General features: G+C 40.5%; 53 protein-coding genes and 1 tRNA gene (1 of these 54 running past the window's edge). 21 read left to right on the forward strand and 33 right to left on the reverse strand.

Annotated features, from left to right (window positions below; genetic code table 11):
* The 3 genes from rpsD to rplQ all read left to right on the forward strand — a co-directional run.
* A partial coding sequence (gene rpsD, locus ACJAZP_RS06650) for a 30S ribosomal protein S4 (protein ID WP_415229958.1) occupies positions 1-384 on the forward strand: 384 nt, incomplete at its 5' end.
* Between the two features lie 25 nt (positions 385-409).
* Positions 410-1,396 (forward strand): DNA-directed RNA polymerase subunit alpha, encoded by a 987-nt coding sequence (locus ACJAZP_RS06655; RefSeq protein WP_415229959.1) that lies wholly within the window; start codon positions 410-412, stop codon positions 1,394-1,396.
* Positions 1,397-1,433: 37 nt separating this feature from the next.
* Complete coding sequence (rplQ, locus tag ACJAZP_RS06660; RefSeq protein ID WP_415229960.1) at positions 1,434-1,814, forward strand: 50S ribosomal protein L17; 381 nt, start codon at positions 1,434-1,436, stop codon at positions 1,812-1,814.
* Between the two features lie 86 nt (positions 1,815-1,900).
* Here the strand turns inward: rplQ and ACJAZP_RS06665 are convergent, their stop codons facing one another.
* The 6 genes from ACJAZP_RS06665 to ACJAZP_RS06690 all read right to left on the reverse strand — a co-directional run bounded on the left by ACJAZP_RS06665 (position 1,901) and on the right by ACJAZP_RS06690 (position 9,533).
* On the reverse strand, positions 1,901-3,676 hold the full coding sequence (locus ACJAZP_RS06665) for an ABCB family ABC transporter ATP-binding protein/permease (protein ID WP_415229961.1): 1,776 nt from the start codon (positions 3,674-3,676) through the stop codon (positions 1,901-1,903).
* 150 nt (positions 3,677-3,826) lie between these two features.
* Entirely contained in the window at positions 3,827-5,137 is a 1,311-nt protein-coding gene (locus tag ACJAZP_RS06670) for a citrate synthase (protein WP_415229962.1), read from the reverse strand.
* Between the two features lie 436 nt (positions 5,138-5,573).
* Positions 5,574-7,028, reverse strand: coding sequence for an MDR family MFS transporter (locus ACJAZP_RS06675; RefSeq protein ID WP_415229963.1), 1,455 nt, complete (start codon positions 7,026-7,028; stop codon positions 5,574-5,576).
* Between the two features lie 95 nt (positions 7,029-7,123).
* Positions 7,124-7,717: an AmmeMemoRadiSam system protein A gene (gene amrA, locus ACJAZP_RS06680; protein ID WP_415229964.1), complete on the reverse strand. Its 594-nt coding sequence runs from the start codon at positions 7,715-7,717 to the stop codon at positions 7,124-7,126.
* Positions 7,695-8,477, reverse strand: coding sequence for an AmmeMemoRadiSam system protein B (amrB, locus tag ACJAZP_RS06685; RefSeq protein WP_415229965.1), 783 nt, complete (start codon positions 8,475-8,477; stop codon positions 7,695-7,697). Before amrB ends, amrA begins: the two co-directional genes overlap by 23 nt.
* Positions 8,478-8,681: 204 nt before the next feature.
* Positions 8,682-9,533, reverse strand: a complete 852-nt coding sequence (locus tag ACJAZP_RS06690) for a DnaJ C-terminal domain-containing protein (RefSeq protein WP_415229966.1) — start codon at positions 9,531-9,533, stop codon at positions 8,682-8,684.
* A gap of 317 nt (positions 9,534-9,850) precedes the next feature.
* On the opposite strand from ACJAZP_RS06690, the gene ACJAZP_RS06695 reads away from it, so the two are divergent.
* A complete protein-coding gene (locus tag ACJAZP_RS06695; protein ID WP_415229967.1) occupies positions 9,851-10,819 on the forward strand; it encodes a L,D-transpeptidase family protein in 969 nt (322 codons plus the stop codon).
* 43 nt (positions 10,820-10,862) lie between these two features.
* Here the strand turns inward: ACJAZP_RS06695 and ACJAZP_RS06700 are convergent, their stop codons facing one another.
* Positions 10,863-11,108 (reverse strand): Lpp/OprI family alanine-zipper lipoprotein, encoded by a 246-nt coding sequence (locus tag ACJAZP_RS06700; protein ID WP_415229968.1) that lies wholly within the window; start codon positions 11,106-11,108, stop codon positions 10,863-10,865.
* Between the two features lie 771 nt (positions 11,109-11,879).
* Here ACJAZP_RS06700 and ACJAZP_RS06705 point away from each other — a divergent pair.
* Positions 11,880-12,578, forward strand: coding sequence for a metal-dependent hydrolase (locus ACJAZP_RS06705; protein ID WP_415229969.1), 699 nt, complete (start codon positions 11,880-11,882; stop codon positions 12,576-12,578).
* 87 nt (positions 12,579-12,665) lie between these two features.
* Here ACJAZP_RS06705 and ACJAZP_RS06710 read toward each other — a convergent pair whose 3' ends face one another.
* A complete protein-coding gene (locus ACJAZP_RS06710; protein ID WP_415229970.1) occupies positions 12,666-13,475 on the reverse strand; it encodes an MYG1 family protein in 810 nt (269 codons plus the stop codon).
* 296 nt (positions 13,476-13,771) lie between these two features.
* Between ACJAZP_RS06710 and ACJAZP_RS06715 the strand changes: the two genes are divergently transcribed.
* Entirely contained in the window at positions 13,772-15,370 is a 1,599-nt protein-coding gene (locus ACJAZP_RS06715) for a cation:proton antiporter (protein ID WP_415229971.1), read from the forward strand.
* Between the two features lie 166 nt (positions 15,371-15,536).
* Here the strand turns inward: ACJAZP_RS06715 and ACJAZP_RS06720 are convergent, their stop codons facing one another.
* Positions 15,537-16,196, reverse strand: a complete 660-nt coding sequence (locus tag ACJAZP_RS06720; protein ID WP_415229972.1) for a 7-cyano-7-deazaguanine/7-aminomethyl-7-deazaguanine transporter — start codon at positions 16,194-16,196, stop codon at positions 15,537-15,539.
* Between the two features lie 793 nt (positions 16,197-16,989).
* Here ACJAZP_RS06720 and ACJAZP_RS06725 point away from each other — a divergent pair.
* The 3 genes from ACJAZP_RS06725 (at position 16,990) to ACJAZP_RS06735 (ending at position 19,466) form a co-directional block, all read left to right on the forward strand.
* Positions 16,990-17,652: a regulatory protein RecX gene (locus ACJAZP_RS06725; RefSeq protein WP_415229973.1), complete on the forward strand. Its 663-nt coding sequence runs from the start codon at positions 16,990-16,992 to the stop codon at positions 17,650-17,652.
* A gap of 121 nt (positions 17,653-17,773) precedes the next feature.
* On the forward strand, positions 17,774-19,186 hold the full coding sequence (gene radA / locus ACJAZP_RS06730) for a DNA repair protein RadA (RefSeq protein ID WP_415229974.1): 1,413 nt from the start codon (positions 17,774-17,776) through the stop codon (positions 19,184-19,186).
* A gap of 193 nt (positions 19,187-19,379) precedes the next feature.
* Positions 19,380-19,466, forward strand: a tRNA-Leu gene (locus ACJAZP_RS06735).
* A gap of 88 nt (positions 19,467-19,554) precedes the next feature.
* On the opposite strand, the gene ACJAZP_RS06740 is transcribed toward ACJAZP_RS06735, so the two are convergent.
* The 7 genes from ACJAZP_RS06740 to ACJAZP_RS06770 form a co-directional block, all read right to left on the reverse strand.
* Complete coding sequence (locus ACJAZP_RS06740) at positions 19,555-19,830, reverse strand: DUF4389 domain-containing protein (RefSeq protein ID WP_415229975.1); 276 nt, start codon at positions 19,828-19,830, stop codon at positions 19,555-19,557.
* A 45-nt stretch (positions 19,831-19,875) separates the two neighbouring features.
* The gene (locus ACJAZP_RS06745) at positions 19,876-20,637 is read right to left on the reverse strand and encodes a hypothetical protein (RefSeq protein WP_415229976.1); all 762 of its coding nucleotides are present in this window, start codon (positions 20,635-20,637) and stop codon (positions 19,876-19,878) included.
* A 281-nt stretch (positions 20,638-20,918) separates the two neighbouring features.
* Positions 20,919-21,353 carry a thioredoxin TrxC gene (gene trxC / locus ACJAZP_RS06750; protein WP_415229977.1) on the reverse strand — a complete coding sequence of 145 codons (435 nt, stop codon included), beginning with the start codon at positions 21,351-21,353 and terminating at the stop codon, positions 20,919-20,921.
* Positions 21,354-21,471: 118 nt separating this feature from the next.
* Complete coding sequence (locus ACJAZP_RS06755; RefSeq protein ID WP_415229978.1) at positions 21,472-21,663, reverse strand: hypothetical protein; 192 nt, start codon at positions 21,661-21,663, stop codon at positions 21,472-21,474.
* 265 nt (positions 21,664-21,928) lie between these two features.
* Complete coding sequence (locus ACJAZP_RS06760; RefSeq protein WP_415229979.1) at positions 21,929-23,239, reverse strand: hypothetical protein; 1,311 nt, start codon at positions 23,237-23,239, stop codon at positions 21,929-21,931.
* 616 nt (positions 23,240-23,855) lie between these two features.
* Complete coding sequence (gene proB, locus ACJAZP_RS06765; protein WP_415229980.1) at positions 23,856-24,677, reverse strand: glutamate 5-kinase; 822 nt, start codon at positions 24,675-24,677, stop codon at positions 23,856-23,858.
* 276 nt (positions 24,678-24,953) lie between these two features.
* Positions 24,954-25,127, reverse strand: coding sequence for a hypothetical protein (locus ACJAZP_RS06770; RefSeq protein WP_415229981.1), 174 nt, complete (start codon positions 25,125-25,127; stop codon positions 24,954-24,956).
* A gap of 418 nt (positions 25,128-25,545) precedes the next feature.
* Here ACJAZP_RS06770 and ACJAZP_RS06775 point away from each other — a divergent pair, with 418 nt between their 5' ends.
* The gene (locus ACJAZP_RS06775) at positions 25,546-26,844 is read left to right on the forward strand and encodes a dicarboxylate/amino acid:cation symporter (RefSeq protein ID WP_415229982.1); all 1,299 of its coding nucleotides are present in this window, start codon (positions 25,546-25,548) and stop codon (positions 26,842-26,844) included.
* A 258-nt stretch (positions 26,845-27,102) separates the two neighbouring features.
* The gene (locus tag ACJAZP_RS06780) at positions 27,103-27,855 is read left to right on the forward strand and encodes a class I SAM-dependent DNA methyltransferase (RefSeq protein ID WP_415229983.1); all 753 of its coding nucleotides are present in this window, start codon (positions 27,103-27,105) and stop codon (positions 27,853-27,855) included.
* A 148-nt stretch (positions 27,856-28,003) separates the two neighbouring features.
* Here the strand turns inward: ACJAZP_RS06780 and ACJAZP_RS06785 are convergent, their stop codons facing one another.
* On the reverse strand, positions 28,004-29,785 hold the full coding sequence (locus tag ACJAZP_RS06785) for a choice-of-anchor I family protein (RefSeq protein WP_415229984.1): 1,782 nt from the start codon (positions 29,783-29,785) through the stop codon (positions 28,004-28,006).
* Between the two features lie 221 nt (positions 29,786-30,006).
* Here ACJAZP_RS06785 and ACJAZP_RS06790 point away from each other — a divergent pair, with 221 nt between their 5' ends.
* Positions 30,007-31,716 carry a lysophospholipid acyltransferase family protein gene (locus tag ACJAZP_RS06790; RefSeq protein WP_415229985.1) on the forward strand — a complete coding sequence of 570 codons (1,710 nt, stop codon included), beginning with the start codon at positions 30,007-30,009 and terminating at the stop codon, positions 31,714-31,716.
* 137 nt (positions 31,717-31,853) lie between these two features.
* On the opposite strand, the gene ACJAZP_RS06795 is transcribed toward ACJAZP_RS06790, so the two are convergent.
* From ACJAZP_RS06795 to ACJAZP_RS06805, 3 genes are all read right to left on the reverse strand, one after another.
* Positions 31,854-33,185: an NCS2 family permease gene (locus tag ACJAZP_RS06795; protein WP_415229986.1), complete on the reverse strand. Its 1,332-nt coding sequence runs from the start codon at positions 33,183-33,185 to the stop codon at positions 31,854-31,856.
* A 30-nt stretch (positions 33,186-33,215) separates the two neighbouring features.
* Positions 33,216-34,316 carry an adenosine deaminase family protein gene (locus ACJAZP_RS06800; RefSeq protein WP_415229987.1) on the reverse strand — a complete coding sequence of 367 codons (1,101 nt, stop codon included), beginning with the start codon at positions 34,314-34,316 and terminating at the stop codon, positions 33,216-33,218.
* A 139-nt stretch (positions 34,317-34,455) separates the two neighbouring features.
* Complete coding sequence (locus ACJAZP_RS06805) at positions 34,456-35,379, reverse strand: LysR family transcriptional regulator (protein ID WP_415229988.1); 924 nt, start codon at positions 35,377-35,379, stop codon at positions 34,456-34,458.
* A 450-nt stretch (positions 35,380-35,829) separates the two neighbouring features.
* On the opposite strand from ACJAZP_RS06805, the gene codB reads away from it, so the two are divergent.
* From codB to ACJAZP_RS06825, 4 genes are all read left to right on the forward strand, one after another.
* Positions 35,830-37,086 carry a cytosine permease gene (codB, locus tag ACJAZP_RS06810; RefSeq protein WP_415229989.1) on the forward strand — a complete coding sequence of 419 codons (1,257 nt, stop codon included), beginning with the start codon at positions 35,830-35,832 and terminating at the stop codon, positions 37,084-37,086.
* A gap of 1 nt (position 37,087) precedes the next feature.
* Positions 37,088-38,275 (forward strand): PucR family transcriptional regulator, encoded by a 1,188-nt coding sequence (locus ACJAZP_RS06815; RefSeq protein WP_415229990.1) that lies wholly within the window; start codon positions 37,088-37,090, stop codon positions 38,273-38,275.
* 37 nt (positions 38,276-38,312) lie between these two features.
* Complete coding sequence (gene codA, locus ACJAZP_RS06820; protein WP_415229991.1) at positions 38,313-39,584, forward strand: cytosine deaminase; 1,272 nt, start codon at positions 38,313-38,315, stop codon at positions 39,582-39,584.
* A gap of 144 nt (positions 39,585-39,728) precedes the next feature.
* Positions 39,729-40,181: a GNAT family N-acetyltransferase gene (locus ACJAZP_RS06825; RefSeq protein WP_415229992.1), complete on the forward strand. Its 453-nt coding sequence runs from the start codon at positions 39,729-39,731 to the stop codon at positions 40,179-40,181.
* 42 nt (positions 40,182-40,223) lie between these two features.
* Here ACJAZP_RS06825 and ACJAZP_RS06830 read toward each other — a convergent pair whose 3' ends face one another.
* From ACJAZP_RS06830 to ACJAZP_RS06860, 7 genes are all read right to left on the reverse strand, one after another.
* Complete coding sequence (locus ACJAZP_RS06830) at positions 40,224-40,814, reverse strand: AAA family ATPase (protein WP_415229993.1); 591 nt, start codon at positions 40,812-40,814, stop codon at positions 40,224-40,226.
* Between the two features lie 495 nt (positions 40,815-41,309).
* Positions 41,310-42,083, reverse strand: coding sequence for a histidine ABC transporter ATP-binding protein HisP (gene hisP / locus ACJAZP_RS06835; RefSeq protein ID WP_415229994.1), 774 nt, complete (start codon positions 42,081-42,083; stop codon positions 41,310-41,312).
* 28 nt (positions 42,084-42,111) lie between these two features.
* Positions 42,112-42,810 (reverse strand): ABC transporter permease, encoded by a 699-nt coding sequence (locus ACJAZP_RS06840; RefSeq protein WP_415229995.1) that lies wholly within the window; start codon positions 42,808-42,810, stop codon positions 42,112-42,114.
* Positions 42,810-43,493, reverse strand: a complete 684-nt coding sequence (locus tag ACJAZP_RS06845) for an ABC transporter permease (protein ID WP_415229996.1) — start codon at positions 43,491-43,493, stop codon at positions 42,810-42,812. The genes ACJAZP_RS06840 and ACJAZP_RS06845 overlap by 1 nt, the downstream gene beginning before the upstream one ends.
* A 75-nt stretch (positions 43,494-43,568) precedes the next feature.
* Positions 43,569-43,808: a hypothetical protein gene (locus ACJAZP_RS06850; RefSeq protein ID WP_415229997.1), complete on the reverse strand. Its 240-nt coding sequence runs from the start codon at positions 43,806-43,808 to the stop codon at positions 43,569-43,571.
* A gap of 169 nt (positions 43,809-43,977) precedes the next feature.
* On the reverse strand, positions 43,978-44,751 hold the full coding sequence (locus ACJAZP_RS06855) for an ABC transporter substrate-binding protein (protein ID WP_415229998.1): 774 nt from the start codon (positions 44,749-44,751) through the stop codon (positions 43,978-43,980).
* A gap of 382 nt (positions 44,752-45,133) precedes the next feature.
* Positions 45,134-46,006 carry a LysR substrate-binding domain-containing protein gene (locus ACJAZP_RS06860; RefSeq protein WP_415229999.1) on the reverse strand — a complete coding sequence of 291 codons (873 nt, stop codon included), beginning with the start codon at positions 46,004-46,006 and terminating at the stop codon, positions 45,134-45,136.
* Positions 46,007-46,213: 207 nt separating this feature from the next.
* On the opposite strand from ACJAZP_RS06860, the gene hisC reads away from it, so the two are divergent.
* The 3 genes from hisC to ACJAZP_RS06875 all read left to right on the forward strand — a co-directional run bounded on the left by hisC (position 46,214) and on the right by ACJAZP_RS06875 (position 49,191).
* Positions 46,214-47,302: a histidinol-phosphate transaminase gene (hisC, locus tag ACJAZP_RS06865; protein WP_415230000.1), complete on the forward strand. Its 1,089-nt coding sequence runs from the start codon at positions 46,214-46,216 to the stop codon at positions 47,300-47,302.
* Between the two features lie 19 nt (positions 47,303-47,321).
* Entirely contained in the window at positions 47,322-48,098 is a 777-nt protein-coding gene (locus ACJAZP_RS06870; RefSeq protein WP_415230001.1) for an ABC transporter substrate-binding protein, read from the forward strand.
* 730 nt (positions 48,099-48,828) lie between these two features.
* Complete coding sequence (locus ACJAZP_RS06875) at positions 48,829-49,191, forward strand: PTS transporter subunit EIIB (RefSeq protein ID WP_415230002.1); 363 nt, start codon at positions 48,829-48,831, stop codon at positions 49,189-49,191.
* A gap of 144 nt (positions 49,192-49,335) precedes the next feature.
* On the opposite strand, the gene ACJAZP_RS06880 is transcribed toward ACJAZP_RS06875, so the two are convergent.
* Both ACJAZP_RS06880 and ACJAZP_RS06885 read right to left on the reverse strand, forming a co-directional pair.
* A complete protein-coding gene (locus tag ACJAZP_RS06880; RefSeq protein ID WP_415230003.1) occupies positions 49,336-49,515 on the reverse strand; it encodes a hypothetical protein in 180 nt (59 codons plus the stop codon).
* 299 nt (positions 49,516-49,814) lie between these two features.
* Positions 49,815-51,233, reverse strand: coding sequence for a PLP-dependent aminotransferase family protein (locus ACJAZP_RS06885; protein WP_415230004.1), 1,419 nt, complete (start codon positions 51,231-51,233; stop codon positions 49,815-49,817).
* 101 nt (positions 51,234-51,334) lie between these two features.
* On the opposite strand from ACJAZP_RS06885, the gene ACJAZP_RS06890 reads away from it, so the two are divergent.
* Positions 51,335-52,231 (forward strand): EamA family transporter, encoded by an 897-nt coding sequence (locus ACJAZP_RS06890; protein ID WP_415230005.1) that lies wholly within the window; start codon positions 51,335-51,337, stop codon positions 52,229-52,231.
* A gap of 61 nt (positions 52,232-52,292) precedes the next feature.
* Here ACJAZP_RS06890 and ACJAZP_RS06895 read toward each other — a convergent pair whose 3' ends face one another.
* Together ACJAZP_RS06895 and ACJAZP_RS06900 are read right to left on the reverse strand one after the other, a co-directional pair.
* Positions 52,293-52,775, reverse strand: coding sequence for a transcription elongation factor (locus ACJAZP_RS06895; RefSeq protein WP_415230006.1), 483 nt, complete (start codon positions 52,773-52,775; stop codon positions 52,293-52,295).
* Positions 52,776-52,962: 187 nt separating this feature from the next.
* Positions 52,963-54,270 (reverse strand): sulfurtransferase, encoded by a 1,308-nt coding sequence (locus ACJAZP_RS06900; protein WP_415230007.1) that lies wholly within the window; start codon positions 54,268-54,270, stop codon positions 52,963-52,965.
* Between the two features lie 484 nt (positions 54,271-54,754).
* Between ACJAZP_RS06900 and ACJAZP_RS06905 the strand changes: the two genes are divergently transcribed.
* Entirely contained in the window at positions 54,755-56,548 is a 1,794-nt protein-coding gene (locus ACJAZP_RS06905) for a GGDEF domain-containing protein (RefSeq protein WP_415230008.1), read from the forward strand.
* 72 nt (positions 56,549-56,620) lie between these two features.
* Here the strand turns inward: ACJAZP_RS06905 and ACJAZP_RS06910 are convergent, their stop codons facing one another.
* Together ACJAZP_RS06910 and ACJAZP_RS06915 are read right to left on the reverse strand one after the other, a co-directional pair.
* Complete coding sequence (locus ACJAZP_RS06910; RefSeq protein WP_415230009.1) at positions 56,621-56,986, reverse strand: hypothetical protein; 366 nt, start codon at positions 56,984-56,986, stop codon at positions 56,621-56,623.
* A gap of 286 nt (positions 56,987-57,272) precedes the next feature.
* Positions 57,273-57,671: the 3' portion of a Gfo/Idh/MocA family protein gene (locus ACJAZP_RS06915; RefSeq protein ID WP_415230010.1), read on the reverse strand. It continues 585 nt past the right edge of the window; the window shows 399 of its 984 coding nt (coding positions 586-984); its start codon lies beyond the right edge, outside the window; its stop codon occupies positions 57,273-57,275.

A 57,671-nucleotide genomic window follows, 5' to 3' on the forward strand; every position in this document is an offset into this window, starting at 1 on the left:
GCACGTTTACAAGGCAACACAGGTGAAAACCTGCTTCAATTACTTGAAGGTCGCTTAGACAATGTTGTTTACCGTATGGGTTTTGGTGCAACACGCGCCGAGTCTCGTCAACTGGTTAGCCATAAAGCTATTCTGGTAAACGGTAAAGTTGTAAATATTCCTTCTTTTAACGTTAAAACAAGTGATGTTATCGCAATTCGTGAAAAAGCTAAAAAGCAGTCACGTATTGGTGCAGCACTGGAAATAGCCGGTCAGCGTGAAGTCCCAACTTGGGTAAATGTTGATGCAACGAAGATGGAAGGCGTATTTACTCGTCAACCTGAACGTTCAGATTTATCTGCTGAGATTAATGAACAGTTAATCATCGAGCTTTACTCTAAGTAAAGTTAATTACTATGAGAGGACAAAAATGCAGGGTTTTGTAAAAGATTTTCTAAAACCGAATTTAGTTGGTATCGAACAAGTAAATGCAACTAGAGCAAAAGTGACTTTAGAGCCGTTAGAACGCGGTTTTGGTCATACTTTAGGTAATGCGCTTCGTCGTATCTTGTTATCATCTATGCCGGGTGCGGCAGTAACAGAAGTCGAAATTGATGGTGTACAAAATGAGTACAGCATCAAAGAAGGCGTGCAGGAAGAGATCCTTGAGATTCTTCTTAACCTTAAAGGTCTAGCGGTTAAGCTTGAAGGTAAAAACGAAGTTTTAGTTACTTTAACTAAATCTGGGGCTGGTCCTGTTATTGCTGCTGATATCACTCATGATAGTGATCTTGAGATAGTCAATCCAGAACACGTGATCTGTCATTTAACGGGCAATACTGAAATCAGTATGCGCATTAAAATTGAACTAGGTCGCGGTTATGTCCCAGCTTCATCTCGTATTCATAGTGAAGAAGATAAGTCTGCCAATGGCCGTCTGTTCGTCGATGCCACTTTCAGCCCTGTTGAGCGTATTGCTTACAGTGTTGAATCGGCTCGTGTTGAACAGCGTACCAATTTAGACAAACTTGTTATCGATATGGAAACGGATGGTACACTTGAGCCGGAAGAAGCAATTCGTCAGGCCGCTATGATTTTAGCTGGCCAATTAGACGCATTTGTTGATGAGCGTGTTATAAGTGCACCTGTTGAAGTAGAAGAAAAACCTGAGTTTGATCCTATTCTCTTACGCCCGGTAAATGATTTAGAGTTAACTGTTCGTTCTGCTAACTGTTTGAAAGCAGAATCAATTTACTATATTGGTGACTTGGTACAACGCACAGAAGTTGAACTCCTTAAAATGCCTAATTTAGGCCGTAAGTCATTAACTGAAATCAAAGATGACCTTGTCTCACGTGGACTTTATCTGGGTATGCGCCTGGAAAACTGGCCACCAGCAAGTCTTATTGAAGATTAATCCAATCACACTAATAACGAATTATAAGGATTAGGTTATGCGCCATCGTCAAAGTGGACGTCAACTTAACCGAAACAGCAGCCACCGTCAGGCTATGTTTCGTAATATGGCAATCTCTATTGCTATGCACGAAGTTATCAAAACTACCGTGCCTAAAGCAAAAGAGTTGCGCCGTGTAATTGAACCATTAATTACACTTGCTAAAACCGATAGCGTTGCTAATCGTCGTTTAGCATTTGCACGTCTTCGTGATAATGCAACTGTTGCAAAATTATTTAATGAATTGGGTCCGCGTTACGCGACACGCCCAGGCGGTTACACTAGCATCATTAAATGTGGTTTCCGTACTGGTGACAAAGCTCCTATGGCTTACATCACCTTGGTAGACCGCCCAGTAGTTGCTGAAGACGAAGAGTAAATCCTAGTTTAAAGCGACATTAAAAAAGCCGAACAATTGTTCGGCTTTTTTGTCTGTAAAATTTAGCTGTTAGCCATTAGCTGTTATTAACTTTTCTTTTGCTGCAACTGCCATAAGGCGACATACTCCCCCTGCTGCTCTATCAACTGCCGATGATTTCCCTGCTCTACTATTTGCCCCTCTTTGATCACTATAATATTATCTGCATCGACAATAGTTGATAACCGATGAGCAATCACTAAACTGGTATTATCTTTAGATACCTCGTTAATTGCGGTCATAATTTGTTGTTCACTGTAACTGTCAAGCGATGAGGTTGCTTCATCAAAGACCAGAATAGCCGGCTTTTTTAAAATAGTGCGCGCAATAGCAACGCGTTGTTTTTCTCCTCCGGATAATTTTAAACCGCGTTCACCAACCATCGTTTTCCCGGCATCGGGCAGGCTGTTAATAAAACCGCGCAGGTGTGCCAAGTCGATAGCATGTTCTATTTCAGCGGCACTTGCATCGGGTCGTCCGTAGCGGATATTTTCATGAATAGTATCATTAAATAAAACCGTATCCTGTGGCACTATGCCGATAGCGCTACGCAGGGATTGTTGAGTAACCTCCCGAATATCTTGATCATCAATTAAAATTCGTCCCGCAGTGACATCATAAAAACGAAAAAGCAATTTAACTAAAGTAGACTTTCCGCCACCGCTGCCCCCTACAACGGCCACTTTTTGACCCGGCTTGACCTTAAAGGATATCTTCTTAAGAATGTCACGCTGCGGCTGATAAAAAAAACCGACTTCCTCAAAACTGATTTCACCCTTGGTTATTATCAGCTGCCGAGCACCGGGCAAATCTTCGACCTGAGGTCTTTTTCTTAATAAGGCAAACATTTGTTCGATATTAGCCAGTGAACCGCGGATCTCCCGATACACAAAACCAAGAAAATTAAGGGGCATAAAAATTTGCATGGTAAAGGCATTAATTAATACAAAATCCCCCAGGGTCATTCGGCCATCGCTAACCTGTAGCGCGGCAAGTATCATCATTGCGGTCATTGCCACGGCAATGATGAAAGCCTGCCCGGCATTTAAAGTGAATAACGACAGGCGATTTTTACGCTTTGCCTGCTCCCATTTACCGAGCTCTGCATCATAACGGTTAGCTTCGTAGGCTTCATTGCCAAAATACTTAACGGTTTCATAATTGAGCAGACTATCAATCGCTCGACTGTTACTTGCCGAATCGGCAAGATTTGCCTCGCGAATAAATTCGGTCCGCCATTGTGTTGCTTTTATCGAATAAGCCACATAACTAATGACCGCGAGCAAAATAACCAGCGCAAAACTAAACCCGTAATTAACCAGCAGAATAACCACAACAAAAGAAAATTCTAATAAAGTCGGAATAATATTAAAAATCATAAAGCGCATCACAAAACTAATACCGGAAATGCCGCGCTCCATGTCCCGTGACAAACCGCCCGTTTGCCGGTTTAAATGAAAGTCTAAATCTAAATGATGTAAATGTTTAAAAACTGTTAATCCCACCCGCCTCATGGTGCGTTCGGTGACTCGGCCAAATAAGGTATCACGCAACTCACCAAATAAGACTAATGCCAGTCTTAATAGACCGTAGGCAAAAACTAACATAAGCGGTGCCGCGATCACCTGTAACTCGTTACCATCAAGGTCGTCAACAATGTACTTTAAAATAAAAGGTAAACCGATGGTGGCCACTTTGGCAAAGATTAAACACAATAAGGCTAAAAAAACCCGTACTCGGTATTCACCAAGATAAGGGATAAGTGTTTTGAAAACTGACCAGTTTATCGAATCTGGTGAATCAGTATATTGTTCGTGACGCATTGCAGATCATCCCTTAAAAATTAATTTCCCAACCATAGGAGCTAGCGCCTTGATTGTCAGTAAAATAATGACAAATTAGCGTCTCCGGCTCGTTTAACCTTTCATTAAACGAGCAAGAGCTGCGTGTAAGAGATTTTCTTCGATAGGCTGCTAACGATTATCGACTGCAATATAATCCCGCGCTTGATCGCCACAGTAAATTTGTCTGGGGCGGGCTATCTTTTGATCAGGATCGAGCAGAAATTCTTTCCACTGTGCCAACCAGCCGGCATTGCGCGCAATGGCAAACAAAACCGGGAACATGCCAACGGGGAAGCCCATTGCCTGATAAATCAAACCGGAATAAAAATCCACATTAGGGTAGAGATTGCGGGAAATAAAATAGTCATCCTGCAGTGCAACTCTCTCCAGTTCCAGGGCGACAGCCAGAAGCGGATTAACACCCGTTACTGAAAAAACATCGTTGGCCAATTTTTTACAGATAGTCGCGCGAGGATCATAGTGTTTATAGACACGATGACCAAATCCCATCAAACGGCTCACCTCTCCAGATTTTACCGTTTTAATAAACTCAGGCACGCGATCAACAGAGCCAATCTCCGCTAACATATGCAATACCGCCTCGTTCGCGCCGCCATGCAAAGGCCCATACAATGCAGCGATTGCCGAGGAAGTCGCTGAGAAAGGATCGCTGTAGGAGCTGGCCACCGCACGCATCACGCTGGTACTGCAGTTCTGTTCATGATCCGCATGCAGAATAAAAAGCACATCCAGGGCTTTTTCTAAAATCGGATTTGGCTGGTATTGAAGTTCACTTTTTTTCCACAGCATATTCATGAAATTGCCAACGTAGGAGAGACTTTGATCCGGATAAACATAAGGCAGTCCGAGACTATGGCGATAGGCAAATGCAGCAAGGGTTGGCATTTTCGCCATTAAGCGCCAAATTTGCCTGTCCCGGCAATCTGTTTCATGAATGTTTTTAGCATCAGGGTAAAATGTTGATAATGCCCCCACTGTGCCGACTAAGGTGCCCATAGGGTGTGCCTTATGATGAAAACCGTCGATCAACTTTTTGATATTTTCATGGACAAAAGTATGCTCAAGCACATCTTCATGCCACCCCGCTAACTGAGTTTGGTTGGGCAGTTCACCATTTAAGAGCAGATACGCAGTTTCCAAATAAGTACTGTTTTCTGCTAATTGCTCAATGGAATACCCTCGATAACGAAGTATGCCTTTTTCGCCATCGAGAAATGTCACACTACTTTTGCAGGAAGCGGTATTTGTATAACCCGGATCATAGGTTAACAGGCCAAAGTCTTGTGCAGATACTTTTATTTTCCTTAGGTCAAGCGCACTAATGGATGCCCCGTAATCGGGATAGGTGCCGTATTGAATAGGAATTTCGTAGCTTTTACCCGTGCGGTTATCGGTAATGGTTAGACTCTGTGTCTTCATAATATCGCCCCCTAATTCAATCACAAGTGATTCGAGTTTAAAATAACCAAAGCTATTCAGAATACACTGTGAGTCGTTAGCCAAGATATCAGCATTATTGCAACGCAGTGCTGACTTTCGGGCGAAGTCCCCTAAGGTTAAGTCGATAATCTTAGTTTTCAGAGAGTTGTATTTAAAAACTGACGGATCAACCTTCTGTCTAGGATTCCATTTCTCAACTTACTCATTTATGCATTTTGAGAAGATTTGGCTATAGATGGCTTAAAGTTTAGCTTCTTCTAATTACTTTTCCAGCGAAGGCAGATAACTAAAAAAATAACAAATCAGGATCTACTGACCTGTTTTATGCATTTTGTCCGAGGATATTATGCTGTAATACAACTTGCCATAGCGCAGCGCGATGTTGATAGCGGCCATATGATTTCAAATTCGAAGGTTACCACTTATCTTCTAAGTCATATAAAGAGATTCTGGGTGCCAGAGCGGCATTAATGGCACAGCAAAAAGCAATTATCGCAGCAACCAGAAATCCTATTTGAAAAGCATTAATAATATGTTCCCGTGGGCTGTTTAACAAAAACTCGATGCTCGAATTATCACTGAAATTTGGAATTAACGCATAAATCAAAGCACCGAATAGCGCCGTTCCCATTGATGCACCCAGCGAACGTGACAGTGATGCCATGGAAGTGATTCGTCCTAAATTTGCCTTACCGGCAAGAGATTGAATTAATAGCTGCGTAGAAGGCATTACCGTTCCCAGCCCTATTCCGCAGAAAAACCCTAATCCCGCGATCAACGCGGGCACCGGTGGCAGTAAGCCTAATAACAGAAAGGCGACCGTGGTAATGCTCATGCCAATCACAGGGATCCACTTCGGCACCCCCGTTTTGTGAATTATTTTACCTGTAGTATAAGCGCCGGTAATAGAGCCTATGGTTAGAGGTAATAATAATAAACCTGAAGTTGATGCGTTTGCGCCAAAGCCAATTTGCAGATAAATGGGTAAAAAGAAAATTAATGCAAATAAACAGGCTGCAAATAAAAAAGTAGAAGTTAATGGAATATAGATTTCTTTTTTATATAACAATGTTAGCGGCAAAAAAGAGTGCCGCACTTTTTTTTGTTGGATTAAAAAAACCATGGTCAACAGCACAAAAGTGCCAATAATAATGGCACTTTGTAAAGACAGCCATGCAAACCCATGTCCCCCCGCTGTTAACCAATAAATAAGGGTGGTCATCATGATTGGAAATAAGATAAGCCCGGTCCAATCAATATCCACTTTATTGTGTGTTGATTTTTCCGTGGGTAAAGACCTTAAACGAGAAATAGCAAAGATAACAATCGGAATGTTTACCCAAAATAACCACTGCCACGAAAGATAAGTAACAACGAAACCGCCGATCACCGGACCGCCAATACTGGCAACAGCAAATAATGAAGCAAAATATCCCTGGAATCTGGCGCGTTGACGAGGAGGAACAAATTCACCAATTAATGCCTGAGATAAACTCATCAATCCTCCGCCACCCAGACCTTGTATTATCCGCCCCAGGACCAATACAGACATTGATTGCGCCAATGCAGAAATAATTGAGCCAAGTGAGAAAACAATTAAGGCAACAATCAGCATATTACGACGACTGAAACGATCGCCTAGCCAACCATATATTGGCACCGAGGCCGCTGTTGCCAATAAATAACCAATAATGATCCAAGAGGATAAATGCATGCCGCCTAATTCATTGACAATAGAGGGGGTGGCCGTGGCCAATAACGTTTGATCAACCGCAGCCAACAGCATAGGTAAAAAGACAATTGAAAAAATATGCAGAAAATACTTTTTTGAAACTAATTGTGATGCAGTGCCTGATTGAGAATTAAGCATAGAAGAGTGGACTACCAAGTTAACAACAAAATGACTTTAAGTTTAAATGAATGCTTAATAAAGAGATACTAAACTGTTTATATTACCTAAACTGGCTATGTTAAGTTATTCGGTGCACCTTCAATCACAAAAGCCTCAAAGCGAAATATTTGAATATCCCCACGCCAATAATCCCGAGGCCAGCCCCCTTTTTGTTTCAGTGCGTTCACAAACTCCGCAGCAGTTTTTAAAGAATCCCATACCGAAGGTAAAAATATCGCGCGGTGGTTTGAATCTTTTAATAATAAGCCATCAATACCAACCCGCAATTGATCAACTAATACCCGTTCACCATTATTTGCTAAAGGCTGTAATTCTGACAGAACGGATATCTCAAAACTTAGATTAGACAGCTCCCATTTCTGCAAAGGTTCAAAGCGGCGGTCTTCACAAGCACTGTCATAACTGTAATCACAGACATTTTGCCACAGTGATTTTTCTGCCGTATAAGTACCAATACAGCCACGCAACTTTTTATCTGTGTATAAAGTAACAAAACAGGCTCTGGGGACTAACAATGCTTGTGATTTTGGCGCTGCAGCTTGTAATAAACTTCGGTTCTCAACAGCTTTACCAAGCACTTGCCAAACCAATTGCTTAAGCTCAACCTGCGCTGCACTGTTTAAATTAATATAAGATGAAACTGGCATAACCAACCACCTCCTTTTTACTGCCAAAAGTATCCCCTGAGTTGGCCTTTTTAAGCAGCTTAATAGGCCAGTGCTGTTTTTTAGCATAACTTAGCAGACCATTAACGGCATAACAACCGCAGGCATCTTCGCCTTCTAAATGATGATCATAATTTAGAATATGCTGAATGGTCCTGTTGTCCAAAATTTGAGCTTGTTGATAAGAATGATAATGGCTAAGGTCTGAACTTACGACCACCAGTGTACCCGGTTCATTAACCTCTAATGTTTCTAAAATTTTACAAACTTGTTGTGTTGAACACTGCCCTACCAATATTGGAACAAGCACAAAGTTTTGTAAAGATCCTTGTAAAAATGGCAGTTGCACTTCTAATGAGTGCTCTAACAGATGGGCCTGATCGGAAATGCTCACCAGATTTTTATTCAGTAACTGAACATAAGCGTCTTTGTCTATTGGTATTAATCCAAGTGGCGTAGCAAAACAATCACAGCTGGAAATAGCACAACCCTGCAGGGCAACCCGGTGACTGGGCCCGAGTAAAATAACGCGGTGAATATTATGGGCAATACTTTTAAGATAAGAATAAGCGTAACCGGCAACCGCTCCGGAATAACAATAACCCGCGTGCGGTACAATTAATGCCTTTGCCTGAATTTCAGACGCGAGCGGAGTATTTAAAAAAAGACTAAGCTCTTGATTAATCTGCTCGGCAGTCGCAGGATAAAAACTACCCGCAACTGCCGCGGTTCTGTATTTCATAAACACCTCCGAAAACAGCCCTGTCACAGATAACTGCAAAGCTGATTGAGACTGTTCGATAAGTATAGTCAAACATGAAGTGAATCAATAAGAATTAGAATAGACTGATTTTCTTAAAGGCAGGTTGTTATAGGGTCGCAGGTTATAGAGTCGCAGATGGGAGACTAATACGCCACTCAATGAGTGGCGTTGGTATAAATTAATTTACAAGGTTTGAGCTAATTCAGTCAGTAACTTTTCCTGTTCTTCCGTCAGAGTGGTTGGCGTATTAATGACAACTTTATAAATCAAGTCACCTTTATCAGCATTCTTCATGGATTTAATACCCTTGCCTTTAATGCGAAACTTGCGTCCCGCTTGTGTACCCTTGGGTATTTTAAAGCTGATATGTCCATCAAAGGTCGGAGCTTCTATCGTTCCTCCTAATGCAGCCGTTGGAAAGGAAACGGGTATTAAACAATGCAAGTCATATCCTTGACGCTCAAAAAGCTCATGCTCGATAAGGTTAATTTCGACCAGTAAGTCCCCATTTTCAGCGCCTAAGGTCCCCGGATTACCTTTATTTGCAATGCGAACACTTTGTCCCTCATCAATACCGGCGGGCAGACTTACCTTTAGAGATTGTTCTGTATTCGGGAGTTTAACCTCTTTCTGACAACCATTAATGGCTTCTTCCAGAGTGAGTTTTATGCGATAGCGTAAATCAGATCCCTTTTCAGGTCTTGGTTGATGGCGCTGTCTGAAAATATCACCAAAAATATCATTATAATCACCGGAAGATTGCCCGAATCCACCCTGGCTGTTAAAACCAGAATTTGGACGACGACTGGGATCAAAGGCCTGATGACCAAAATCATCAAATTCCTGTCTTTTTTCCGGATCAGAAAGAATTTCATAGGAAGATTTTACTTCTCTAAAGCTATCCTGTGCGGCAGGATTACCAGGATTACGATCCGGGTGGAATTTCATTGCTAATTTTTTATACGCTTTTTTTATTTCTACATCTGTTGCGCTTTTATCAACACCAAGCACTTCATAACAATCACGTTTTAACATGTTTAATTCTCAAAATTATTATTCTACCTGCTAGAAAACGCAATTATAACTTAGTTGCAGTAAATCTGGTGCAGTGTTTTTCATTGCTACAATAAAAAGGTTAGTAGACCCTAGTCTAAGCATAATTTAAAATGCATCTTCTGATCATATCGGTCATAATTAATAATATATTGTATAGTGGATTGAAGATGCACAATAAACGGCTGGTTTTTGGCCTATTAATCAGTTCATATGGTTAAGGTATAAAATGCAAGCCGTTTTCAGTTTTTGTATTTCAATTTATTTAGCGCTAAGTCCAACCAGCATAAGGTTTCACAATGTTTGTGTATTCTAATTTATTCTCAAATGAAATAATCAATCGTCATTATTTCAAAAAGCACAGCATCATACTTAGCTTAGTGATTCCGCTCGCTATGCTAAATCCCGTTGCTGCACAGGCAGAGGGTTACCCTCTGCCGCAGGACGGTTCACGATTAATTGGTATGCAGCAGGAATATAAAGTTCAACAGGGAGATACGCTTGATGCTGTTACTAAGCTTTATAATGTTGGTCTCATTGCACTGATGGAATCTAATCCCGGCGTTGATCCTTTTTTACCCACTCCGGGAAAAATACTGCAAATCCCAAACCGAATGTTATTACCGGATGTTCCCCATAAAGGTATCGTCATTAATCTGCCCGAACTGCGATTATATTATTTTCCGGCAGGCAAAGATGAAGTTCATGTTTTCCCCATTGGCATTGGCCGTATTGGTCGATCAACGCCGACCATGCAAACCAGTGTCAGGATGAAAATAAAACATCCAAGTTGGACGCCAACGACAAAAAGCCGTACAGAGTATTTTCAACAAACGGGTAAACATTTACCTTCGGTGATAGGGGCCGGAAAAGATAACCCACTGGGTGATTATGCGCTGCAATTAGCATACGGGAAACATGACTATTTGATCCACGGTACTAATAAAGATTTTGGCATCGGCATGCGCGTCAGTGCAGGTTGTATTCGCTTGAATCCCGATGATATTAGCTGGTTATTTCATCAAGTGGCTAACAATGAATCCGTGCAAATAATCAATCAACCGATTAAGGTATCATTAGAGCCGAATGGTGAAAAAATACTTGAGGTTCATTCTCCAATATCAAGAAGTGACGATGACACGGAATTTAGTTTATATTGGACAAACGAAGCGATTAAATTTAACAATCAAGAGGTAATTGATAATGATGAGATGACAGAAGCCTTGTTATTACATCAAGGAATGCCCGTAGTTATAGACAGTAAATAAAAAAAGTTGGTGCAAGCACCAACTTTTTTTATTTTTTAACGCATTATTTCTTATAAGAAGTAGCGATATTATCAATACGTGAGTTTGCACGTTCTGCTTCGCCAGCAACAGTTGACAAATCAGCTTTCATAGATGCTTGGTCAGCTGCAATCATATCAACTTTGTCTGATAATTCACTTACCTGATTAGTAAGGTTAGCCATACTTTTGTCCATTTCATCGTGATTTGAACAACCAGCAAGTAAAACGATTGATGCTACAGCACCAGTAATAAGTAATTTTTTGTTCATAGAAAAAACCTCTTTTTATTGAGTTAGAATAATACCAACATACATTTTTTATGCACTCTGGCTAAGTATGTAATATCTTTACAATTTTGCCAGTTACATGCTCATTTTTTTTAAATTATTTTATTCCCTCACATTAAGTGAGAGGCAAATAATGCCTTAATTAATCTTATAGATCTAGATATATTAAAGCATTATTTTCGATTATATGATTAATAAACCTAATATTTAAGCTCTTTTATACAATTAAAATCACCCACTACAGAAATTATTTTTCAGCATAAAATATCACGTTAAAAATAAAGTTCATGATGAATTTTATTTGCGTTTTAATACTCGTTTCACTCACCAAGTCCCCCCTCAAAAAAATTGATTTTAAAAAGAATTTATTACAATAACCATTTGTAATTATTACATAAAATGCCACAAAAGGGTTTTGCCTAACTTGAACTTCCGGCAACAAATACAAGCTTATCAATCAAATCAATAACAAAGACTGAAACTTTGCATAATGTCCGGGGACTATTGATTATCAGAAGCCTAAATCGATAGTCAGTAAATGACCGTCATTCTCTGCCTTATAATCTACTACACCAGAACAACGTTATGCTCAAAATATAACCGTCTATCACCGCTATAATCTTCGAATCTCAAATTAATTTAGATTAGAGGAAAATAAATAACCATAAAAAGGGGAATAATCTGCAAACCTATGCCACTCATAATATAAAATACAGGTAGAATGCGGGTTGAATATTCTATCTAAGAGAAATAATGGCAAATTTTAGTACCCACCTCAACGTAGCCGCTATATCAACAGGCCTCGCCTCTGCAGTACTATTATCCGCAGGACATATAAATATTAATACTGCTCTGTGGCTGTGGTGCTTAGGAACACTAGGAGGATTATTACCCGACGTCGATGCCGACAACTCCACATCACTTGATATCATTTTTAATATTTTTTCTGTGGTTGCCATATTAATGGTGCTCTATTACATTACCGGAGAGCATTATAAAGAGATTCATTTTATTGAATTGCTGGTAATACCTTTGGCTGTTTACGGAATAATAAAATACTTAATAAGACCTGTATTTGAAAAAATAACAGTACATCGAGGCAGTTGTCATTCGTTGTTATTTTTACTTCTGTGCGCGTTATTAACCATCCAGCTCACTTGGATATTCAATGAAAATTATTTAACCAAGTCGAGTCTTCATGCCTGGCTGTCAGGAGGGTTCATTTTTTTTGGCGGACTCATCCACTTACTTTTGGATGAAATATACAGTGTTGATTTATCTAATCTCAGGATAAAACGTTCCTTTGGTACCGCCTTAAAAATAGCAGATTTTAAAAATAAAAGTGCTACGATGATAATGTTATCTGCGGTCATTGCCCTCGGTTATATTACGCCAGAAAGCGGCTCTATGATGAATACATTAACAGACTGGTCAACCTTTAAAGTTTGGTGATTGCAGCGCAGCGGGCTTTGCTTGTATTGAGCTTAAAAAAGGGAGAAGCTGTCAAGCGACTCCCTATTTTGGTCTAATAGCCCACCATTATTGACCTAACATATCAAAAAAAGCTTCCTTACTCTTATACACGCCAAAAAATCCATTTTGATGGATAAAAATAGCATTATCATCGTCATTTAACTTAGGATGGCCCATCACAAAACTATTTTTTTTGTCGGACGGAATTTGAATACACCACTGATTTTTTTCTTTTACAAACCAAAGCACGTGGGTGATTTCTGTATATTTACTTTCACCGTGAACCAGATCAGGCCAGCTAGGGGCATATTCACTTAAGATTAAAACCTTATTTTTTCCAATTTCCTTAACCTCAGATACGGCAATGATTTTTGCAGATCGTTTAAGTTGGAGCTGCTTTTTTTGCAAATGAGTGAGAAATTTCAAAGCCATTTTAAACGCATCATAAAATGCCAATTGTTGTTGTTTTTCATTAAATAGATCAGCACAGTTGTAGGCAGCAATAATCGCCGTAAAAGAGAAATCGGACATTTTTTCGATTCCGCAATCATGTTTATCAATTGCCAGTACAAAAGCATCTATTTCAGGACTCTCCTCGCAGGTTTTCTGTTTGATCCATGACCATACCATTCCGACACTTGAAACCTGCCCGTCTTTAATTTGATGATGATCAAAACGGCAAGTTTTAATATCATGGATTCCGCCAACATCTAAAACGATATCGGCTTGTTTAATAAGATCAATATTCCGCGTACGGATTATTTCAAGTTGATTGCTGTCAACTATTTTATAAAGCAATAACAAGGCCACCGCAGTCACTTCGTCGGCATGAAACGAACCGTCATGAGTGACTAATTGACTTTTTTTGATGGTCATATTCTATCCCTCTTTTAATGATTGATTAGTTAAGCCTCGCTGCCAATCGTTGTGCTGTTTGTGATCTTGCTTGATAGTTTACCCTGTAATAATTGATTCGAGTTCAGTAAAAAAATAAACACGATTGTTTATTTAACTTAACTTTTGTGTAACATATGAAATATAATCAGTGCTACCTTTTAAAAAATATTGTAAATAACCGCATTGTTGCGGTTAAAAAAAGTAAATTTATATTGTTTGATATAAATTTTGTGTATTTCAAATTAGCCCACCCCGATTTATTTTTGAGAGAAAAAATGGACTCTATCCTTATTATCATCTTTATTTCATTAGCAATTGCCAGCATATTAAATATTGTACTGAAAAAATTCTCCGTATCGCACATTATTGGTTATATTATTACCGGTACTATTATCAGTACTATTTTTCATTTTAATGGCAGTGAAGACCTTAACGCATTAGATCTTATTGGTGAGTTTGGCATCGTCTTTTTAATGTTCACCATCGGCTTAGAGTTATCTTTTTCTAAATTAAATAAAATGAAAGAAATCATTTTATTTAATGGCTTTATACAAGTCGCTTTAAGCTCGGTCATTATTTTTATACTTTCATACTACCTGTTTAATATTGACAGCACGTCTTCCATTATTATCGCACTGGCGTTCAGCTTGTCCTCCACAGCCATAGTGTTGACTTATCTGAAAAAATCAAAAGATATTTTCACCCCATATGGTACCAAATCCGTTGCTATCCTGGTCTTTCAAGACTTAGCTGTTATCCCCATTTTGTTGCTGATTAGTTTTTTAGCCAATGATACTTTGTCCATCGCAGATGTATTATTAAAAACGCTATTATCTGCAACCTTAATCATTGTTTTTATGTTTACCTTAGGTAAGAAAATCATCGAATGGTTACTGCACTTTTCCAGCGCCGCCAGATTGGATGAACTGTTTTTAGCCTCGGTATTAGCCATAGTGATGGGCGCGTCGCTGCTCGCACACGAAATGGGGTTTACCTACTCCCTAGGCTCTTTTATTGCGGGTATGATCATTGCTGAAACCACTTACCATGTCAAAGTAGAATCAGACATAGCCTCTTATAAAGACCTCTTATTAGGCGCATTTTTCTTTTCAATCGGCACCAAAATTGACATCTTATATTTCGCAAGCAATTTACATTTGGTATTTGCGGTATTAGTTATTACCATGTTAATAAAAGCGCTGATCATCTATTTTTTAATTCGCAAAAAATCCAACAAAAGTGATTCACTTAAATCGGCCATTGCACTTTGCCAAATTGGTGAGTTTTCTTTTGCGATTTTCTCTATTGCTATTAGCCAGGAAATCATCACTCCGGAACTGGGCAGTTTCTTAATTTTAGTGGCGGTTTCATCGATGATAGTCACGCCATTTATGCTCAATAACATTTATAAAATAGCGTCTTTATTTGTAGTCGAGTTTTTTGAATCAGATAAAATCACCCCGATAAAGGAGACTAATCATACAATAATTTGTGGTTTTTCGATCCTAGGGCGACTGGTAGCAAAAGAGTTAGAGAAGAAAGGACGGCATTTTTTAATTATTTCAGATAATTTACAACATGTGCTGGAGGCAAGAAAACGCGGATATAAGGCTTATTTTGGCCATTTAGAGAAACACCCGGTATTAGAATCACTGAAAATAGAGGACTCTTCCAGTATTATTATTACCGTTAATACCGTCAGAACCAAAAAAATAATTTGTGAAGCCGTGCTTGATTATTATCCGCAGGCACACTTAGTGGTCAAAATCAGTAATCACGATGAAAGAGATACTCTGGCGAATCTGAAAATTCACTCTTTTGTCCATGCTCAGCATGAAACCGCACTCCTGCTGGTTAAAAAAAGTCTTAATTAATTTCTGCTATCTTCTTTATACTAGAGCAAAAAAAACCAAGGGGAATAATTCACCTTGGTTTTTTTACTGTGCTGATTTGAAGCGGTTAGTAGCTTTTAACGTGTTAATAAGTAACTTGCCAATTTCGTTATGCTGAGTAAGCCTTGATTAGGCACGGGAAAAGCGATTAAGCAAAACGCGATTGCGCAGGTAAGGTAACCAGTCTGCGTTCAAGTACTTTTAACAGAACACCATAAGCGGGTAAAAACAGGCCTAAACTGACAATCAGTTTAAAGGTATAATCGACAGTGGCTATCTCAGGCCAGTTTTTTGCCATAAACAGATCGTTTGAGGCATAAAACGCCAACCCAAAAAATACCGTTGTATCAACTAAATTACCAATCACCGTTGAACATGCCGGTGCAACCCACCACGAGCGAGTTCGGCGTAACTTTGCAAAGATAGTTATATCCATTAGCTGGCCAACAAAATAAGCTGCGAAACTAGCAAATGCAATACGCAGCACAAAGGTGTTTAATTCGGTCAACGCACCAACCCCCTTAAATCCCCCTTGATGAAAGATAACACCTATTGCATATGAAATGATTAACGCCGGCAGCATCGCTTTAATAATTATTTTGCGCGCAGATTGCTGACCAAAAATTCTGACTGTTAAGTCGGTAGCAAGGTACACAAACGGAAAACTGAATGCTCCCCAGGTGGTGTGCAACCCAAACAGTGTAAATGGCAACTGTACGAGGTAATTACTGGCACTGATAATTAAAATATGGAAGCTAACCAGTACGACAAGCGCACGGCGAATTTGAACGGCTGTGAGTGATAACATAATTTTACCTTTTTAATGTTTAAATAAACTTTGCGGGGTGAGGGAACCCGCTATTAAATTGTGTTTTATTTTGCCAGTGAATAAAGCGATATTTATTCATCCCGATGGAACCCTAATCGGGCGCCATATTATACCCATGATACTTCAAGATGCAAAGTCAGCAAGGAAAATTGTGCTGAGATGCTAGGCATAAAATTGAAGTACATACCCAAATCATTTGAAGATGCAAGAATCAGCAAGACGATAAATGATGAAATTCTAGGCAGAAGGCTGATGATCTAGTTATTCTAAATCGAAGCTTTCTAACAACGAAGATCGTCGTTTATCGCCTTGCCCTTCGGGAGATTCGCCCGAAAACTAACACTGCGTTGTAACACTTGATAAGGGAATAACCATTCTCATCATGTTACGCCTTGTTCTAGTATCCGGGCGAAACTCTGAATCTGCATCTTCAAGTAGTTTGGGTATAATTATTCTACATAGAGATTTTATAACAACGCAGATTGGCACAATTGTCCTTGCCCTACGGGGAGCAAGGTCGAAAACCAGTGCTGCGTTGCACCAATCGAAAAGGGAATAACCATTACCTCATGTTGCGTCTTGCTCTGATCGAAGACCTTGCGCCTGACAAAGCATTTTGAAGTAACATGGGTATATAAGGATGTTTTAACTTAGAGCAAGGATAAACCCACATTCACATTTATATTCATTAAAGTTATTTTTGAAAAGAGAACTTGAGAAGTCGGACTTTCCCGCTATCATGGACTATCTACATTCATCTGTGAGCAGCAATATGTCATTTAATAACCCGATAAAACCGGCAAAAGATATTGACGGAGTGCGCAGATCTGCCTTTTGGCATTTGGGCCGCCGTGACCATAGTGAAAAAGAGCTACGTGAAAAAATTAGCCGTAAAACCGATAATCAGCAATGGATTGATACGGTGGTAAGCGAATGTTTTGAGTATGGTTATTTGGATGATGCACGCTTTGTGGAAAATTTCATTCGCTCCTCGCAAAATAAAGGTTTTGGAAGCACCCGTATTAAACGTGATTTACAGCGTAAAGGCATAGATGTAAATTACCTTGCTCAAGTATTTGAAGATGATCCCCATGATTATATTTCCGATGCCCTCGCTCTGCTCTCGGCAAAATATAAGCAGCGTATTGCTAACCAGCACTTAAAACAAAAGGCGATGATTTTCCTGCAAGGCAAGGGACATAATTTCGATGATATATTCAAGGCAATAGATGAGCATAATGAAGCATACCCTGATGATGATTGTGATCATCTAAGCGAGGCAGTTGTATTGTTATCGCGTAAATTTAAAACAGCCATCATCGAACGCAAAGCACAAGATAAGGCAATGCGCTTTTTAATATCAAGAGGACATACATTTCACATTGCGTTAGATGCAATCAAAGCCTTTAATGAAAATATGGATGAAGAAGAGTAAATATTCAGCGGCGAGCTTCGAGCTTCGGGCCTTCGAGCCTTCGAGCATCTAGCTTCGAGCCTTACAGCCTTAAAAATTGAAACTCTTTCTGTATTAACAATTTCTCAATGGATTATAAATAATGGCGAAAGCAAAAACAAAAATAGCCTATGTCTGCAGTGACTGTGGTGCCAATTACCAAAAATGGCAAGGCCAATGCGGCGAATGTAAAGCCTGGAATACCATCACCGAGTTCAGAGAAGCATCCAGCACTACAAAGTCTGTAAATTCGGCGGTCAATCGTAATAAGAATGCGGGTTACACGGGCGCGTTAAGCAATGGTGTACAACGAATTTCGAGCGTGCAGGTTGAAAATGCCACACGCGTCTCAACGGGTCTTGCCGAACTGGATCGCGTTTTGGGCGGAGGCATTACCCTCGGCTCAGTGGTGCTTATCAGCGGCGATCCGGGATCAGGTAAAACAACCTTGCTTACCAAAGTAGCAGAAGTCATGTCGCAGAGCATGTCGACACTCTATGTCACCGCAGAAGAAAGCCTCAGCCAATGGGCCAAACGCGGTATTGAGCGCTTAAAGCTCAACTTTAACGAAGATAATTTTTTATTATCGGATACCGACTCTATTGAAGATATTGTCGATCAGTGTCTTACCAATAATGTGCGTTTTTTGATTGCCGATTCAATCCAGGCTTTTGAATCAAATCAGGCAGACGGCACCGCAGGTGGGGTTACTCAGGTAAAAACCTGTGCCAAAATATTAAACCGGTTATGTAAACAACATGGTATTACTTTAATTCTTGTCGGTCAGGTAAATAAAAACTCACAAATGGCCGGACCACAAACCTTAAAACACATTATCGACACGGCTATCCACATCGAAGTTAATGATGCATCGGTGCGTATTTTACGCGCCGATAAAAACCGTTTTGGCGATACAGAACAGGTTGGTATCTTTCAGATGACCGAAAAGGGCATGTTTTCCGTTGATAACCCCAGTCGTCTTTTTCTTTCGGGTAGTGAAGAAAATTTCGAGGGATCAGCCATCTCGGTAATAAAGGATGGCGCACGAAATTTACTGATTGAAATACAGGCGCTGGCCACTGAAGTTGAAGGCGAAAAATCAATTCGAAACTGTATTGGTATTTCCTACAGCCGTTTATCCTTAATCACCGCTGTATTAAAAAAACACGGCGGCATTCCCACCTATTATGATATTAATATTAGTTTAGTGGGCGGTCTTAAAATGTCCGATTCCGAAACATCAACGGACATGGCAGTGATGGCCGCGTTGTTGAGTTCAATAAATTCCAGACCTTTACCTGAAGATTCGGTGTTTATTGGTGAAGTGGCGCTGACCGGTGAAATACGTCAAATCCCACAAATTGTGCCGCGTGTTCGAGAAGCTTTAAGCCACGGCAAAAAGCAGATCTATATTCCGGCGGTGGCTTATCATAAATCGATGCAGCAGTTTGTCAAAAAAGGACAGTCTATTCATCCTCTTAAGAATATTAAAGAATTGATAGAAGCATTAAGTTAAAGGGCAAAGGCTATAGGGCTGGAAGGCGTTCGAGCTTCGAGCATTCAAGTATTCAATTAGGGTGAGAAATCGGCAGATTCCACTTTGCAATGATTGAACGCTATTGCTGAACGCCTTTTTAACCATATAGATCAAATTTTGGAGGTAATTAGCTTTAATTACCTGAAATAAAAGAGGATAATTACACTCGTTCGCAGATGTGGTGGAATTGGTAGACACGCTAGCTTCAGGTGCTAGTGGCCTAAAGGTCGTGGGAGTTCAAGTCTCCCCATCTGCACCAATTATAAATAAATACTTTAAGGCTAAAAGGCAGTAAGGCTTTTTAACTTTCCAGCTTTCCAGCTTTCCAGCTTTCCAGCTTTCTAACTTTATTCTTTAGGCCAATCGCCCATTGGGAAAGGCTTAAATTCACTGTTGTAGGTCAGATATAACATTACTTGGTAATCATAAACACTCAGGCTTTTTCCAAACTTCAGTAGATTGTTATTCTTTTCAGCGGTGAACAGTATGACTAAAAACTGGAAACCCACCACCACCAGAGTAACGAATTTAGCTACCCCCATAAAAAAAATAAAAATAAGCATAAATAAACCACGTAACCATACGTTGCTATTTTTATAGTGTTGTTGTTTTTCATCATTCATAATCGACCCTTTTCACACAATACTGCCAGCATTTCAGCGAACTCTTTATGCGCTTAAATACTGATTCCAAGCTTGGTGATACATCTGTTGTGATTCATTCCTAAGCTTATCAATAGAAGCTTGTTCTATTTCGCTTGGCGCTCTATTTTCACTTATTTGTAAGCGTTGCATCTGTTGAATCTGTTCATAATTATCATGCTCTTTGCCATTTTTAATAACCGAAAAGGCTTCAAGGTGTAATTGAACTTCCGCAACAATGCCGCTCTCGGGTAAGCGTACAAGCAAACTCAAATCTCTGTAACCGGACGGATTGGGGGTTACAAAGCGATTCTTAATACGCAAAATTTGCGTATTTTGTTGTAATAGTTCAAAAGCGTCCATCAGTGCAGGAATATTTTGTGCAACAATCGAGGTACGGGTGATATCGGTTATTTTATCACTATTACCGGTATATTTTGCGGCCACTTTATCTCGAGCACGTTGCACAGATTTCATGCCTGATGTATGGGTGTAAGTGTTACTTTGCTGCGCAATTTTCTGAGTAACACTTTCTAATTCGTTTTGGCCTGAGACAGCTTTTTGATATAGCTGGTTAAAATCATTGTGTGGCTGTTTAATATTAAGCGCATTATATTCTGTGATACTAAAAAGGCCGGCAAGATTGCGAGGTTGGGTATTGGTACTATTGGACTGAGAGAATGGTAAGAGTTTACTGGCATCAACACGTTGATGCTGTTTTACAGGTGATGCGTTACCTTGAGAAGACATCACCAATAAAACAAAAAGGGTCTGAAATAATTTACTCATTAATGCTCCCTATTAAAAACGTTGAAGGCAGATTATTCCGCCTTCACTTTATACATGGTGACTTATAATGTCAGCTTCAAGGGTTAAAGCGTAAAAATCACTTATTTTTTGACTGCGAGGAATAAAGTGTGTGGTACTTCACACTATAATAGAGTCTATTGGCCTGTTTACGTTTAAGCCCGCGTTCCACCATAACATTGGGGAAATATAATTTATACAGGCTTACCGACGGCTATCACTGCATTTGCCAAACAGATCAATCAATTTAAAGCTTAGGGTGTTTATTTATTTAACGCTTGTGCTACCCATTGTTTAAATTGCGACTTTGGTAATGCGCCATTTATAGTGTCAATTAAGCGCCCTTTTCTGAACATTATAAGAGTTGGAATACTACGGATTTTGTACTGTGCAGCAATCTGTTGCTGCGCTTCCGTATCTACTTTAACAAAACGTAATTTATCTTTTTCTTCCAAGGCAAGCTGTTCAAAAACAGGTGCAAAATTAATACAGGGACTACACCAGGGAGCCCAGAAATCAACAATGACAGGTTTATCACTGTTTATTAATGCGCCTAAATTTGCGCTGTTTCCCTCGATAGGTTTTCCTTCCAGCAAGGGTTTCCGGCAGATACCGCAGGTTGGCAAAGCTTCTATTCTCTCAACAGGTAAACGGTTCATCGCTTTACAAAATGGGCATCGGCTGACAATTGAATTCATTAATAGGTTCCTTAGTTTTATATAAGCCCTCTCTAACGGACAGGTGACTATATTGCTTGAGGGGTTCGGCTGATATAAGGCCGAATAGTCGAACAATTAAACACAGCGGTTACTTTTATTAAATAAACTTGTGGGGTTTAAGGTAAAATTTATGGTCTTTATCGTCAATATAAATATCCACCTCATTTTCCTGATTTTGTTTCTGCGGTTGAATTACAGTCGTCGCCCTTAACTTCGCAACTACCGCGTCAAAATAAAGCTCTTCTAACGCTTGATCTCTTAACTGCAAGCTTTCTATAAAGTCATACATAACAATCCCCTTCTTTATGTTCTTCTGCTATTAATTCTAGCTTAGATCATAAATATTGGTGTATTTTGCTGAGGGTCCAGACGCCGAAAATGAGGAATATAGATAACACCTATCAATCCACGCGACTTTCATAATAAGACTAAAGTGTTTGCTGTTAATAGCAAACAAATTAGTACAGTGATCATGTATTGCGCAGGAAAAACCGGCTTTGTGATGAATAACAAAACAAGTCGGTGTAACAGCATTATCTTATTTTGAAGAGCAACTAAGACTCGATCTGCTTGCGGAAAAACTGAATCATCTCATTACGCGTTTTCAAGTGATCAAGATGATAAATACCTCGAGGAAAGAGCAGCTCGATAACCCCGGTATCAAACATACGTTTGACCTCATATTCGTTATGCGCCACATCTTCCTGGTACATATAGTTTAACCAGGTCTGATTAGTGTGGATAATAAACTCAACACGCATCCCGCCTAAACGCGCAAAAAATTTCATCATCGCTGTTTTCTCACTAGAGCCGGTTGAACGGCTATGATATTGAGTATGTTCGATCAAAGTATCCGAGATGTCTTCAAGTACCATCAAAGAGTGAGCATTAGAGGCGCTACGGGTAAGATGCTGCTGAAAAGCTTTAACATCAGAGAACGAATCCAGCACCGCCATCAACCCCAGTTCATCATCAACGGCAACCCCGGGATTCTTCTCATTTTTTCTTAAAAGTTTTAATACTTTAGCTTCCGGTGGTTTCTTTCTTATGGACACATAAATAGGGATTTTTTTACAGCCTACGGTAAAACTTCGACGTTTGACTAAGGTTAGTTTTTCCCATTTAACCGGCACGACTAATTTAGCTTGCTGCGGCGTTAATACGCTGACGCTGTCACAACAATAATCTTCAGTGTGATGCGTAGAATGAAGAAAAACCGGATCTAATTCGCCAATTTTTAGATTTGGACTCCACACATAACCATTTAAAAACACCAAAAAAGCAGAAAATTTATTTTCAACATCGGTTTCCCGCTCACGTTGATCGATGCTGCCTGCCAGTGTCATTAAAAGCACCTTGCGCCGTGCTTCAAAACGCGCTTTTTTATGGTATTGATTATTAAACATAATTAATAACAGTTCAACGGGGTTATTAGTGACCACTATTTCATTAGTTGATTCTATATAGGATGCATAGGGTGACAGTATTTTATTTTTAAGCGAACTAATGACCGTATCTGCAGTACGCGCATATTCATCGACACGAGATTTTATTTCATTAAGGTTGCCATTGATGCCAAACATATTGCCCAACAAACGCAGCGCGCGCTCACTGCGCTCCTGGCAAAGCCGTTTATTAGTGATCAGGGATTCTATTTGATCAATACTGTCAACGCCTAGAAACTCAAATAGTTGACTGCGTAGGGCGCGATATTTGGCACGATTGGTCGAATGTTGCTGTAAGCTTTTTACCCATTCGCGGGTTTCAACAGAAAAATGCGACAGGTTAAACACGTCATTGGAAACAGCAAAGGGACCATCCTGCAGGAGAGATGTAAAAACGCTGTTTGAAGAAAGAACCGACATAGATAAATCCGAAAATAAACAACAGTGCAATAACACCATTTAACAAAAAATATAACCTTGCTCACAATCAAAAAATCGACAAGGGGTAGTCGTCATTATATCAGATCACTGTGCCTATTCTAAAATCACAAAAGCTTTAGAAAGACAAATAATTCAATAAACTAAGGTATGCTGACTTTTCAGTTTAAATTTTGTTCAATACAAAGTGGCTCTGAGCAAGCATCGCGAGAAAAACGTCATTATTCTAGGGTGAACGCCGCGCTTTAAACTGCACAACATAATATTAAGCTGATTGCTGTCATCGCTATTTTAGCGCAATTAAATAACAATATTTTGATACAAACTGAAGACTGATTTACCACGAAAATAATACTTTATGTAACAGGATGAAAATAGAGGACAAGCTAATAAGTTAAGGAACGATTTTATATCAATCTATAAAACAATTGGATGGCAGTGATGGGGTTTTTCTTGGCATGATATTAAGATAATTTGAAGTTGCTGAAAAAAACTATTTTCAGCAATAATTGCAGTTCAAGAGGTGATCACTTTATAAGTTGGTTACGAAAAAGCCACTGAGCAGCGGTTATTTTCCGTAACACACTTAAATCTAAAGCTATTTACTCTCTTTTTTAATCTCATTTTCAGGTCCAAAGAGCGTGCCCAGAGTGTGTTTATTTTCAAGCAGAAATGACTCTGCTGCGCTCAAATCAAAACCATTACATAGAAGCATCTTTCTTCCATGCTTTATAAGAAAATTAGCTGCCTTAAGTTTAGTTACAATACCACCGGTGGCAAAACTGTTATTGGCTGTTGATTCTTCAAGTAATGCTTGTTCAGGTATCTTGCTCATGGTTTTAAAGATCTTCGCATCTTGATATTCGTGCGGATTTTTATCAAAATAACCGTCAATATCGCTCAAAATAACCAGAATGTCGGCATTGGTTGCATGAGCCACAACAGCTGAAAGTTGGTCATTGTCACCAAACTGCTGTTCGGGTGTTGAGGTAATATCGTTTTCATTGACGATCGGAAGAATATCGTGCGTCAGGTGAGCATCGATTATTTCCTGAAACATCTTAGTCCGCTTTCTTGAGTCGAAATCATCTTCAGTGAGCAGGATCTGCGCAGTGTCGATATCATAGATATCAAATTTCTTTTTATAGGCGGTCATCAAAATAGGCTGTCCTGCCGCAGCAAGTGCCTTCTTGCCAATCTGTTTGCTTTTATCAAGTTTTAGGGTCGAGTACCCTGCCGCCACTGCGCCGGAGGTCACAAGAATAACGTCGTAGGTTTTTCTTAGTCCAGAGATCATTGAAACAAGGTTGAGCATGCGCTCCTTGGCGATGTTATTATTTTCTGTCAATACTGCGCTGCCGACTTTAATTACTACACGCTTGGTTTTCTTCTTTGCCTTTGGCTTTGTATTTGTATTCATGTTCGTTTATTTTCCTTTGAAGTTATTTTCTAATCGGTTACGTTCTAATCGGTTACGTTCTAATCGGTTATGTACTAATCGGTTACGTTCTAATCGGTTATGTGCTAATCGGTTATTTCCCTTTAAAGTTATTTTCTAATATGTTGTGCCGTTGATCGCATAGCCATATTTCCCGTTTCATTCCGGCAATAATCGAAATAAACCTGCGAGCATTTGCGCAAACGCTTCGTCTGTAAAACGAAGGTGGTGACAAGCAGACCGGCTGCTACCCCAAAACTAAACCACACTGAGGCAACGAGAGCAAGTGCGCCCGAGTTCAAAGCGGTAGATAGTAGTAGTGGTTAATGGGGTAAAGGTCAGGGAAAATCGTACCATGGTTAACCACAAAATCTCATGATAAAACCTGACCACGGCAACTAGCTTAACACAAATACCTTCATAAAACCCCATTACCTTCCAGCGAGTTGGCTATAAAACAATATTAAAGCAATCACAAAATGCAACATTCTAATCTCAAAAACAGCATCACGCCGCATCAATTCACAGTATTTAGTCCGTTGCTTTGCCGATCATTTTGGACGTTAAAAAATCTGCATTTGGATAAAAAAGAAAAATAATAAAGCATATTTTTAAGCTCAGCAAAAAAAACATAAAATATCAGCGCAACCCTTTATCCAAAGAGGATAGGCCTTAACTTTTTCAATTCTGCACACTAATTAATAATTCAATCGGCAATTACCCTATTACCCTTTTAATAACAACAGCATAATTATTTTTTCTAGTTTACAGGATCAGATAATTATGCTTTTATGCGCTTATTAACTTCCTATTTAACTAACTATTTTTTAACTACTTTTAGAGATTTGTAATGGACAATAAAAATAAAGCAAAACCTTCCGGTAACATCTGGACCCGCCTGGAACTGTGGAAAAAAATCCTCATTGGAATGATTCTTGGTGTCATCGTCGGTACCGTGATGGGACCTGATGCTGAAATTCTTAAACCTATTGGAACGCTTTTCATTAACGCAATTAAAATGCTCATAGTACCACTGGTTTTCTTTTCTCTTATTGTCGGTATCACCTCGATGCAGGACACCAATAAAATGGGACGAATTAGCCTTAAAGCTATTATTCTTTATTTAGGCACAACCGCAGTGGCGATCACTATTGGCTTGGGGCTTGCCGCTCTGTTCACGCCCGGCGCAGGTTTGAATATGATTGCTAACAACCCGGATGCTATTGGTAAAGAAGCACCGGCATTAGTTCAAACACTGCTTAACATGATTCCGCAAAACCCCGTGGGTGCACTGGCGGCAGGCAATATTCTGCAAATCATTATATTTGCAATAGGTTTGGGTGTTTCACTGGCACTTATTGGTGAAAAAGCGGAGCCTGCTATTAAACTTTTTGAAAGCCTTGCTGAAGCGATGTATAAATTAACTGAGCTGGTAATGAAGCTTGCGCCTTATGGTGTCTTTGGTCTGATGGCTTGGGTTGCAGGTAAATATGGTCTGGAAGTACTTCTTCCACTGATTAAAGTGATTGCAGTCGTTTTTCTGGCAGCCCTGCTGCACATCGCTGTATTTTACACCGGTATGATCAGCATTGTCGCCCGTTTGAATCCTATTCGTTATCTGAAAGGCTTAAGCAACCCGGCTGTTGTCGCATTCACAACCACCAGCAGTTCAGGTACGTTGCCGGCCACCATTAAAGCTTCTCGTGAGGAGATGGGCGTCTCTAAGGGCGTTGCAAGTTTTGTTTTGCCGCTCGGTGCAACGATCAATATGGACGGTACTGCATTGTATCAGGGTGTTTGTGCATTATTTGTGGCTCAAGCATTTAATATTGATTTAGCAACTTCCGACTACATCACTATCATTTTAACTGCAACACTGGCTTCTGTCGGCACGGCGGGAGTTCCCGGTGCCGGACTTATTATGCTTTCTTTAGTATTGACGACCGTTGGCCTTCCTATTGAAGGATTAGCAATCGTTGCCGGTATCGACCGTATTCTTGATATGGCCCGCACAACGGTCAATATTTGTGGTGACATGATGGTTTCAATCCTTGTTGCCAAGAGCGAAGGTGAGCTTGATATGGATGTATACAACAGCAAAGAACCTGCTGCTGGTGCACCCTCTGTGGCTGAGGTTAAAACTGCATAAGCGTTAATCTGCAAATCAAACTGCCGTTTTAACGGCGGTTTTTTATTGGCCAAGACCAAGATTATTAAATTTTTTCATTTTTTTGGCCGTGAGACTTAAGATACCCTCCCTTTTTATTGACTTTTAAAACGCCCTTCAAAAAGTAAAATTCCCGTCAGTTTAGCAATATTCAATGGTTGATTTATTATGCTTCGCTAATAGCTGTATTTGTTATAATATCCGTCACCAAAATATATCACCTTACAGCACAGAGTAATTATGTCACATCCATCCACCAATGCTTTATACACCGACCTGTCCGGCTATTACGATTTAATGTGCAATGATATTAACTATCAAGCTCAGAGCAACCATATTCGCAGACTTCATCAACTGTTTGGTGATAAAGGACAGAATCACCTTGATTTAGCCTGCGGAACCGGACCGCATGTCCGTCATTTCTTAGATTTTGGCTACCAGAGTAGCGGCCTGGATATTAATCAGCCGATGTTACTGCTGGCCAAAGATCGCTGCCCCGAAGCACAATTTACATTAAAAGACATGTGCAGCTTTAGCGTTGAGCAACCGCTCGATCTGATCACCTGTTTTTTATACTCCATCCATTACAGTGACGGCATTGAAAAACTCAAAGAATGTATTAACAGTGTTCATAACGCGCTAAATACCAAGGGTGTTTTTTGCTTTAACGTGGTTGATAAAAACAAAATAAAAAACAATTCGCTGGTCAGACATACAGCCGTTCATGACAATAATCGCTTTATTTTCAGCTACGGCTGGCATTACCCGGGTTCTGGCGACAAACAATCACTCAAACTGCGCATTGAAAAAATTACACAGGATGAGACTCAATCGTGGCAGGACGAACATCCGATGGTCGCATTAAGTTTTGATCAATTAGAAAAACTCCTGCAACCCTATTTTGAAGTACATATTTTTGAGCATGATTACGAAATAATAACCCCTTGGGATAAAGTCTCGGGCAACGCTATATTTACCTGTGTGAAAATTTAAAGCCGCTTTTATAATGAGCCAAGTTTTGTTTTTTTAAAAGCAAAAGGCAAGGCCATAGTTTGGGGTAATAAAAACGGCCTTGAAGGTTAAATTCCAAAGCCGTTTATTTAAAACAGCATTTACTGCGATGCTCGTACTTTAAAATATATTATTGTTCGATTAAATCAATACGGTAAAAACTCGTTGTCCCGCTGACTTCGTTACCGACGATAAGAATAGGCGTATTGGTAGGGCTGTCTTTGGCGGCTACAAAACGGAAACCTTCAGGACCTAAATCGCCCGCGTCTATGCTATAAGTCTTCACTCCATCAGCATTTTTTGCAACGTTATCCTTGGGATTCACGCTCAGGTCACGGTGATTAAGATACTGCACAAACTGCGCTTTAAACGGGTTTGAAATATCATAAACCATAATGCCACCCATACGCTCAAGACCTATGAAGGCATAAACTTTGCCATCAATAACCGCGCTCGTTAGTGCTTCCGGCTCAGGCCCTTTTTTACCACTGCGATCTTCAGCTTTTGTTTTGGTGTTGCTTTGATTGAAATTAGCACCGTATATCTGCGCGGTAATACGTTCAAAATCGCTACCCGAGTCAAACACTAATTGTTCTGACTCCATATTCCAGATAGAAAATGAGCGTCCGCCAAATGTCAGCATACGGTCCATTTTTCCATCAGCATTTAAATCACCAAATTGTTTACTGGCAGAGTGTGAAAATTTAAGGCTTTTTACTGCTCCCTGATAAGCACCGCCTTTCTGGAAATTACTTAAATCAAGCATGCTGTGTTTATTAGAGGGGTTATAAACATTAATATTCAAGGCGTCTTTTAATGTAATATCATCGCCGCAGGATTTATCTTGCAGATCATAATAATAATCGCCGGCTTCGCATTCATCTTGAGGTAAATCACTGATCCAGTCACTGCGATCATCACCTTCATTTGCGGTGAGCAGGTAATCAGTACCGCCAATGGTCACCACCGAAACAGAATCCGGCTGATACATGCCTAAGGCGGGTTCATTATTCAATAGCGCTTTTTTGTCTTTATTATTGCCATCCAACTCGTTGCCGGCCTGCAAATGATCTTTAAACCCTAATGCCATTATTTTTTCAATACGTTTGTCGCTAAGGTTAATCACGGCAATGGCATTATTTTCCTGCATACTGACATAGGCTTTGCTTGAATTTTTATTAACTGCCACGTATTCAGGCTCTAAATCCTGTGCAACGGTCGCTTTAAAACCATTTAAAACCAGCTGATCGGGTAACTCATTAAATCGAGCACCACCCTGATTAAATTCATAAAAATCAAGACGTGTCAGCGCCGTTTTTAAGGTGTTGTTGTGCCAGTCAATATCAATAATAGCCACTTCACCAACGGGATCCTGCGCATAGGTTTTATCGGAAGGCTCACCTTCAATAGCCACCAGCAACTGCTTGCCATTGGCCGTAAAAGTCACCATATCGGGCAATGACCCAACAGAAACCGCGTTAATAAAGCTTAAGCTTTGCGCGTCATAAAAGGCTATCCAGCCATCATCGGTTTTATTTTCAGCTTCAATGGCCACCGCAAGCAGACCGTCGAATACATCAACACTATTTGCTGCACCCGCGGCGCTATTAAGATGCTTTTGAATATCTGCACCGACATTCAAGCTGGTCAATAAGGTCGGGTTTTGTATGTCACTACTGCGCACCACGTCTATTTTTTTAGACTCGGCATTAACCACAAAAGTACGCTGCGTTTTTTTATCAAAGGTAACAATTTCAGCCGCACTTTCATCAAAGATATTAGAGTGATAACGGCCTTGTTCAACCAACTGAATAGTTTTTGTATTTTCAACCAGATGGTGATCTGCAGGATAAGTCGTACAAGCCATCAGTGAGGTTGATAAAATAATAGATGTTAATAAATTAAGTTTCATAACGCATTCCTGCATAAGTGGTCATAGTTAATAAAGATGACCTTTTTATCTTATTAATATGACAGTTAGATGAAATACATCATTACTTAACCTGTTCATTTAAAAATAAGTTTTATGATAGGAAGTGCTTAACCGTAAAACCTATATAATTTTTTTAATGCAATATAACTGTCATATAGTTTGAGTAAATTGGTCACAAATTAATTAAATGAAGTGCGCATATGTTATCTGTAGATAAATTGGTTGATGAAAATTACCCAAGGTTAAAACCTGACTCATGGTTGAGTAATACCGTTAAGGCGCTGTTAAGACGTGTATTACATGAACGCGCATTTTTGCAGTTTGCTAAACAGTATCCCGATCTTAAGGGTTTTGATTTTGTCGAGCAAAGCTTAGAGCATTTTCAGTTTACTTACTCATTACAATCTAATGAAATAGAGCGTATCCCGAAGACTGGCCGCGTGGTTATTATCGCTAACCACCCTATTGGCTCTCTTGATGGATTGGCATTATTAAATATGGTGGGTAAAATCAGACCTGATGTTATGGTGATGGCCAACCAGCTGCTTTATAACGTAAAACCTCTGCAATCCCTGTTACTGCCGGTCAATAACATGTCCGGTAAAACCGACAGACAGCAACTAAAAGCCCTCACTCAATACCTCAAAGGTGAAGGCGCTATTATTGTTTTTCCCTCCGGGGAAGTATCGAGAATGAAAGCAAATGGCATACAAGATCCGCAGTGGCATAGCGGTTTTTTAAAGTTAGCACTTAATACCAAGTCCCCCATTATTCCGGTTCATATTGACGGCAAAAATTCAGCGCTGTTTTACGGGGCATCGATGATCTATAAACCGTTGTCAACTTTGATGCTGGTCAGTGAAATGTTTAAACAAAAGTCCAGCTCAATAAAAATTCGCATCGGGGAAGCGATACCCTATGCAAATTACTCGAATATGAAGTTGTCAGTGCCCTGCAAAGTTAAATTATTTAACCGCCATTTATACCGTTTGCCAAAAAACAAAAAAGCTATTTTTAAAACAGAAACCGCCATTGCACATCCTGTCGATCGGCAAATATTAGCCAAAGCACTAAAATCCTGTGAGTTGTTAGGCACAACACCCGATAACAAAAAAATCATGTTATTTGAAGGGCCATTAGATTCTCCGATAATCCGTGAAATTGGCAGACTGCGAGAATATACCTTTAGAGCAGTAGGCGAAGGTTCGGGTCATAAACGCGATCTTGATCTGCACGACGCCACTTACCAGCACCTGATTTTGTGGGATAGTGAAGAGCTGGAAATTGCAGGCGCATATCGCCTTGCCGATACTAAAAAGATTATTGCTAAGCATGGAATATCCGGGTTATACAGCAGCAGCTTATTCAGTTTTAATGACAGTATGAATGAGTATCTTGAGCAGGGTTTAGAGTTAGGACGTTCCTTCGTACAGCCAAAATACTGGGGAAAACGCTCTTTAGACTATTTATGGCATGGCATTGGCGCCTATATGACACGCTATCCACATTGCCGTTATCTGTTTGGCGCGGTAACCATTAGCAATGATATACCGCAATTGGCCAAAGATCTGCTGATCTATTTTTATCAGATTCATTTCCATAAAAGAACCGTGGCAATGTCCAATCACCCTTACCGTTTTTCAGATTTAGAACCCCTGGTGAATGCATTTAAGAGAGAGTGTTACTTCGAGGATTTTCGTACCCTTAAATATCTTCTTTCCAATATAGGCTGCTCAGTACCCACTTTGTACAAACAATACACCGAATTAACCGAACCTGGCGGTGTCCACTTTTTGGACTTTGGCGTAGATCCGGACTTTCATTGTTGTGTTGATGGTTTGGTACTGATAGACAGCACCATGATCAAAGCGCATAAACGTAAACGCTATATGCCGGATTTAGTTCAATAAACAGCAGCAGATACCGGCAAGCGATTTTTCCGTCAATTACTGCATCAGTAATTAAAACCCAAAAAAAGCCAGTAGTAAATACCTACTGGCTTTTTATCAAAGCGTTAATGCTTTAAACAGATAGCGGCCGCTATCGATTAATAGGCTGAAATAATATAAAAATAGTAAATCATTGATGCTGCAATAAGATAAACCGACCAGTGATCTTCTTTATATCGACCCGTAGATAATTTCAAAAATGCATAAACTAACATTGATGCAGCAATACCGTTACCCGCATTAAAACTGAAGATACTCACCACAATACACACAAAAGCAGGTAAATATTCAGTAACATCATCGTAGTTGATATTTTTCATTGAGCTCATCATTACAATACCGATATACATCAGTACAGGGGCGGTAGCGACGCTCGGTATCATGCCGGCAAGTGGTGCCAAAAATAATATGATGCAGAAGCACGCAGCTGTGACCAGCGCCGTAAAACCGGTTCGTCCACCGGCTTCAACGCCGGCGGCACTTTCAAGGTAGGTAGTTAACACCGGACATGAAAATAGCGCCCCTACAGCCGTCGCCGTTGAATCAACATGGAAATTTTTCTCGATGCCTGGTAAATTCCCGTCTTTGTCAAGATACCCGGCTTGTGCACCGATACCCAGTAAAGCGCCTAATGTTGAGAAAAAGTCAGGTATGAAAAAAGCAAGTAAAAAAGGCAGATAGACCGGGCTAAGCGCGCCCATTACGTCGAGTTCAAAGGCCATGCCACCCATGCCGCTTGGCATGCTAAAGAAGTGATCCGGTACTGACGTAATACCTAAGGGAATACTTATCAAAGTGGTCAGCAGCACTGAGATAATAATGCCGCCCTTGATTTTACGCGATGTAAAGAACAGCACCAGAAAGAAACCGACAATAGCGAGCAACACTTCCGTCGATGCTAAGTCACCAAAAACAAGTACATTTTTGCGTGCGTTGGCGACAATAATACCCGCGTGCTTAAAGCCAAGAAGCGCGATAAACAAACCGATACCGACGCCAACAGAGACTTTAACGCTTTGCGGAATAATGCGCACCACAAAATCACGAACACCCAGAAATGAGACCAGCATAAATAATACCCCACTGATAAAAACAATACCCGCGGCGATACTAAGCGGCACATCATTTCCCAATAAGGTAAACGAAAAGATAGCAACACTGCCTAAACCCGGACCTAATACAAATGGCCGGTTGGTATATAATGCCATTGCGATAGTGGTTATCACGGTCATTAATATAGTGACCGTAAAGGCACTCGCAAAGGGTAAACCTCCTTTGCTTAACATACCCGGCACTACTGCCACCATATAGGCCATCGTTGCGAATGTTGTTATACCCGCAATGATTTCGGTTTTTAAGTCCGTTTTATTTCCTTCAAAATCAAACCAGTTAGCTATATTAAAACCCGGTTTTTTTATAACAGTTTCCATGGTGTTTCCTCTCTGTATAGTGGCTTTAAATTAGCGGCGATATTTAATTAACTGCTCTTTTGAAATTTGTGGTTGTTCAATTAATCCCTTTCTAAGGAGATCAAATTCTAAGCTCCATTCTTTTATCCATTGTTGTTTTAGGTTTTCAGGTGCCCAACTTGCTGCGATGCCATTAATCATTATTTGCCGCAAGCTGCTTAAATCAAAACCGAAGTCTTCAACCATCACCCGGTAACAATTAGCACTAGTGGTATTGTGAATATGCCAATCGTCGGTACAGGGAACAATATTAAGACCCGCTTTTGCCATGGCTCTTATGGGGTGCTTCTCAGCCCATTCATTATGATTGGGCCATTTTTTTAAATAATAGGTATTTGACGGAATGACGGTAAAGGGAATGCCTTGATGTGCATATTTTGCGGTTAGTTGCGGGTTATCAATGATCGTATAACCATGGTCAATACGGTCAAGATTAAGCAGTTCAAGTCCGGTTTCAACATTTCGCCAATGCAGACCAAACTCCGAGCAATGGGCCGTCAGTTTATATCCCTGCTCTTTTGCCAAAGCGTAGGCTTTCCAGAAGTGTTCAACGGGGGCATTATGCTCTTTATAGTCAATGCCGATACCCAGTACATAAGGGTGTGGAAAGGCTATCATTTGCTCCACCATTTCAAGGGCAATTTCAGGCGACTTTTCGCGATTGATAGAAGGAATTAAGCGAACGACCAATCCCATTTCTTGCTCAACATGTTCAATTGCAGTTGCTAATAATTTAGTGACAGACTGATAAGAAATTTTAGTATCGCTTGGATTCCAAAATATTTCGAGATAGCGTACACCGCATGCGTGCGCATCTTGCGCGACTTCAATTAACACCCGAAAATAATCTTCCGGCTCGCGCATCAGTTCGTACAAAAAGGTAAGCGCTTCGATACCGCCTTTTACAATACCCGTTTCATGCTGGTAGGCGCGGTAATAACATTTAGCTTCCAGCTCGGTTAACTCGAAGGAATATTTATCTGCCAGAAAAAGCATGGTCTCAAGTCGGACTCCTCCCAGCAGGTGATAGTGGAGATCCGCTTTTGGAAATCGATGATAAAACTGATTAAGTGTAATAGAAGTTGAATTCACAGCGACCCTTTTGTGTAAGACTAATACGCATTGTTTGCTTTGCGCGTAGTATCTGACAGTTGTCGCTGAATGTTAAATGCAAATATTGATACGTTAGAGCCGATTCGGCACTGAATATAAAAGTCAGTGCCGAATCGGTTTAATCTTGAGACTCCCAGGGATAGTTGATCTGCCAGCCCGATTGCACTTGTTCATTGATAGCTTGCCAAAAGGACTCCGCTTCATTTCTAAGCGGGCTTGAATTACGATAAAGACGGATTTGATAAGGCAGCCTGTAAACACTCGGTTCAATCGCAACCAGAGACTTATTTTTTAACTCTTCTTGGATAAGTGCATCCGGTAGCCAGGCAATGCCTGTTCCGCGAAGGGCCATTTCTTTATGCAAATGGCACATTGAGGATTCAAATATTTGGTAGGTATTTAGCTTTGTGATTTCAGGTTGGTATTGCTCAATTAAACGTGCACTGTGGGACTCTGCACTATAACCGATAATGGGCGTGCTGCTGGTTTGCGGGTCAAACAGTGGCTGGCCGTCAGTATCAACAGCCGAGGCCAACAGAAAATTGCCATGACCAATTTTGAGGTTTTGAAAAGGCGGCTGTAACAATGATTTTGTTTCAAATCCAAGAAAAAAATCACAATTGCCTTCCCTTATCGACCGTATCGCAAAGTCTACACGCAGGATATCAATAGAGAATGTCTGATTATTATCAATTTTATTATGTTCGATAAGATCCAACAAAGTAGGTGATGCTAAAGAATGCGGGCTAGCGATGCGTATTGGATTAACAAAGGGTTGTTCAATACTGTGTAGTAAATTTAAACCATCCTCCATTTGCGAGATCATGTTACGTGCAATATTTTTAAATTGACGACCGGCCGGTGTTAAACTGATAGGGGTTGTGGAACGATCAATCAGTATTTTGCCAACGGTTTTTTCCAGGGCGCGAATATGTCGACCAAATGCAGGTTGAGTAATATGCCGAGCTTCGGCAGCACGCGTAAAGTGTTGCAGCTCTGCAAGTTTTAAAAAATCTTCCAACCATTTTGTATCTATATTCAAATGCCTATTTCCTTTTTAAGCCAATAAAGATAGCGGCCAAAATCCATTTAATAACAACCGGACCCTGCTTCTCCTTGTCGGCTCTGTGGCACTAATCGGCAGCAATTAACAGCAACTGTCACAGCTCAGGGATTGACAGTATCCCTTGATTTAGTACTTTGGTAAAGCCTCATCTCACGAGCTGAGCGGTGCATAATTATCCTCTCCGCTTACACAAAATAATGCACCACAATGAAGCGATCTCGGTTTATTTCAGTGCTGCGTCAATACGGCTTTCCCGGCGAGTCTTAGACATTTATTCCCACGTCACTGTTATTGTGCAATTGGCACATAAAAAGAGTAATTACTTGCCGCTAACGCACTGTTTAAAATATTTTATTTTTCATGCTGCTGTGGCACGCTTCTTGTATTTTTAATAGGGAAAATTCGTTTTAAACAAGGAGAACGGCAATGAATCAAACAAATGATTTCCCTTTATCCGCTGTGCCAAATGACCAGAGAAAAGGTTGGTGGTCAATGGCATCGGTATTACTTGGTTTTACTTTTTTTACTGCGACCATGTGGGCCGGCGGCACTATAGGCAGTGCATTTTCCTTTAGTGAATCACTGTGGATTATTGCTATTGGTAATTTATTATTAGGCAGCTACGCAGCAGGTCTTGCTTACATTGCCTATAAAACCGGTTTAAATTCGGTTTTGTTAGGACGTTACTGCTTTGGCCTGAAAGGCAGTATGTTATCTGATTTTGTTTTGGGATTCACTCAGATAGGTTGGTATGCATGGGGCACGGCGACCATAGCCATCGTCATGGTCAAGTTATTAGACTTACCGGAAACGCTCATTATTCCTTTAATGGTCCTATTTGGTGTCGGCTTTTGTATTACGGCAACCATTGGTTATCGGGGTATTGAGCTGTTATCCAAAGTGGCAGTGCCCGCTATGCTGATATTTATAGCAGTCTCATTTTATCAAGGGCTTATTGATGTCGGCGGATTAACCCAACTTGCGGGCATTAAACCAAGCAGTGAGATGTCCGTCGCAGCGGCTATCACACTGGTGTTTGGTACTTTTGTCAGTGGCGGCACTCAAGCCACAAACTGGAGTCGATTTTCTAAAAATGGGAAAATAGCAGTGCTCACTACCCTGCTCGCTTTTTTCGTCGGTAATGGCTTAATGGTCTTTATTGGTGCTTTTGGCGCTTTGATTTACCAGCAAGCCGATATTGTTGATGTGCTGGTCGCACAAGGATTTATGGTGGCGGCGGTATTGATGTTGTTTACCAATATTTGGACAACGCAGGACAACACTATCTATAATTTTGCCGCGGCGGGTTGTAATTTACTGCGTACCGACAAACGCCGTTTAATTACGATTGGCGGTGCGATCATAGGCACCCTGCTGGCTATCTTCGGTATGTATAATTTATTGATTCCGTTTCTTATTTTATTAGGTACTTTCATTCCCCCTATTGGTGCCATCATTATGACCGACTACTGGGTTAAATATAGGGCATCGCCACCGGTTTTAGAGAAAGCCCTTTTACCGCAGTTTAATATGCAGGGATTAAGCGCTTATGCAGTGGGCTGCGCGGCGGCTTATTTCTCACCGTGGATCGCACCCTTAGTGGGTATCGTCGTCTCCAGCTTATTTTATAGCCTGTTGGTGTTTATCTCCGTCACTCAATTGCGTTTAGCGAAAGAGGCGTAAGATGCCATTAACAGTCAGTGAAATCACTGAAGTTACCGGTTTAGAAGCATTAAAGCTCAGAGCCGGTACTAAGGGTTTAAATAATAATGTACGCTGGCCTTATGTGGCCGAAAATCGTGAAGTGGCGCCGTGGTTATTAGGGGGTGAATTAATTTTTGTTACAGGTATCAACCTTAAACGTGATATCGCAGATTACCGACAATTAATTATCGAAGCACAGCAGCATCATGCGGCAGGAATGGTGATCCTGACCGGTTCAGAATTTATAAAAACTATTCCGGAACCCGTATTAGCGTTTGCCGAACAACGTGGATTCCCGCTTTTTGAACAGCCCTATTGTTTACCTATGGTGAAAGTGACCGAGCTTATTTGTAATCGCATTATACAAGCCGATCTGGCTGAGCACTCTCTACGCTGGTTTTTAAACCAGGTCATTGAGTCTCCACGTATCTTGCCGGCATTTGCTTTACAGCGTGCCGCCAACCTTAAATTAAATATTGAACAGCCTTTAATGGTCGCGCTTATTGTGCCGATAAGCACCGAAAAAATTGATTTAAACTTTTGGACATTTACCTTAAACAGATTGTTAGCACCTTATCAACGGACCTTACCAATAGTAGAATATCAAGACGGCTGGTATCTGTTTTTAGACAATCAGATGGGCCTGAATCATGAACAACAAACGCAACGGTGGAATAAAATCGTCGCTTCACTTAACAGTGCCGGACTGCCCTGCTTTGTTGGCGTCAGTGACACATCCAAGGGAATCATACAATTAGGATTAGCGGCGCAGCAGGCTAAACAAGCCGCCTTGTTTGCGCGTAATAGCGCTTGCAGAACGGTGCTTCATTATAGTGTTCTTGGCATAAATAAAATATTTATCGCGGTCGATAACCAAGACCTGTTAACTGATTTTTGTCGTCAGCAACTTGGATCGCTTTTTGCGAATAAAGCGCCTCAGGCAATGCAGCTCAAGCACACCCTTGCCGTCTATTTTGAAAACCTCTGCTGTGCCAGAAAAACAGCTAAAAGTTTAGCGATTCATCGCAACACATTACAGCATCGTCTACAGAAATTTGAATCTTTAAGTCATAGCCAATTAAATATTGCACAACAACGATTATCAATACAAAACGCCTTAATGATGGAATCTTTGATTTTGGATGAGAACAATTACTACGGAAAATAATTACTACGAAAAATAATGACTACGGGAAATAAATACGATGGAAAATAATGTAAAGAAAATTATTAATGCCCGCTTGCGTGGCCGCGATCAACTGTTCAGCTTGCAAATTAAAGACGGCTTTTTCAGTCAAATCAATTCACAAAGTGAGCACCTCGATGCAGATGCTCACTGTTATGATGCCAGCGGCAACCTTTGCTGCGCCCCTTTTGTTGAACCGCATATTCATTTAGATGCGGCGCTGACAGCCGGCGAGCCGAACTGGAATATGAGCGGGACTTTATTTGAAGGTATTGAACGTTGGGCTGAACGTAAGCCACTGTTAACCGCCGAAGACGTGAAATCCAGAGCCCTTAAAACCATTGAATTACTGGTCGCTAACGGCGTTCAATATATCCGCACTCATGTTGATGTGACCGATCCGCAGTTAATCGCCCTTAAAGCCATGGTCGAGATAAAAGAGCAGATCAAAGATCAGGTTCACCTGCAGATAGTGGCTTTCCCTCAAGAAGGAATTTGGTCTTACCCCAATGGACGGGAGCTAATGGAGCAAGCCATATCACTGGGTGCAGATGTTATTGGTGGCATACCGCACTTTGAATTTACTCGAGAATACGGCGTAGAGTCGATGCGCTGGGTTATCGAATTGGCCAAAAAGACTGGCAAGTTGGTGGATGTGCATTGTGATGAAATTGACGATGATGCGGCGCGCTTCTTAGAAGTCCTTGCCACCGCAGCCTTAGAAGCCGATATGGGCGCAAAAGTAACAGCCAGTCATACTACGGCGATGCACTCTTACAACAACGCCTATTGCGCCAAACTGTTTCGCTTGCTTAAAATGTCAAAAATTAATTTTGTATCTTGCCCGACCGAAAGCATTCACCTGCAGGGACGCTTTGATACTTACCCTAAACGGCGCGGCATTACCCGCGTGAAAGAATTGCGTGAAGCGGGTCTGACCGTGTGTTTCGGTCAAGACTCCATTCAAGATCCCTGGTATACCTTAGGCAATGGTAAATTGTTAAGAGTGTTGGATTCTGGCATCCATAGCTGCCATATGATGGGATACAGCGAATTAAAAAATTGCCTGGATCTTATTACTGACAATGGCGCGAAAACGCTGCAAGTTGAACAGGAGTACGGCATTGAACTGGGTAAACCGGCTAACTTTATTATCCTGGAAGGCGCAAATGATGTCGAGGTACTGCAAAAGCAGGGTGAAGTGTTACTGTCGGTGCGTAACGGAAAAGTATTATTAGCGCGTAAACCTTGCGAAGTGATCACTTGTACGCAGTTTAATATTAAGGGCTGATTTTTTTAAAAAGAGGCATTATCTATAGCAGTCTAAATCGCCCCTAAAAAAGAGTTAATGCCGGGTCATTTTATAATTGTTATATTGCTTTGTTACATTCTTTTGCAATATTGCTTTGTAATATTAAACGTCTAGGACAAATAAATGATCTCTTGGTTGCTACTTCCTTTTAATAAACTTTCCACAACGCAGCTTTATGAGCTGTTAAGGTTAAGGGGGGATGTTTTTGTCGTAGAGCAAAACTGTCCGTACCCTGAACTGGACGGCAAAGACAACCTTGATAAGGTCCATCATCTGCTTGGCGTAAACAACGGAGAAATTATTGCCTGCGCTCGATTGCTCCCGGCGGGCATAAGTTATGATAATGTCAGCATAGGGCGTATCGCCACCAAAAAAACCGCGCGCGGCAATGGCCTCGGTCATTTATTACTTGATAACGCCCTGTTGCAGTGTGAAAACCTCTGGCCGGGACAAAGTATTGATATCGGCGCGCAGCAGCACTTAGCGCTTTTTTATCAAGGTCACGGCTTTGAATCTATCTCTGCCATGTATTTAGAAGACGGCATTCCCCATATAGATATGCGTTTAACTAAATAACGGCACAGTAGTTGGATCCCACCAGCCGCTTTTTAGCTTTAGCTAATGACTTGCCTCTAAAACCGCCAGTATCTCCTGCATAGACTGGCGGTACTGGTCTTCATTTGAATTACGAAACAGCAGTAAATCATCAACAACATCGAGGTTATCAATGCTCTTCGGAATAGAGAAATCAACGTCTTTAATATACTCATCCCAATTTTCCAACTTCCAGGTATCTCTTGATGAGTTCCTTTGAATCATACGCTCTTTAACCACCTCAATATCGGTCATAACCCATACCACGGTCAGTCGAGCATTTTTTTCAAGCAGCTGCTTTTTTAAGTTATCAACAAAAGCCGTATCTCTTATTTCCCGCGTGAAAGGCGCGTTAATCAAGACAATATCATCATATTCTAAAGCTTCCATGGCCAGCGCTAAAATCGCATCGTATTCATAGTTGCGAATATGCTCTTCAAAAAAATCAGAGCTGCGGTTCACTTCCGCGTTTGCAATCTTAAAAATCTGATGGGAGAGCACAATAAGCGTGTCTTTATCCAAGTAAACAACATGCTTAAGGGCTTTGGCCAACTTTTTAGATATGTAGGTTTTACCACTCGCAGGCGGTGATGTGACAAGAATAAGTCTTTTCATTATGCTTCCTTATTTAGCAATCATCGGTTAACATTTTCTTGAAATGAGTCCCGTTATAATTTTGATGGCCACGTCCCTGCTCAGTCATTTATACAGCTAGTGCAATAATGTCTTAATCCTAGCGGTTTTAGTTTTAATTGCGCACACCAAGCTCGCAATTTGAGCGACCGTTTTGCTTTTTATAAAATAAAAAGGCTGAGCAGCGCCCTGCCCTAATACAAATAACAGAGAAACAGGGATAGGTCATTATGCCATGTAGAATTATACCAATTCCACTAATTAGGTGATCTATTTAGGCGCTGGAAAAACCCATGAAAGCAAAACATTAATTGCAGTAACTAGTTGTTCTAATTATACAAAATCGTATGGAACGATTTTGAACAGCTTTAGCTGGCCACGAAGTGGGGAATAACAGGATGTTATGAATCAAATTAATCACGAATCTAGCATGTGTTTTAACCAGCATAAATGAGCAGAAAATTAATAGATTTGGTATTACGTCAATGAACCGGATAAAAACTGTTTCAGACGTTCACTTTTGGGGTGATTAAACACTTGTTCAGGATCCCCTTGCTCCTCTATTTTCCCCTGATGTAAAAATACCACATGATTCGACACATTTTTGGCAAAGCTCATTTCGTGGGTCACCACTATCATGGTTTTACCCTCCTCAGCGAGCTGCTGCATGATCTTCAGTACTTCGCCGACCAATTCCGGATCCAGTGCCGAAGTAGGTTCATCAAAGAGCAGTACTTCGGGCTCCATGGCCAGTGCGCGGGCAATGGATACACGCTGTTGTTGCCCACCGGAAAGTTGCGAGGGATAACGTTGCTGTGCTTGTTCATCGATGCCTACTTTATTCAGATAAGCGATCGCTCGCTGTTTTGCCTGTTGCTTATCCAGGCCCAGTACTTCAACCGGGGCGATCATCACATTCTCCAGCACCGTCATATGACTCCACAAATTAAAATGCTGAAAAACCATGGTCAATTTGGTTCTTAGCAGCTGTAGCTGTTTACTGTCATAGACCCTAAGCTGGCCGTCATCATCACGCACCATATTGATAAACTTACCACCAACATAAATGTTGCCTTCCGAGGGTTTTTCAAGAAAGTTTAAGCAGCGCAGAAAAGTACTTTTCCCTGAGCCGGAAGATCCAATAATACTGATAACATCCCCTGCTTTTGCCTGCAAAGAGATGCCCTTAATCACTTCATTCTTTCCGTATTGCTTATGCAGTCCGGTAACGGCTAGTTTTGTCTGTTCCATGCATATTTCCTGTTTAAGGTGATAAAGGCTATAAATGTTTTAACCACTTTTGCTCGGCACGTCTGAAAATAGCGACAAGAAAAAATGAGATGATTAAATACAAAATGGCAGCGAGACCAAATGCATAAAAGGGTTGATAGGTTGCCGAGTTTGCATTTCGAGCGATGGCTAATAGATCCGGAACCGTTGCTGTAAAAGCCAGCGAGGTTGCATGCAGCATCAGGATAACTTCGTTGCTATAAGAAGGTATCGCGCGACGCAGTGCAGAGGGAAGAATGACTTTGCTGTACAGTTTCCAATTGGAAAACCCATAGGCCCTGGCCGCTTCAATCTCGCCCTTATTGGTTTCGCGTATCGCCCCGGCAAATATCTCGCAGGTATAAGCGCAGGTATTAAGCACCAGAGCAAGTAATGTGCAGTAATAACCGCTACGGAAAAACCAGTTAAGAAAATCCGAAGAGTGCACAAATTCTAAAGTGTAAACGCCGGAGTAAAAAATCAGTAACTGGACGTATAAAGGGGTACCGCGAAACAGGTAGGAGAAGACCCAGACCGGATAAACATAACGTTTACGCCCCGAGGTACGTGCAATCGCCAGCGGGATAGAGATAACAAAACCGATAACGACGGAGGTAATGAGCAGCATTAAAGTGACTGAAACGCCGGTAAAACGGAAACCATCGGTCCATAAATACGCTTCGCCAAATTGTTTAATAATATCGATCATCAGCGCGCATCCTTACGGTCAAACTGAAACTGCTTGTCTAGCCAATAAAAAACACCATTGGAAAAGGTCGTAAAAAACAGATACACCAGCCCGGCAATAATAGTGAAAAAGAAAAACTCGTAGGTTCCTTTGCCCGCCATCTGGGTTGCTTTGACCACATCGGCTAAACCGATAATCGACACCAGCGCCGTCGATTTAAGGATCACCAGCCAGTTATTTTCCAGACCCGGTAAGGCGTGACGCATCATCTGCGGGAAGAGCACAAAACGAAACACTTGCCATGGTGAAAAACCGTAGGCGGTCGCCGCCTCAATTTGTCCCTTAGGAACGGCCAGAAAGGCACCGCGGAAAGTCTCCGTAAGGTAAGCGCCGTAAATAAAACCGATGGTCAATACGCCGGTGACAAATGGATTAATATTGATATGCGGCCAACTAAAGGCCTCGGTTATCTGATTTAAGGCGATTTGTACGCCATAGAAAATTAATAACATCAGCACTAAATCAGGAATACCACGAATAATAGTGGAGTACAGCGCAGCCAGTGACGATGAGATCTTCGAACCGAAAATTTTAGCACAAGCCCCAAGCAGTCCAAGTATCATTGCTAATATGGCAGACAACAGCGCCAGATTCATGGTCATCAATGCACCATCAATAATTAAGTTTGTGTAGCCATAAAGCATAGCCATTTCCTTATTTTCCAAATCGCGGCTTACCAGAAGATGCGATTATTACTTTCTGCAAATATTAAAATTAAATTACGCTTCGGCGATCAAATAATAAGTCCCGTCTGCCATCATTAAATCAATAACTCGATCGATTTGATCTTTTAATACGCCCTCCTTTTTAGCCAAAACGAATCCCGAACCAGCAGCAACAGAGCTATCATTATTGACCTTAGAGCAGCCAAAATTGACACTGACCGAATTAAATTGAGCGGGTGGAAATGGACCGAGTGTAGGAGGATCAAAATCTTTATTTGGTTTTGGTCGAATCATGACGGTTCCTCGTTATAGCAATTTTATTAATTTGGTGATCTATTCAGGCGTCGAAAAAACCCATGAAAGCGCGGTGTTTATTGCGGTAACTAGTTATTCTAATTATAAAATCAATGGATTTAGTATTAGTAAATCCATTAAGCACTAAGCAACAATTGCCTGATGTCAGTTACTTGCCGTAAATATCAAAGTCAAAGTAGTTGCTGGCGATCTTAGCGTAGGTACCGTCAGCCAGCATAGAGCTGATGGCCTGATCGATTTTCGCTTTCAATTCAGTATCTTCGTGACGTAGACCGATGCCAGCACCGACACCAAAATAGGTTTCATTATTGATTTCTGGACCACTAAAATGGAAGTTTTTACCAATCGGACGCTTTAAGAAACCGGCATCAGCGGCCACTGCATCTTGAAATGCACCATCCAAACGGCCATTCACCAAATCTGCATAAACGAGGTCCTGGCTTTGGTAAGTCACCACATCAACACCTTTTATCGCCCATTTCTCCTGCGCATAAGTATTGGCCGTTGTGCCCTGGAAAACACCAATTCTTTTGCCCCCTAGAGACGCTGCTGTAGGTTGTAACTCAACATTTTTTGCGGTCACTAAGCGTGCCGGCGTACCGTAAATTTTCTGGGTGAAGGCAATCTCTTTTAAGCGTGCGGGTGTTATCGACATGGAAGATAAAATCGCATCTATTTTTTTCGCTTTCAGCGACGGGATCAGCCCGTCAAAGTCACTTTCAACCCAACTGCACTGTGCTGCCATGCGTTTACAAATTTCATTACCCAAATCGATATCAAAGCCTGCCAGCGAACCATCTGGTTTTTTGATTTCAAATGGCGCATAACCCGGCTCTACACCCAGTCGAATCGTTGTAGAGGCAAAACTCATGGATGATGCCGTTACAGCGGCAATGATGAACGGAAGTAGTATTTTTTTCATTTATGACTCCTTGATAATTAAAGATGCTGATCAGTTATATAACTAAAGATGTTGATCATCTAAAGCACATAACATGCCAGATAAATAAATGATTTTATCTATTGCGTAAAATGCGGCTAAAAATGACTTTTTATTCACTAATAAGCGGGATTGGGTGAAATTAAATTCAAAAATAATAAATAACACCGGTAAATCAGGCAGGGATTATTGATCAAAAAAGATCAACTGCCGTGTAATCACAGCAGAAAATGTACAAAGCAATGCGCTATCAAACCACTATGGTGCATTAGATAGCGCCGTTCAGGGGGAATTACCATTTGTTAGAGCAGTCACTTAGAGAGTCTTTTAACAACTTTATGGTGTGAACCTTAGGTTTATGACCTTAGTTATCGACTAACCAAGTGATCAAGGTCTGCAATGAGAGGTTGTTTGCAGCCTTTGGATAGACTAAATAATATCCCTTACCTGATTTTACCTGCAATGAATGAAGCCGGGTAAGACGTCCTGATGCCATGTCTAATGACGCTAAAGTCACATCTCCGATACTAATGCCAAAACCTTGTCTTGCCGCGCTGACGGCAAGGTCTAAAGTAGCAAAATGCTGATTATGATTTGAAGTTAATGATGCGCTGTCTGCATTAGCTAACCATAAAGCCCAATCACACTTGTGCGGTGTTGAATGCAACCACGGCAGATTTTTCATTTCGTCCACGCTGAGTTGGGTTTTACCTTCAGGTAACAAAGAAGGCGCGCAAACCGGCGTTAAATCCTCTTCAAATAATAAATGGCTTATTAAGGTATTGTCTTTTACCTGCGTAAAGTAACAAATGGCGGCATCAAATGATTCAGAGGAAAAATTAATGTCATGTTTAATAGAAGAGGTAAGCTCTACCGAAATTTCAGGATAGGCCTGCTGAAATGTCATTATTTTTGGCAGTAACCAAGTTGTAATACAACTGGGTATTTTGAGCCTGATCACGGGCTTAATATTTGAAACTTTTTCGACAGCACTTTGAAGATCATTAATGACTTTTTTTATTAAAGGCAGAAAATCTAATCCTTTCTCAGTTAACGTCAGCCCGCGCGCATTACGATCAAATAATCGTATGTTTAACTTTTCTTCCAGAGATAGGATTTGTCGACTGACTGCTCCCTGCGTCACATGTAACACCTGCGCTGCTGAAGTGAGCTTTAAATGATCGGCTGTAACAATAAATGCCTGCATCTCCTTTGTCGACGGTAAACGGTTATTCATCATTACCTCTTGTTAATTAGCATTGCGATAGAGTGAGATTTTCGAGCTATGACTTAAACTCATGGCTAGTATACATATTTTTCGTTTCATCTTTCAATGAAGATTTGTTTAAATCCATGACAATTAAATATTTGCATATTTATGCCTTTTAACAGGGTAAATATTCATTATTTTTCTTTGAACTATTTTTAAATTGGAAGTTTGTTAATGCAATCCTTAGCATCAAAACTGGTACCCGAAGCAGTACAGAAACTGATTCCCTATCAGTCCGCTCGACGCCTTGGCGGCAGTGGACATTTATGGCTAAATGCCAATGAACTTGAAAGTTGTTATCAATACGGTGATTTATCTAAAGGAAGTAATGACCACTACAATCGCTATCCTGATTTTTTACCCCATGATACTGCCCAAGCCTATCTTAACTATTGCGAGCAAAAAACAGGTAAATTGGATTGTGAAATAGTGACCTTACGCGGAGCTGATGAAGCGATTGATTTATTGGTGCGTACTTTTTGTAAACCCGGCGACGATCAGATTATTATTTGTCCTCCGACTTATGGCATGTATGAGTTCTGTGCGGATTCATTTGCAGTTAATACCTGCAAAATCCCCTTATTAGAAAGCTTCCAACTTGATGTTGCGCAGATCAAAGAACAACTCCCCAGCAGCACCCTATTATTTTTATGCTCGCCTAATAATCCAACGGGAAACAGTATTAACGAAATTGATATCATAGATCTGTTAGAAGCCAGTAAAGATTCTACCTTAGTAGTTATTGATGAAGCCTACATCGAGTTTTCAAAGCACAATAGTGCATTACATTTAATGAATAAATATCCGCATTTAATTGTGATCCGCACCTTATCAAAAGCCTTTGGTCTTGCGGCTATTCGATGTGGATTTTTGCTGGCAAACGTCAGCGTCATGTCCTATGTTAAGCGCCTTGTTGCGCCATATCCCATTGCCGATCCAAGCGCTGAAATTGCTTTAAAAGCCCTTTCCGAAGCGGGATTAAAAACAATGTTAAAACAAACAACTGACTTAATCGAAGTACGGGATTGGTTTGGGCTACAGTTACAAAAATTGAGCACCATTAAATATATTTATAGCAGTGAAACCAATTTTATATTAATAAAATTTAACACAACAACAAGCCCTTATGATTATCTCGTGAGCCAGGGGATAATTGCACGAAATCAAGCACACGAAGCAGTACTGAATGATTGTGTGCGCATCACCATCGGCTCAAAAGAAAGTATGATCGAAACACTCAATGCACTTAAAAATTTAAATTAACCCAGGGAAGGATTTAAAAATGAAATCATTATATATAGCAGCTATTGTTTTATCGTCAATTTTTATCGCACCATTACAGGCAGCAGAGTCAAAGACAGTTATCCTCTCTTCTGATTTTACATACCCGCCATTTAACTATAAGGACAGCACCGGGAAGCCGGTTGGTTTTGACATTGATATTGCTGATGCCTTATGTGAGCAAGCTAAGCTCAAATGCGAATGGGTAACTCAAAGCTGGGATGGTTTAATCCCGGCATTACTATCAAGAAAATCTGACGTCATTATGGCATCTATGCGTATTACCGAAGAGCGTAAAAAACGCGTATCCTTCACCAACAAATACTACCAAACCCCAGCCAGCTTTGTTGCAGCAAAAAATGCAGACTTCAGCATTGATAAAAAGGGTTTAAAAGGAAAAGTGATTGGTGTTCAACTCGGTACTATACATGATAATTATGTGACCGAAATGTACGGCGATGTTGCTGAGGTAAAACGTTATACCGGACAAGATCAAGTTTACCTGGATTTAGTGAATGGCCGTTTAGACGCCGCATTTGGTAATTCAGACCAGTTAGTTTTAGCCTTCCTGGAGAAAGAACGTGGTGCTGATTTTGCCTTAAAAGGCGCGTTGGTAACAGATAAAGCCTATGTAGGTGAAGGTACCGCATTGGCTTTACGCAAACAGGATAAAGAATTAACAGAAAAATTTAATACTGCGATTGCTGAAATACGTAAAAATGGGACCTACGAAAAGATAGCCGCAAACTACTTTAGCTTTGATATTTATGGCGAATAAGTGGAATAAGCAACGGCGTGTTAAGCGCCGTTGTGCTTACCAGGCGCGCAACTTGTGCAACAGATTGACTATTTTACTAGACCTCCCGTTGCAATCAGTTTTTACGCATTCAATAAATCTTGGCTATCTCATAATCCATCACTTTATTTCTGATAGAGATATTAAAAGTTTAATAAAGATATCAACTAAGATGGCTAATTGCAGGCAAATTATTTAGCAAAAAATAATTCACAATTGTCCTGAAAACCTTGGATATAAGAAATCACAATATCAATTTAGTTTACGTGGAAATACGGTCTGTTTTGATTGTAGTTCAAGGTCAAAAATATTGAAAATTTACACCTGAGCAGATGCTGATCAACAAAAGACAAGACACAAAATTCAAGACAGGCAGCAATAGCACGCTATACCCACGTCTTGTTAGTGTTAATTTTGTACTGTATAATAATTACTCAGTCAGTTGATTCCTTTGATATTTTTAATTGTCAATATTAGCATTTGATTGACACCATTATTGAAAAACCAGAGTTAGAATTGCGTGTATCTAGTGTTAATGTTTTCGGGAGTGAAAACTTACTTGTTGATCAAACACTATATGACCATCTAACCTATGCCGCCGATAAATAAACTTTACCGTAACTTTGGATTTTTTTGATAACGTAAAAATTCGCTTCCAAGTCATCTGTAAGACTGTTAAGTAAGTTGAACTATTTTATTAGGAGAGCAAGTTATGAGTATTGTTGATAAGTTTCAAAAAATGGGTGAGACGCTAAAAGATCTGGAACTTGAAAAACCGGATTTTGAAAATGAGCAAGCCAGTGGAAAAAAAGCGCCCGTAAGTGATGCTGCGGAGCAATTAGCGATTCAATATGTTGCTGCTATTGGCGGAATTAATAATTTAGAGGCTATTGATGTTTGTCTTACCCGTTTACGTTTAACGCTTAAAGATCTCGGTTTAATAAATGAAACCGAACTTAGAGGCTTAGGCGCGATGGGAATCGTTAAAATAGGCGAAAATAACTTACAAGTTATCATTGGCCCGCAAGCAGAAGGCATTTCCAATGCTTTGAAAGCGCTTAAAAAACAGAGCTGAATCAGCAGACTGAGCGTAGCATAGATAAATATTTCGATAAGGCACTTTAAGCAGTGCCTTTTTTATATGCGAAATACTGTAACAGCTTAATTACAAAATCACGGTTTTTACGCAGTCAATAAATTTTGGCTATCTCATACTCGATCACTTTATTCCGAATAGAGATATTAACTTCATCGCCCACGCTGCGCTGACTGATTGCCGTACCCGTGGCGAGCCGGGGGTGACAACCACAATTTCTTGTTCTGCAAACTGCACTTTTAAACCACCCGCCGACGGGCCGTAAAAAATGTATTTTTCATTATCGTCAATATCACGCAGCAATACTAACTCCCCTAGACAAAGCGACAATGTCGCCAAACTAAAATCAGCAGAAAATATCGCTATAAGTTATAGATCCAACGCCTCACTTTAACCTATTGATATATAACAATAATACATCAAGACACAAAGTCAGCAAGCTCGAAAACTAGCGCTGCGTTGCACCAATCGAAAAGGGCATAACCATTTACATCTACCGCTAGAGGATTAACGCAGTTAATCGATCGAAAGGTCATGTTGCGTCTTACTCTGGTCTCCGACCTTGCGCCTGACAATGCATTTTCAAGTAACATGGGTATAGTCTATTTTGATGTCATTTTGGCTACGATATCTATTAGCTTTTTAAGCTGCTTTAGCGTTTCATTCTCGAAAGCATCAGCTGTTAATAAAGGATAACCAATATTGATTCTGAAACAATCTTTGTAGAGACCGAGCGTAGTAAAATGATCACCCACACGAATATCAATATTGTATTTTAGCGCTTGTTTAAATAGCTGCACAGAATCAAGATTGGGAATTTGAATCCACAATACAAAACCACCGCTTGGTTCGCTTATTTTAGTCGACACAGGTAAATTCTGACGCAGATAATGTTGGTAATCTAACCTGTAATTGTGCAGATTAAAGCGTATTTTCTTTAAATGGCCGGCATACTCACCGTTATTGATAAAATCAGCAATAGCCAACTGAGTAGGTGAAGTAACACCTTGATTACAATAGCGCCGCTTAGCCAGATATTGATCATAATATCGCCCTGGTAAACACCATCCTAAACGGTAACCCGCCGCTAATGACTTCGATACAGAGCCGCACCACAACACATAACCTTGCTTATCCCAATGCTTGGCGGGTAACGGAATCACTTTTCCGTGGGCAATTTCAAGATACACATCATCTTCAATGATCGGGATCTGGTATTTTTCAGCTAAGATCACCAGTTGCTGCTTTTGTGCTGCACTCATTGAGATCCCCTGCGGATTCATATGTGATGTACAAAACAGACCCGCTTTGACCTTGCCATTTTGCATCTGTTTTTCAAGCTGCAGCAGATCAATACCCTGCGCTGTACTGGGGATTTCAATGACTTTTCGCGACAGCATAGCGAGCATATCCAATAACCCACTGTAACAAGGAGAGCTTATCGCCACCGCATCTCCCACATTAGTGGTGATCTCTATTGCCGTTTGTATGGCGTCCATACAGCCATTGGAAATGATCAGTTGTTCAGATGAAAAGTGAAAGTCATAACCTTTAAAGTGCGCTGATAAACTGTTCCGTAATACTTTTTCGCCTTGCGGATTTGGGTAGAAGCTGATGTCTGCTGATTGGCGCTTAATCGCGCGGCGAAAACTTTGCTGCAGTTGTTCGAGCGGTAATTGCCTGGGGTCGATCCGCGTATAACCTAATGGGCCAATCGTTTTGATAAACGGCGTATAACTTTGCTCGTTTAACCCTGACTTGAGTTCACTGATATGGCTTTCAAAATGTATAAGTTCAGGCTGCGCCTGCGATCTAACTTGCTGACAAACAAAAAATCCCGATTGTGGCTTAGCGATTATCCAACCTAGCGCTTCTAAGTGCTGATAGCAATTCAGCGCACTGGTCATGCTGATATTATGCAGCACTTTAAAATTTCGCAATGAAGGCATACGGCTGTGTGCGGCTATTTTTCCACTTTCAATATTCGAAATCCATTGTGCTGAAAGTTGTTTATAGATCATACGCGCCTCCAATTGTACTTCTTTTTTATTTAATAATTGTATCTGTTATCTTAATTCATTTGCTTGATACTTATCTCACTTATTTTAACCAAGGCGATATTATGAATCACCGTGACTTGCTCATCGCGTTATCAATAATGGCCGTTTGGGGATTAAATTTTTCTGTTATTAAACTTGGTGTTGGTGAAGCCGATCCGGTACTTGTTACCGCGCTGCGTTTTACATTTGCCACTGTTCCTGCAATATTTTTTGTCAAGCGCCCCAATGTCAAATGGATTTATTTACTCAGTTACGGTTTGGTTTTTACCATAGGCGTGTGGGGCATGACAACATGGTCAATGGATGCGGGTCTGTCTGCAGGCATGGCATCTGTACTATTGCAGTTAAATGTATTCATTGCTGTTATTCTCGGATACCTATTCCTTAACGAGCCCCTGTCGAGAGCAAAAATGAGCGGCTGTGTACTGGCTATCTGCGGCTTAGCACTGAGCTTGTCGGTAACAGACGGGACGGTAAGCCTCGCTGGCGTGTTACTTATTTTACTCGCGGCATTATGCTGGAGTATTGCCAGTATTATCATCAAAAAAGCGGCGACGAAAGAGGTTTTTGCTTTTACTGTTTGGGCTATGCTTTATGCGCTCTTGCCGCTCTATATACTTGCTTTTTATCACAGTGGTGCACAACAATTTCAGCACACCCTACAAACTTGGAATAGTTCGCTGGCCTTTTCTGTTTTATTTCAGGCTTATCCTGTGACCCTATTAGGCTATTGGATTTGGAATCGAATTTTATCTAAATACCCATTATCCATGGTCGCCCCCCTTACACTCCTGGTACCTATATTTGGCTTGTTGGGGGCCGCTCTGTTTTATCAGGAACAAGTTGGAAGTACTAAAATCATCTCCTGTTTACTGATTATTTCAGGCTTAATGGTCGGCTTGATCCGCCCTGAAGTGTGGTCAACCCTGCGTCTGCAAGTTAATGTACTGCGCAGATAAAAATGCAATTAACGGCAATATTTTTAATCTAAGTTTCTATTACTCTGTTTTTTTTGCGCAGTCAATAAATCTTGGCTATCTCATACTCGATCACTTTATTCCGAATAGAGATATTAACTTCATCGCCCACGCTGCGCTGACTGATTGCCGTACCCAGTGGCGAGCCGGGGGTGACAACCACAATTTCTTGTTCTGCAAACTGCACTTTTAAACCACCCGCCGACGGGCCGTAAAAAATGTATTTTTCATTATCGTCAATATCAAGCAGCAATACTAAAGCCCCTAAACAAACCGACGGCGTCGAGGATGCGGCGCTGAGATTCAACTGCTTAAAAGCGGCCAGATCCTTGGCGCACTCTGTTACCCGCTGCGATTGACCCTGGGCTAAATATGCGGCTTCTACTGCCAAAGTATCGTATTTATTTTCTGCGATATTTTCATTATCGGTTGCCGTATCATAGGCACGTTTTGCCGCATTAACGGCAGCTTGATGGGTTGCTTGTAACGCAAGAATCAGTTGTTTATGGATCAGTTTTTTATTCATAATGGGTATCGTTTATCTGCCGTGGACATCACAAGGGCAAGAGCTTAAAGAGCAATGCCCTTAAAGTAAAGTCGGCAGAAAAAAACGGCCCCTTAAGGCCGTTGTAACTGTACTTTGTCAGACGGCCCTTTTATCTTTTTCCTGAAAATTAAAAATTCAAGACTCAGCACCGTTGGTATTAAAGACTTTATTTAATGGGTAATTCACCAGTTTCAGTTGCGTTGTTTTTATTCCCGCTCCACTCATACCAGCCGCCGTCAAAGACGCTGATATTTTCCCAGCCCATCACGTAAGTGTAAAAGAAAACTTCAGATCCCCGCCAGCCTGTGCCGCAGTAGAATGCAACTTCCTGATCCTGGTTTATATTCCAATTCTGCCACAGCTGTTTAATATCATGCGGGCTTTTCATGGTCCCATCGGGATTTGAAAAATCGGCGATATTATTTGAATCTGTTCCGGCATGCCCCCATTTAGCCCCCGTAATGCGGCCTTTTGGTTTGATATAACCGTACCCACTGGTTTTGCCCGTAAATTCATCCCATGAACGAATACTGACCAGCGAATATTGATTCGAATCTTTGGCTAACAGTGCTTTTGCCTCTGGAATATCAATAATATAGTGTGGATTTGCTGGGATTTTCTTACCGAATTTAACCTTTTCACTATTGCTGTTCATGAACGGCTCGGTTTCCAATCCCGCATCAACCCATGCTCGCCACCCACCGTTAAGCAGACGCACGTCATCAACACCCGCATACATCATAATATTAGCCGCACGCGCTGCCGCCATATTATTACGGCCATACAAAATAACCGTTGTATCATAACGAATACCTAAATTTTCCAGTAGTTCGGCAATCTGTTGATCACTGACACGATTCCACCATGGCTCGCTTTCAATATCGTTGGTATTTAAATAAAGTGCGCCGGGAATATGAGCGGCAAGATATTTAAGCGCCGGGCCCCACTGTACTTCAATCACCTTGTAGTCTTTTTTCGGCCCATATACGGGTTGCTTGCCATTAATAAGCTCACTGATCCATTGCGCAGAGACTAACTGCTTAAAATTGGGCAAAGTAGCTAACTTTTCCTTTGCCAGGTTTAAGGGTTGCTCAATGCTATCAACCTGTTTAAACCCTTGTTTTTTCAATGCCAGACTAAGTGACTGTGTCGCATCATTCGCACAATAAAGATAAGTCGGTTTATTTTTTTGCAGTTGCTTGCTGGCAATTAATTGCTTTAATTGCGCATCATCGAGCAGGTTCAGCCATTGGCTGTCAATATTCACCGCGCCTGGAAAGTGCCCTTCCGAAGCGTTATTTTTATCCGGCCAACCGTTAAATTGATTGCTTGAGCGACAGTCAATAACCTGAATTTTATTCGACAGTTGACCATCGGTTATGTATTGCGCGGAGATATTATCAAATGTTAGCGCATAGGCTTGCACGCTAGCCATGGCGATAACGGGAGCTAGAATCTTAAATAATTGTGGCATGAAAAATCCGAATAGTAACAGCCTTAAACAGCAAGTCTGATAAGAGAAGAAAAATAATATCGAGTGTAAATACCCATGTTACTTTAAGGGGCAAAATCAGCAAGTCAAATTGTACTTAAGTGCCACAGATAAAATTAAAAGGCAGTTATTTCACATTAATATTTTATAGCGAAGTCTTTTTGTAGGCCTTTTATAACTAAGCCTTTTATAACTAAGTATTTTATAACTAAGTCTTTTATAACAAGGCACCTTACAGTTGTTGGATATCTCCAAATTAAATTACTTACTGTCATGAATTTGTCATAAATAACGATTATCCTTAACATTATTGGCCCCCCATCTAACTGGTTTTTACTGCTTAAACATTTAAATTTCAAAGTGTTATAAAAAATGAAATAAAATGTCCGGTTAAGGTTAGACAGGGATAATCAGTCACTATTATTATGTGACAATTTCTATCACTACTGTTTTTCCTTAAGGAAATATGCCAAATTCAATTTTCTCATCACTTGATTCGATAATCCAAGATAAAAATCTCAGTGTTTTTTTTCAGCCTATTATTGAAAATACTGAACGAAATATTTTTGGATATGAAGCCTTAATTCGCGGTCCGTCGAACAGTCAGCTGCACTCCCCTATTGCCCTCTTTTCGGCGGCTACAAGCCAAGGCCGATTAGTCGAGCTAGAGCTTTTATGCCGGGAATTATCAATTCTTCAATTTAAAAAACTTGACCTCAAAGGTAAGTTATTTCTCAATGCCAGTCCTGAGACACTTTTTCAGCCTAATTTCCGATCGGGTCAAACCTTAAAGTTATTAAAAAAAATCGGTCTTGACCCGAGCCGTGTGGTCATTGAATTAACCGAACATAGCCCTTTAGAAAATTATGAAGTGATTCGAGACGCGTTAAAACATTATAAAAAGATGGGTTTTGAAATTGCGATGGATGATTTAGGAGCAGGTTATTCGGGCTTGCGGACCTGGTATGAAGTACGCCCTGATTTCGTAAAAATAGATCGCCATTTTATGTGTAATATTGATAGCGATAAAGTAAAGCAGCATTTTGTGTTGTCTATAAAAAAAATCGCACAGGAGCTGGGTTGTAAAGTCATTGCAGAAGGAGTTGAAAGCGTTAATGAGTTTCGATTTATAGAAAAAATTGGTCTGCAATTCTGTCAGGGTTATTATTTTAGCCGTCCTGAACCATTGCCTCTCCGGTCTATCAATAACAACTTATTTAGTGAAAGAAGGCTCACGGTACAATCTAAAAACAGACTTGTGTCATCTAAAATGGTGGGTGAGTTACTGCAGCCGATTGATGCAATTAGTACATCCACGACCATTGAGTCTTGCGCTACATTATTTAAGCAAGCACCAGAGCTCGACAGTATTCCGGTGCTTGAGAAAAACAAACCTATTGGTTTAATCCACCGCAACAACCTCACTAATTTATTTTTTTCAGCCTATGGCAGAGAGCTATCAGGCAGAAAGACCATCGCCTCATTGGTTGATCGCAACGTTCTCATATTGGAAAATGACTTGCCTGTTGAACAAGCCAGTATATTAATCAGCGCTCAAGTTGGAAGAAATAAAATATTGGAATTTATTATTGTAGAAAAAGGCGAGTATCAAGGTGTTGGTTCAATTATTGACCTGCTCAAAGAAATCACTAATCTGCAAATAAATAATGCCCGCTATGCCAATCCTTTGAGCTTGCTGCCGGGCAATGTGCCCATTAGTAAAAATTTGGATCAGCGACTGAGAGAAGAAGCCTCCTTTACTGTCTGCTATATCGATTTAGATCATTTCAAACCGTACAATGATTATTATGGTTATGAAAAAGGAGACCAAATTCTTCTCGGAGTGGCTGATATTTTACGCAATATTGTGACGGACAGAGATGATTTTATCGGTCACATTGGCGGGGATGATTTTATTGTTATTTTATCTTATGATCATTGGCGAACCCAATGCGAGAAAATACTAAGTGATTTTTCGCAATGGGTTCGTCACTGTTATAGTCAGGAAGATCAGCGCCGAGGTGGAATAACCGGCGAAGATCGTAGCGGTGGAAAGCAATTTTATCCTTTGCTGAGTTTATCGATAGGTTGTGTCAATTTATCGCCTGCCGTTTGTAAGAGTCATAACGATGTGGCGGTGCTCGCTTCAGAAGCAAAATCCATGGCTAAAAAGATAAACGGCAATTCGTTATACGTCTATAACAGCAAAACGGCAACCAATCGATTGCCTAAAAAAACATCTAATGGAATTATGTCATAGTTAATAATCAAACAGGATTGTTGCATCTGCTGAATTATTTAAATTCAACACTAAAGATCGCCATGGCTTCGCTTAACCGCCTACAATTGTGATTAATTTTTTTATAAAAAGTGTGACTGCTTTGCTGTTTTCAAACTTAAAAGAAATGCCGTAATGAATTTCATTGATGCCTTTATTAACTCTTTTAGGAAACCGGGTCATTTCGGCGCTGTGAAAATAGGCTTCTCTTTTAGTTACCCCTTCGATAGCGGCTAACTCCGCTGCAAAAACTTCAAACACCGGGCGAATAATAATGTGCGGCATTTGGTTTTCTATGTGCAGATAAAATGCTTCTTTTAGTTTAGGTAGCATATATTCGGTTATTTTTTTAATACTGAAGTTAGTACGACACTCTAATTTGGTTAATACATTAACGATATCATTTTCTTTAATTGCCAAAACTCTTCTCCTAGAACTCGTTGTCACTGAAACAGATTGCGTATATTTATTCGAGCAGTTGCACTCGGTCTTTAACTTACCAGAGGTGATGGCATAAAAAAGATTTAATGTCGAAACGAGTTTAGTTTTATATGCCTGGCGCTTTCCAATGTCCACTATTGCTTTTTAAGTATACGTTTACCCTAGCGCTAATTTTGCCGCATTATCTCCAAAAGACCAAAAGGCAGGAAGGAAAGCAAAAGGCTCGAAGCTCCCTGCCGCCTAGCCTTGCTCTTATGTAAAAAGATTAATATTTCAAACCTATAATTTCTCTAACGCGATCTAAAGTTTCTATCAGGTTTTGGCTGAAATTAAAGGTCATAATATCGCTTTCGGTTTTTTGTTGGCGTAACAGTTCATTAAAGTGATTAATTTCATAATCATAGCCGTTTGTTTTGCAATCAAAATCCAGGTTTTCTTGGGTTGTACCATTAATTAGCGTGACCGTTGACGGACTATTAAAACCGCTGTTAATTTTAATTATTCCGCGCTCGCAATAGAACACCGCTTCAACGGGTGTTGATTCCAATAATGTCGATTTTAATAATGCTGTCGAGCCATCGTTATAGTTAAATATCATGGAGCAGGAGGAATCTGCACCGTTATCAAAAAAGGTCGCATCGGCTGTTATCGAGTCGGGCATTCC

The sequence above is a fragment of the Psychromonas sp. genome (assembly GCF_047632955.1).
Lineage (GTDB): Bacteria > Pseudomonadota > Gammaproteobacteria > Enterobacterales > Psychromonadaceae > Psychromonas.

Bases quoted from the DNA above. Each gene is read 5' to 3' on its own strand.
- ACJAZP_RS06770 (WP_415229981.1), bottom strand. From the start codon at position 25,127: ATGGGGTTTTATGAAGGTATTTGTGTTAAGCTAGTTGCCGTGGTCAGG.
- ACJAZP_RS06665 (WP_415229961.1), bottom strand. From the start codon at position 3,676: ATGCGTCACGAACAATATACTGATTCACCAGATTCGATAAACTGGTCA.
- ACJAZP_RS06755 (WP_415229978.1), bottom strand. From the start codon at position 21,663: ATGTATGACTTTATAGAAAGCTTGCAGTTAAGAGATCAAGCGTTAGAA.
- ACJAZP_RS06725 (WP_415229973.1), top strand. From the start codon at position 16,990: ATGTCATTTAATAACCCGATAAAACCGGCAAAAGATATTGACGGAGTG.
- hisP (WP_415229994.1), bottom strand. From the start codon at position 42,083: ATGGAACAGACAAAACTAGCCGTTACCGGACTGCATAAGCAATACGGA.
- ACJAZP_RS06775 (WP_415229982.1), top strand. From the start codon at position 25,546: ATGGACAATAAAAATAAAGCAAAACCTTCCGGTAACATCTGGACCCGC.
- ACJAZP_RS06745 (WP_415229976.1), bottom strand. From the start codon at position 20,637: ATGAGTAAATTATTTCAGACCCTTTTTGTTTTATTGGTGATGTCTTCT.
- ACJAZP_RS06700 (WP_415229968.1), bottom strand. From the start codon at position 11,108: ATGAACAAAAAATTACTTATTACTGGTGCTGTAGCATCAATCGTTTTA.
- ACJAZP_RS06815 (WP_415229990.1), top strand. From the start codon at position 37,088: ATGCCATTAACAGTCAGTGAAATCACTGAAGTTACCGGTTTAGAAGCA.
- ACJAZP_RS06760 (WP_415229979.1), bottom strand. From the start codon at position 23,239: ATGTCGGTTCTTTCTTCAAACAGCGTTTTTACATCTCTCCTGCAGGAT.
- hisC (WP_415230000.1), top strand. From the start codon at position 46,214: ATGCAATCCTTAGCATCAAAACTGGTACCCGAAGCAGTACAGAAACTG.
- ACJAZP_RS06845 (WP_415229996.1), bottom strand. From the start codon at position 43,493: ATGCTTTATGGCTACACAAACTTAATTATTGATGGTGCATTGATGACC.
- ACJAZP_RS06740 (WP_415229975.1), bottom strand. From the start codon at position 19,830: ATGAATGATGAAAAACAACAACACTATAAAAATAGCAACGTATGGTTA.
- ACJAZP_RS06830 (WP_415229993.1), bottom strand. From the start codon at position 40,814: ATGAAAAGACTTATTCTTGTCACATCACCGCCTGCGAGTGGTAAAACC.
- rplQ (WP_415229960.1), top strand. From the start codon at position 1,434: ATGCGCCATCGTCAAAGTGGACGTCAACTTAACCGAAACAGCAGCCAC.
- ACJAZP_RS06675 (WP_415229963.1), bottom strand. From the start codon at position 7,028: ATGCTTAATTCTCAATCAGGCACTGCATCACAATTAGTTTCAAAAAAG.
- amrB (WP_415229965.1), bottom strand. From the start codon at position 8,477: ATGAAATACAGAACCGCGGCAGTTGCGGGTAGTTTTTATCCTGCGACT.
- ACJAZP_RS06795 (WP_415229986.1), bottom strand. From the start codon at position 33,185: ATGGAAACTGTTATAAAAAAACCGGGTTTTAATATAGCTAACTGGTTT.
- ACJAZP_RS06875 (WP_415230002.1), top strand. From the start codon at position 48,829: ATGAGTATTGTTGATAAGTTTCAAAAAATGGGTGAGACGCTAAAAGAT.
- ACJAZP_RS06890 (WP_415230005.1), top strand. From the start codon at position 51,335: ATGAATCACCGTGACTTGCTCATCGCGTTATCAATAATGGCCGTTTGG.
- ACJAZP_RS06900 (WP_415230007.1), bottom strand. From the start codon at position 54,270: ATGCCACAATTATTTAAGATTCTAGCTCCCGTTATCGCCATGGCTAGC.
- ACJAZP_RS06790 (WP_415229985.1), top strand. From the start codon at position 30,007: ATGTTATCTGTAGATAAATTGGTTGATGAAAATTACCCAAGGTTAAAA.
- ACJAZP_RS06705 (WP_415229969.1), top strand. From the start codon at position 11,880: ATGGCAAATTTTAGTACCCACCTCAACGTAGCCGCTATATCAACAGGC.
- ACJAZP_RS06895 (WP_415230006.1), bottom strand. From the start codon at position 52,775: ATGAATAAAAAACTGATCCATAAACAACTGATTCTTGCGTTACAAGCA.
- ACJAZP_RS06710 (WP_415229970.1), bottom strand. From the start codon at position 13,475: ATGACCATCAAAAAAAGTCAATTAGTCACTCATGACGGTTCGTTTCAT.
- ACJAZP_RS06715 (WP_415229971.1), top strand. From the start codon at position 13,772: ATGGACTCTATCCTTATTATCATCTTTATTTCATTAGCAATTGCCAGC.
- ACJAZP_RS06840 (WP_415229995.1), bottom strand. From the start codon at position 42,810: ATGATCGATATTATTAAACAATTTGGCGAAGCGTATTTATGGACCGAT.
- ACJAZP_RS06785 (WP_415229984.1), bottom strand. From the start codon at position 29,785: ATGAAACTTAATTTATTAACATCTATTATTTTATCAACCTCACTGATG.
- ACJAZP_RS06780 (WP_415229983.1), top strand. From the start codon at position 27,103: ATGTCACATCCATCCACCAATGCTTTATACACCGACCTGTCCGGCTAT.
- amrA (WP_415229964.1), bottom strand. From the start codon at position 7,717: ATGCCAGTTTCATCTTATATTAATTTAAACAGTGCAGCGCAGGTTGAG.
- codA (WP_415229991.1), top strand. From the start codon at position 38,313: ATGGAAAATAATGTAAAGAAAATTATTAATGCCCGCTTGCGTGGCCGC.
- trxC (WP_415229977.1), bottom strand. From the start codon at position 21,353: ATGAATTCAATTGTCAGCCGATGCCCATTTTGTAAAGCGATGAACCGT.
- ACJAZP_RS06670 (WP_415229962.1), bottom strand. From the start codon at position 5,137: ATGAAGACACAGAGTCTAACCATTACCGATAACCGCACGGGTAAAAGC.
- ACJAZP_RS06825 (WP_415229992.1), top strand. From the start codon at position 39,729: ATGATCTCTTGGTTGCTACTTCCTTTTAATAAACTTTCCACAACGCAG.
- proB (WP_415229980.1), bottom strand. From the start codon at position 24,677: ATGAATACAAATACAAAGCCAAAGGCAAAGAAGAAAACCAAGCGTGTA.
- ACJAZP_RS06870 (WP_415230001.1), top strand. From the start codon at position 47,322: ATGAAATCATTATATATAGCAGCTATTGTTTTATCGTCAATTTTTATC.
- ACJAZP_RS06905 (WP_415230008.1), top strand. From the start codon at position 54,755: ATGCCAAATTCAATTTTCTCATCACTTGATTCGATAATCCAAGATAAA.
- ACJAZP_RS06695 (WP_415229967.1), top strand. From the start codon at position 9,851: ATGTTTGTGTATTCTAATTTATTCTCAAATGAAATAATCAATCGTCAT.
- codB (WP_415229989.1), top strand. From the start codon at position 35,830: ATGAATCAAACAAATGATTTCCCTTTATCCGCTGTGCCAAATGACCAG.
- ACJAZP_RS06885 (WP_415230004.1), bottom strand. From the start codon at position 51,233: ATGATCTATAAACAACTTTCAGCACAATGGATTTCGAATATTGAAAGT.
- ACJAZP_RS06690 (WP_415229966.1), bottom strand. From the start codon at position 9,533: ATGTTAAAACGTGATTGTTATGAAGTGCTTGGTGTTGATAAAAGCGCA.
- radA (WP_415229974.1), top strand. From the start codon at position 17,774: ATGGCGAAAGCAAAAACAAAAATAGCCTATGTCTGCAGTGACTGTGGT.
- ACJAZP_RS06720 (WP_415229972.1), bottom strand. From the start codon at position 16,196: ATGTTATCACTCACAGCCGTTCAAATTCGCCGTGCGCTTGTCGTACTG.
- ACJAZP_RS06655 (WP_415229959.1), top strand. From the start codon at position 410: ATGCAGGGTTTTGTAAAAGATTTTCTAAAACCGAATTTAGTTGGTATC.
- ACJAZP_RS06850 (WP_415229997.1), bottom strand. From the start codon at position 43,808: ATGATTCGACCAAAACCAAATAAAGATTTTGATCCTCCTACACTCGGT.
- ACJAZP_RS06860 (WP_415229999.1), bottom strand. From the start codon at position 46,006: ATGAATAACCGTTTACCGTCGACAAAGGAGATGCAGGCATTTATTGTT.
- ACJAZP_RS06855 (WP_415229998.1), bottom strand. From the start codon at position 44,751: ATGAAAAAAATACTACTTCCGTTCATCATTGCCGCTGTAACGGCATCA.